Annotated in this window: 70 protein-coding genes and 2 other annotated features (1 of these 72 cut by a window edge); of the genes, 2 read left to right on the forward strand and 68 right to left on the reverse strand. The window is 41.1% G+C overall.

The window, feature by feature from the left end; all coding sequences use genetic code 11:
- Positions 1 to 264 precede the first annotated feature (264 nt).
- A complete protein-coding gene (locus ACIQXQ_RS19175) occupies positions 265 to 492 on the reverse strand; it encodes a hypothetical protein (protein WP_402875656.1) in 228 nt (75 codons plus the stop codon).
- Between the two features lie 134 nt (positions 493 to 626).
- Between ACIQXQ_RS19175 and pdaB the strand changes: the two genes are divergently transcribed.
- Positions 627 to 1379 (forward strand): polysaccharide deacetylase family sporulation protein PdaB, encoded by a 753-nt coding sequence (pdaB, locus tag ACIQXQ_RS19180; RefSeq protein WP_402875658.1) that lies wholly within the window; start codon positions 627 to 629, stop codon positions 1377 to 1379.
- 90 nt (positions 1380 to 1469) lie between these two features.
- Here the strand turns inward: pdaB and ACIQXQ_RS19185 are convergent, their stop codons facing one another.
- Entirely contained in the window at positions 1470 to 2144 is a 675-nt protein-coding gene (locus ACIQXQ_RS19185; protein WP_402875660.1) for a KinB-signaling pathway activation protein, read from the reverse strand.
- A gap of 140 nt (positions 2145 to 2284) precedes the next feature.
- Here ACIQXQ_RS19185 and gerD point away from each other — a divergent pair, with 140 nt between their 5' ends.
- Positions 2285 to 2872, forward strand: a complete 588-nt coding sequence (gene gerD / locus ACIQXQ_RS19190) for a spore germination lipoprotein GerD (protein WP_402959569.1) — start codon at positions 2285 to 2287, stop codon at positions 2870 to 2872.
- A gap of 46 nt (positions 2873 to 2918) precedes the next feature.
- On the opposite strand, the gene ACIQXQ_RS19195 is transcribed toward gerD, so the two are convergent.
- From ACIQXQ_RS19195 to clpC, 66 genes are all read right to left on the reverse strand, one after another.
- A complete protein-coding gene (locus tag ACIQXQ_RS19195) occupies positions 2919 to 3977 on the reverse strand; it encodes a P-loop NTPase (RefSeq protein ID WP_402959571.1) in 1059 nt (352 codons plus the stop codon).
- Positions 3978 to 4123: 146 nt separating this feature from the next.
- Positions 4124 to 4840 (reverse strand): N-acetylmuramoyl-L-alanine amidase CwlD, encoded by a 717-nt coding sequence (gene cwlD / locus ACIQXQ_RS19200; protein ID WP_402875666.1) that lies wholly within the window; start codon positions 4838 to 4840, stop codon positions 4124 to 4126.
- 90 nt (positions 4841 to 4930) lie between these two features.
- Entirely contained in the window at positions 4931 to 5356 is a 426-nt protein-coding gene (locus ACIQXQ_RS19205) for a DUF2521 family protein (RefSeq protein WP_402959573.1), read from the reverse strand.
- A gap of 191 nt (positions 5357 to 5547) precedes the next feature.
- Positions 5548 to 5940 carry a 30S ribosomal protein S9 gene (rpsI, locus tag ACIQXQ_RS19210; protein ID WP_402875668.1) on the reverse strand — a complete coding sequence of 131 codons (393 nt, stop codon included), beginning with the start codon at positions 5938 to 5940 and terminating at the stop codon, positions 5548 to 5550.
- A 20-nt stretch (positions 5941 to 5960) separates the two neighbouring features.
- Entirely contained in the window at positions 5961 to 6398 is a 438-nt protein-coding gene (gene rplM, locus ACIQXQ_RS19215) for a 50S ribosomal protein L13 (RefSeq protein WP_034304960.1), read from the reverse strand.
- 274 nt (positions 6399 to 6672) lie between these two features.
- Positions 6673 to 7413 (reverse strand): tRNA pseudouridine(38-40) synthase TruA, encoded by a 741-nt coding sequence (gene truA, locus ACIQXQ_RS19220; RefSeq protein WP_402959575.1) that lies wholly within the window; start codon positions 7411 to 7413, stop codon positions 6673 to 6675.
- Positions 7414 to 7426: 13 nt separating this feature from the next.
- Positions 7427 to 8224, reverse strand: coding sequence for a cobalt ECF transporter T component CbiQ (cbiQ, locus tag ACIQXQ_RS19225; RefSeq protein WP_402875670.1), 798 nt, complete (start codon positions 8222 to 8224; stop codon positions 7427 to 7429).
- Positions 8224 to 9090, reverse strand: coding sequence for an energy-coupling factor ABC transporter ATP-binding protein (locus tag ACIQXQ_RS19230; protein ID WP_402875671.1), 867 nt, complete (start codon positions 9088 to 9090; stop codon positions 8224 to 8226). The genes cbiQ and ACIQXQ_RS19230 overlap by 1 nt, the downstream gene beginning before the upstream one ends.
- On the reverse strand, positions 9066 to 9905 hold the full coding sequence (locus ACIQXQ_RS19235; protein WP_402875672.1) for an energy-coupling factor ABC transporter ATP-binding protein: 840 nt from the start codon (positions 9903 to 9905) through the stop codon (positions 9066 to 9068). Before ACIQXQ_RS19235 ends, ACIQXQ_RS19230 begins: the two co-directional genes overlap by 25 nt.
- Before the next feature lie 370 nt (positions 9906 to 10275).
- Positions 10276 to 10638, reverse strand: coding sequence for a 50S ribosomal protein L17 (rplQ, locus tag ACIQXQ_RS19240; protein ID WP_061440393.1), 363 nt, complete (start codon positions 10636 to 10638; stop codon positions 10276 to 10278).
- 82 nt (positions 10639 to 10720) lie between these two features.
- Positions 10721 to 11665 (reverse strand): DNA-directed RNA polymerase subunit alpha, encoded by a 945-nt coding sequence (locus ACIQXQ_RS19245; protein WP_402959578.1) that lies wholly within the window; start codon positions 11663 to 11665, stop codon positions 10721 to 10723.
- A 176-nt stretch (positions 11666 to 11841) separates the two neighbouring features.
- Positions 11842 to 12231: a 30S ribosomal protein S11 gene (rpsK, locus tag ACIQXQ_RS19250; protein WP_040372575.1), complete on the reverse strand. Its 390-nt coding sequence runs from the start codon at positions 12229 to 12231 to the stop codon at positions 11842 to 11844.
- Positions 12232 to 12253: 22 nt separating this feature from the next.
- A complete protein-coding gene (gene rpsM / locus ACIQXQ_RS19255) occupies positions 12254 to 12619 on the reverse strand; it encodes a 30S ribosomal protein S13 (protein WP_063235804.1) in 366 nt (121 codons plus the stop codon).
- 22 nt (positions 12620 to 12641) lie between these two features.
- Positions 12642 to 12755, reverse strand: a complete 114-nt coding sequence (gene rpmJ / locus ACIQXQ_RS19260; RefSeq protein WP_003156543.1) for a 50S ribosomal protein L36 — start codon at positions 12753 to 12755, stop codon at positions 12642 to 12644.
- 41 nt (positions 12756 to 12796) lie between these two features.
- Positions 12797 to 13015 carry a translation initiation factor IF-1 gene (gene infA, locus ACIQXQ_RS19265; RefSeq protein ID WP_028390440.1) on the reverse strand — a complete coding sequence of 73 codons (219 nt, stop codon included), beginning with the start codon at positions 13013 to 13015 and terminating at the stop codon, positions 12797 to 12799.
- A 564-nt stretch (positions 13016 to 13579) separates the two neighbouring features.
- Positions 13580 to 14233 (reverse strand): adenylate kinase, encoded by a 654-nt coding sequence (locus tag ACIQXQ_RS19270; RefSeq protein WP_402875676.1) that lies wholly within the window; start codon positions 14231 to 14233, stop codon positions 13580 to 13582.
- Between the two features lie 58 nt (positions 14234 to 14291).
- Complete coding sequence (gene secY, locus ACIQXQ_RS19275) at positions 14292 to 15587, reverse strand: preprotein translocase subunit SecY (RefSeq protein WP_402875677.1); 1296 nt, start codon at positions 15585 to 15587, stop codon at positions 14292 to 14294.
- Entirely contained in the window at positions 15587 to 16027 is a 441-nt protein-coding gene (gene rplO, locus ACIQXQ_RS19280) for a 50S ribosomal protein L15 (RefSeq protein ID WP_402875679.1), read from the reverse strand. Before rplO ends, secY begins: the two co-directional genes overlap by 1 nt.
- 32 nt (positions 16028 to 16059) lie before the next feature.
- Positions 16060 to 16242 (reverse strand): 50S ribosomal protein L30, encoded by a 183-nt coding sequence (rpmD, locus tag ACIQXQ_RS19285; RefSeq protein WP_402875681.1) that lies wholly within the window; start codon positions 16240 to 16242, stop codon positions 16060 to 16062.
- A 16-nt stretch (positions 16243 to 16258) separates the two neighbouring features.
- The gene (gene rpsE, locus ACIQXQ_RS19290; protein ID WP_402875683.1) at positions 16259 to 16759 is read right to left on the reverse strand and encodes a 30S ribosomal protein S5; all 501 of its coding nucleotides are present in this window, start codon (positions 16757 to 16759) and stop codon (positions 16259 to 16261) included.
- Between the two features lie 23 nt (positions 16760 to 16782).
- Positions 16783 to 17145, reverse strand: coding sequence for a 50S ribosomal protein L18 (gene rplR, locus ACIQXQ_RS19295; RefSeq protein ID WP_402875684.1), 363 nt, complete (start codon positions 17143 to 17145; stop codon positions 16783 to 16785).
- A gap of 32 nt (positions 17146 to 17177) precedes the next feature.
- A complete protein-coding gene (rplF, locus tag ACIQXQ_RS19300; RefSeq protein ID WP_402875686.1) occupies positions 17178 to 17714 on the reverse strand; it encodes a 50S ribosomal protein L6 in 537 nt (178 codons plus the stop codon).
- 30 nt (positions 17715 to 17744) lie between these two features.
- Positions 17745 to 18143 (reverse strand): 30S ribosomal protein S8, encoded by a 399-nt coding sequence (gene rpsH, locus ACIQXQ_RS19305; RefSeq protein ID WP_285769160.1) that lies wholly within the window; start codon positions 18141 to 18143, stop codon positions 17745 to 17747.
- Positions 18144 to 18173: 30 nt separating this feature from the next.
- Positions 18174 to 18359 carry a type Z 30S ribosomal protein S14 gene (locus ACIQXQ_RS19310; RefSeq protein ID WP_402875689.1) on the reverse strand — a complete coding sequence of 62 codons (186 nt, stop codon included), beginning with the start codon at positions 18357 to 18359 and terminating at the stop codon, positions 18174 to 18176.
- 25 nt (positions 18360 to 18384) lie between these two features.
- Complete coding sequence (gene rplE / locus ACIQXQ_RS19315; protein ID WP_402875691.1) at positions 18385 to 18924, reverse strand: 50S ribosomal protein L5; 540 nt, start codon at positions 18922 to 18924, stop codon at positions 18385 to 18387.
- A 29-nt stretch (positions 18925 to 18953) separates the two neighbouring features.
- On the reverse strand, positions 18954 to 19265 hold the full coding sequence (gene rplX / locus ACIQXQ_RS19320) for a 50S ribosomal protein L24 (protein ID WP_402875692.1): 312 nt from the start codon (positions 19263 to 19265) through the stop codon (positions 18954 to 18956).
- Between the two features lie 41 nt (positions 19266 to 19306).
- Positions 19307 to 19675, reverse strand: a complete 369-nt coding sequence (gene rplN / locus ACIQXQ_RS19325; protein ID WP_402875694.1) for a 50S ribosomal protein L14 — start codon at positions 19673 to 19675, stop codon at positions 19307 to 19309.
- A 41-nt stretch (positions 19676 to 19716) separates the two neighbouring features.
- A complete protein-coding gene (gene rpsQ, locus ACIQXQ_RS19330; RefSeq protein WP_402875696.1) occupies positions 19717 to 19980 on the reverse strand; it encodes a 30S ribosomal protein S17 in 264 nt (87 codons plus the stop codon).
- A gap of 18 nt (positions 19981 to 19998) precedes the next feature.
- Complete coding sequence (gene rpmC / locus ACIQXQ_RS19335; protein ID WP_034305010.1) at positions 19999 to 20202, reverse strand: 50S ribosomal protein L29; 204 nt, start codon at positions 20200 to 20202, stop codon at positions 19999 to 20001.
- Positions 20192 to 20626, reverse strand: coding sequence for a 50S ribosomal protein L16 (gene rplP / locus ACIQXQ_RS19340; RefSeq protein ID WP_402875698.1), 435 nt, complete (start codon positions 20624 to 20626; stop codon positions 20192 to 20194). The genes rpmC and rplP overlap by 11 nt, the downstream gene beginning before the upstream one ends.
- Before the next feature lies 1 nt (position 20627).
- Positions 20628 to 21284 (reverse strand): 30S ribosomal protein S3, encoded by a 657-nt coding sequence (gene rpsC / locus ACIQXQ_RS19345; protein WP_402875700.1) that lies wholly within the window; start codon positions 21282 to 21284, stop codon positions 20628 to 20630.
- Positions 21285 to 21287: 3 nt separating this feature from the next.
- Positions 21288 to 21629 carry a 50S ribosomal protein L22 gene (gene rplV, locus ACIQXQ_RS19350; protein WP_061440384.1) on the reverse strand — a complete coding sequence of 114 codons (342 nt, stop codon included), beginning with the start codon at positions 21627 to 21629 and terminating at the stop codon, positions 21288 to 21290.
- A 17-nt stretch (positions 21630 to 21646) separates the two neighbouring features.
- Entirely contained in the window at positions 21647 to 21925 is a 279-nt protein-coding gene (gene rpsS, locus ACIQXQ_RS19355) for a 30S ribosomal protein S19 (protein ID WP_034305018.1), read from the reverse strand.
- A 60-nt stretch (positions 21926 to 21985) separates the two neighbouring features.
- On the reverse strand, positions 21986 to 22816 hold the full coding sequence (rplB, locus tag ACIQXQ_RS19360) for a 50S ribosomal protein L2 (protein ID WP_402875702.1): 831 nt from the start codon (positions 22814 to 22816) through the stop codon (positions 21986 to 21988).
- Positions 22817 to 22842: 26 nt separating this feature from the next.
- Positions 22843 to 23127 carry a 50S ribosomal protein L23 gene (rplW, locus tag ACIQXQ_RS19365; RefSeq protein ID WP_402875704.1) on the reverse strand — a complete coding sequence of 95 codons (285 nt, stop codon included), beginning with the start codon at positions 23125 to 23127 and terminating at the stop codon, positions 22843 to 22845.
- A complete protein-coding gene (gene rplD, locus ACIQXQ_RS19370; RefSeq protein WP_402875706.1) occupies positions 23127 to 23750 on the reverse strand; it encodes a 50S ribosomal protein L4 in 624 nt (207 codons plus the stop codon). The genes rplW and rplD overlap by 1 nt, the downstream gene beginning before the upstream one ends.
- A gap of 25 nt (positions 23751 to 23775) precedes the next feature.
- A complete protein-coding gene (rplC, locus tag ACIQXQ_RS19375) occupies positions 23776 to 24405 on the reverse strand; it encodes a 50S ribosomal protein L3 (protein ID WP_402875708.1) in 630 nt (209 codons plus the stop codon).
- Positions 24406 to 24444: 39 nt separating this feature from the next.
- Positions 24445 to 24753 (reverse strand): 30S ribosomal protein S10, encoded by a 309-nt coding sequence (gene rpsJ, locus ACIQXQ_RS19380; RefSeq protein ID WP_402875709.1) that lies wholly within the window; start codon positions 24751 to 24753, stop codon positions 24445 to 24447.
- 357 nt (positions 24754 to 25110) lie between these two features.
- Positions 25111 to 26298, reverse strand: a complete 1188-nt coding sequence (gene tuf / locus ACIQXQ_RS19385) for an elongation factor Tu (RefSeq protein WP_402875712.1) — start codon at positions 26296 to 26298, stop codon at positions 25111 to 25113.
- A gap of 119 nt (positions 26299 to 26417) precedes the next feature.
- On the reverse strand, positions 26418 to 28496 hold the full coding sequence (gene fusA, locus ACIQXQ_RS19390) for an elongation factor G (protein WP_402875714.1): 2079 nt from the start codon (positions 28494 to 28496) through the stop codon (positions 26418 to 26420).
- 44 nt (positions 28497 to 28540) lie between these two features.
- A complete protein-coding gene (rpsG, locus tag ACIQXQ_RS19395; protein ID WP_402875716.1) occupies positions 28541 to 29011 on the reverse strand; it encodes a 30S ribosomal protein S7 in 471 nt (156 codons plus the stop codon).
- A 21-nt stretch (positions 29012 to 29032) separates the two neighbouring features.
- On the reverse strand, positions 29033 to 29455 hold the full coding sequence (gene rpsL, locus ACIQXQ_RS19400; RefSeq protein ID WP_402875717.1) for a 30S ribosomal protein S12: 423 nt from the start codon (positions 29453 to 29455) through the stop codon (positions 29033 to 29035).
- 104 nt (positions 29456 to 29559) lie between these two features.
- Entirely contained in the window at positions 29560 to 29808 is a 249-nt protein-coding gene (locus ACIQXQ_RS19405) for a 50S ribosomal protein L7ae-like protein (protein WP_402875719.1), read from the reverse strand.
- Between the two features lie 292 nt (positions 29809 to 30100).
- Positions 30101 to 33694, reverse strand: coding sequence for a DNA-directed RNA polymerase subunit beta' (gene rpoC / locus ACIQXQ_RS19410; protein ID WP_402875721.1), 3594 nt, complete (start codon positions 33692 to 33694; stop codon positions 30101 to 30103).
- A 181-nt stretch (positions 33695 to 33875) separates the two neighbouring features.
- Positions 33876 to 37445 (reverse strand): DNA-directed RNA polymerase subunit beta, encoded by a 3570-nt coding sequence (rpoB, locus tag ACIQXQ_RS19415; protein WP_402875722.1) that lies wholly within the window; start codon positions 37443 to 37445, stop codon positions 33876 to 33878.
- Positions 37446 to 37685: 240 nt separating this feature from the next.
- Positions 37686 to 38291 (reverse strand): class I SAM-dependent methyltransferase, encoded by a 606-nt coding sequence (locus ACIQXQ_RS19420; protein WP_402875762.1) that lies wholly within the window; start codon positions 38289 to 38291, stop codon positions 37686 to 37688.
- A 176-nt stretch (positions 38292 to 38467) separates the two neighbouring features.
- The gene (rplL, locus tag ACIQXQ_RS19425) at positions 38468 to 38827 is read right to left on the reverse strand and encodes a 50S ribosomal protein L7/L12 (protein WP_402875724.1); all 360 of its coding nucleotides are present in this window, start codon (positions 38825 to 38827) and stop codon (positions 38468 to 38470) included.
- Positions 38828 to 38890: 63 nt separating this feature from the next.
- Positions 38891 to 39391, reverse strand: coding sequence for a 50S ribosomal protein L10 (rplJ, locus tag ACIQXQ_RS19430; protein ID WP_402875726.1), 501 nt, complete (start codon positions 39389 to 39391; stop codon positions 38891 to 38893).
- Between the two features lie 39 nt (positions 39392 to 39430).
- Positions 39431 to 39581 (reverse strand) — a sequence feature (ribosomal protein L10 leader region).
- 46 nt (positions 39582 to 39627) lie between these two features.
- Positions 39628 to 40323, reverse strand: coding sequence for a 50S ribosomal protein L1 (gene rplA, locus ACIQXQ_RS19435; protein ID WP_402875727.1), 696 nt, complete (start codon positions 40321 to 40323; stop codon positions 39628 to 39630).
- A 104-nt stretch (positions 40324 to 40427) separates the two neighbouring features.
- Complete coding sequence (rplK, locus tag ACIQXQ_RS19440) at positions 40428 to 40853, reverse strand: 50S ribosomal protein L11 (protein ID WP_402875728.1); 426 nt, start codon at positions 40851 to 40853, stop codon at positions 40428 to 40430.
- A gap of 175 nt (positions 40854 to 41028) precedes the next feature.
- Positions 41029 to 41562: a transcription termination/antitermination protein NusG gene (nusG, locus tag ACIQXQ_RS19445; RefSeq protein ID WP_402875730.1), complete on the reverse strand. Its 534-nt coding sequence runs from the start codon at positions 41560 to 41562 to the stop codon at positions 41029 to 41031.
- Positions 41563 to 41797: 235 nt separating this feature from the next.
- A complete protein-coding gene (gene secE / locus ACIQXQ_RS19450) occupies positions 41798 to 41980 on the reverse strand; it encodes a preprotein translocase subunit SecE (RefSeq protein WP_402875732.1) in 183 nt (60 codons plus the stop codon).
- 52 nt (positions 41981 to 42032) lie between these two features.
- Positions 42033 to 42182 carry a 50S ribosomal protein L33 gene (gene rpmG / locus ACIQXQ_RS19455; RefSeq protein ID WP_402875733.1) on the reverse strand — a complete coding sequence of 50 codons (150 nt, stop codon included), beginning with the start codon at positions 42180 to 42182 and terminating at the stop codon, positions 42033 to 42035.
- A gap of 181 nt (positions 42183 to 42363) precedes the next feature.
- Positions 42364 to 42996: an RNA polymerase sporulation sigma factor SigH gene (gene sigH, locus ACIQXQ_RS19460; protein ID WP_402875764.1), complete on the reverse strand. Its 633-nt coding sequence runs from the start codon at positions 42994 to 42996 to the stop codon at positions 42364 to 42366.
- Between the two features lie 85 nt (positions 42997 to 43081).
- Entirely contained in the window at positions 43082 to 43591 is a 510-nt protein-coding gene (locus ACIQXQ_RS19465; protein WP_402875735.1) for an NYN domain-containing protein, read from the reverse strand.
- 4 nt (positions 43592 to 43595) lie between these two features.
- Positions 43596 to 44339, reverse strand: a complete 744-nt coding sequence (gene rlmB, locus ACIQXQ_RS19470) for a 23S rRNA (guanosine(2251)-2'-O)-methyltransferase RlmB (RefSeq protein ID WP_402875738.1) — start codon at positions 44337 to 44339, stop codon at positions 43596 to 43598.
- Between the two features lie 3 nt (positions 44340 to 44342).
- Entirely contained in the window at positions 44343 to 44759 is a 417-nt protein-coding gene (locus ACIQXQ_RS19475) for a Mini-ribonuclease 3 (protein ID WP_402875740.1), read from the reverse strand.
- Between the two features lie 3 nt (positions 44760 to 44762).
- A complete protein-coding gene (gene cysS, locus ACIQXQ_RS19480; RefSeq protein WP_402959581.1) occupies positions 44763 to 46163 on the reverse strand; it encodes a cysteine--tRNA ligase in 1401 nt (466 codons plus the stop codon).
- A 2-nt stretch (positions 46164 to 46165) separates the two neighbouring features.
- On the reverse strand, positions 46166 to 46816 hold the full coding sequence (gene cysE / locus ACIQXQ_RS19485; RefSeq protein ID WP_402875743.1) for a serine O-acetyltransferase: 651 nt from the start codon (positions 46814 to 46816) through the stop codon (positions 46166 to 46168).
- Positions 46817 to 46893: 77 nt separating this feature from the next.
- Positions 46894 to 47138 (reverse strand) — a binding site (T-box leader).
- Between the two features lie 48 nt (positions 47139 to 47186).
- On the reverse strand, positions 47187 to 48638 hold the full coding sequence (gltX, locus tag ACIQXQ_RS19490; protein WP_402875745.1) for a glutamate--tRNA ligase: 1452 nt from the start codon (positions 48636 to 48638) through the stop codon (positions 47187 to 47189).
- 88 nt (positions 48639 to 48726) lie between these two features.
- Positions 48727 to 49206 (reverse strand): 2-C-methyl-D-erythritol 2,4-cyclodiphosphate synthase, encoded by a 480-nt coding sequence (gene ispF, locus ACIQXQ_RS19495; protein ID WP_402875747.1) that lies wholly within the window; start codon positions 49204 to 49206, stop codon positions 48727 to 48729.
- A gap of 17 nt (positions 49207 to 49223) precedes the next feature.
- The gene (ispD, locus tag ACIQXQ_RS19500) at positions 49224 to 49910 is read right to left on the reverse strand and encodes a 2-C-methyl-D-erythritol 4-phosphate cytidylyltransferase (RefSeq protein ID WP_402875748.1); all 687 of its coding nucleotides are present in this window, start codon (positions 49908 to 49910) and stop codon (positions 49224 to 49226) included.
- 21 nt (positions 49911 to 49931) lie between these two features.
- A complete protein-coding gene (locus ACIQXQ_RS19505) occupies positions 49932 to 51029 on the reverse strand; it encodes a PIN/TRAM domain-containing protein (RefSeq protein WP_402959583.1) in 1098 nt (365 codons plus the stop codon).
- A gap of 228 nt (positions 51030 to 51257) precedes the next feature.
- A complete protein-coding gene (gene disA, locus ACIQXQ_RS19510; protein WP_402875752.1) occupies positions 51258 to 52331 on the reverse strand; it encodes a DNA integrity scanning diadenylate cyclase DisA in 1074 nt (357 codons plus the stop codon).
- Positions 52332 to 52333: 2 nt separating this feature from the next.
- Positions 52334 to 53722 (reverse strand): DNA repair protein RadA, encoded by a 1389-nt coding sequence (gene radA, locus ACIQXQ_RS19515; RefSeq protein WP_402959585.1) that lies wholly within the window; start codon positions 53720 to 53722, stop codon positions 52334 to 52336.
- 210 nt (positions 53723 to 53932) lie between these two features.
- Positions 53933 to 56242, reverse strand: the 3' portion of a protein-coding gene (gene clpC / locus ACIQXQ_RS19520; RefSeq protein ID WP_402959587.1) for an ATP-dependent protease ATP-binding subunit ClpC. 132 nt of this gene lie beyond the right edge of the window; only the last 2310 of its 2442 coding nucleotides appear in the window; its start codon lies beyond the right edge, outside the window; it ends in the stop codon at positions 53933 to 53935.

Below are 56242 nucleotides of genomic sequence, written 5' to 3' on the forward strand. Positions count from 1 at the left end.
AAATGTTTGACTTGCTCATTTTGCTTTTTTATAGTGTGTGCTCACTCAAAATTTACGTTGGCGCTTTGTTTTGTTCAGTTTTCAAAGAGCAATTTGTGTCACTCTGTTTCAGCGACTTTAATATCTTATCATGTTATTACTGTTTCGTCAATAACTTTTTTTAAAAAGTTTTTTAAACTCTTTTTAAAAGCTAATGTCTTGCAGCAACTTTTATAATATACCAGCGAATAAATTAATAGTCAATAGATTTTCAAAATATTATTCTTAATTTTTTTCTGTGTTTTGTTTTTCTCTCACATACGCTAGACATTCTCTTTCCGTCCCCATTCTTTTAAACAGATTGAATAGGATCTTATACTTCTCATTGATAGCCCTTTTCACTACATGGTCAATCCTCCCATCTTGTAAATCGAATAAAATTTCATCCATCTCTCTTTTAAGGAGATACATCAATTCCTCCTTTTCCTTTTCATTGATTAGAAGACCCAGCATATATCTAACACCTCCACAAACCATCTTTCCCCACTCTCCCCATTTATATAAAGTTTCATATTATATTTTTTTGCATATCTCTACAATGCGCGCATAAATATGTGACAAGAGCATTTGGACAAGGGGATGGGTGAATGAAATTCTTCATGGTGCTTCAGGCAAAAAACATTAAACAGTATTCGTTAATTATACTTACGGCTTTATTCACCGCTTGGTTTCTTTTCGTGCAAAATATCATACATGCCCCAGTTTTCTCTACAGAGGATGGGCCAAAAGCCGTTTATAAAGGGGATAAGAATATTGCTATCACATTCAATATTGGCTGGGGGGATGAGAAAGCCGCTCCTATATTAGAAACATTAAAGAGGGAAAAAATTAAATCGGCCACCTTTTTTCTTTCAGGTTCTTGGGCTGAACGCCACCCAGACATGGTAGCCACCATTGAAAAAGAAGGATATGAAATAGGAATCCTAGGTTATGACTATAAAGATTACTCCGATCTCAAAGATCAGGAAATCATCCGGGATATTTCCAAAGCGCAGGAAGTATTCAAAAAGCTAAATGTTAAAAATATCGAGCTTTTACGTGCGCCCACCGGTCACTTCGATAAGCGACTTCTTAAAATCAGTGAGAATTTCGGTTATACCGTGGTCCATTGGAGCATAGATTCAAAAGATTGGACCAATCCAGGCGTTGAACAGATCGTCCAAAATGTTAACAAAGCCCATAAAGGGGATATCATCTTATTGCATGCCTCGGATTCTGCAAAACAAACGAATAAGGCATTGCCTGATTTAATAAAGGAACTTCGTGCAAAAGACCTGAATTTCGTTAATGTTTCAGAGATGATTTCTAATTCTTCAGCAAGAAGTGAGGAAATTAAGTAATCGACTAAGCACAATTTAAGAACATAAAAAACCTGACCATAGGATAGTCAGGTTTTTTTATGTCGGCAAGCATCTCCGCTTTCAGCGATTTTACTTACCTCCTATTCCATCAGTATTAAAATTCTTCTTAGGGACTTGCATCCTCGCTTTTTTGCCTGCCAACTCCTTTTGGGATTGATTGATCAATTTGTTTAAAATCATTAATTGATAGGCATTACAGACAAGCAGGGGAAATAACATAAAATAGAGCCATCCGTCATCATTGGTCCTTAAGACTGGCACCCACTCCAATACTGTCGCCACCACCATGAAGAACAATGCAGGAATAAAAGCTTGTCTATTCGTTTGCTTCATTTTAAAATAGGCCGTCACCAACCCGATCAACAGTACTACCACAGCTGATGAGATATATGAGCCAAGCCCCTCACCGGATTCAAACTTAATATACCGTAAATAGACTAAATCAAATAAAACAAAGATAATCAGTACAATTTGCACCGCATTCCACAAGTACACACTTTTAAAAATTCCCAGACCGAAACGATGTATCGTTAAATAAGCAAAAAAGCCAGCTTGGCTTATTACACTGAAAATCAATCCCACTCCAAACAACCAAACAAACGTTGAAAGTATGGATGTAATTTCTAACGATGTGAAATACGATTCAAACTCACTCCACCGGGCTATAAATCCCACAACTCCGCCCGTTACTCCACCTATAAGTAATGTTGTCATAAACAATCGAACTAAATTACGGCTGTTCATCCTTTTCCTCCATACATTTCTATTTCTTTCATTAATTGTACCAACCATATTTGGAAAAATCCACTTATTATACCAATGGATAATATCCTGCAAAGAAACCATATTAACAGTATGGAAGATTAAAGAGGGGGGCTCTACGTATGAAAATGGGGTTTACTTTGTTCCTTGCTTCATTCTTGTTCTTTTGTACGGGCTGTTCGCAGAATGGAACGAGTGAAGGAAAAATGGATTATGAGGAAACAAAGAAGATGGTCGTCGATATCTTGAAAACAGATGAGGGAAAAAAAGCCATCCAGGATACCATTGCTGATGATAAAACAAAAACTGAACTTATTATGAACTCGGATATCATAAAAAAATCCATTGAAGAGACTGTTACCTCTGATAAAGGAAAGGAGTTCTGGAAAAAGGCCTTTAAAGATCCTGAATTCACCGCAGCCTACGCCAAAGCTCTAAAAGAAGAACACAAAAGGCTATTAAAAGACTTGATGAAAGACCCACAGTATCGAGGAATGCTAATAGAGGTCTTACAAGAACCCGATTTAGAAAAAGAAATGAACAAGTTACTGAAAACGAAAGAAATGAGAGCCGTATATAAGAAGACGATCATCGAGACGATGGAAGGCCCTCTCGTTCAAGCTAAAATGCAAGAAAGCTTAGACAAGGCCGCTACTAAGGCTACAGAAAAGGCGGAGAAATCCAAAACCGAGGATAAGTCAAAGGAATAAAAAAATAAAGGCTACTTCCAAATACGATGGGAAGTAGCCTTTATTTTTATTTCAATTTTTCAATGACTTTATTCGCAATATCTTCATAAATCTTACCTAATCTATGGTCAGCCGCATATATAGAAGGTGCGAAATCTTCTTCATTCCAATCTGGTTGTTGAAGAGGTAGTTGTCCTAAGACCTCTGTACGAAGTTCTTCTGCAAGCTTCGCCCCTCCACCTTTACCAAATACGAATTCCTTCTCACCAGTGGTCTTGCTTTCGAAATAAGACATATTTTCGATTACACCGATAACCTCATGTTCGGTTTTAATGGCCATGGCTCCTGCCCTTGCTGCCACAAAAGCCGCAGTCGGATGTGGAGTTGTGACGATGATTTCTTTACATGAAGGAAGCATCGTATGAACATCTAATGCGACATCTCCTGTACCAGGTGGTAAATCCAGTACCAAATAATCCAATTCGCCCCATTCCACTTCATTAAAGAAACTGTTTAACATTTTCCCGAGCATTGGCCCTCTCCATATAATAGGCGCGTTATCTTCCACAAAGAAGCCCATCGAAATAACCTGAACGCCAAAACGCTCGACAGGGATGATTCTCTCCCCGCGTACGACGGGTCTTTTTGTGATCCCCATCATATCCGGTACACTGAACCCATATATATCAGCATCAACCAGTCCAACCTTTTTACCAAGACGAGCAAGGGATGTGGCTAAGTTAACCGAAATCGTGGATTTACCCACTCCACCTTTACCACTTGCGATGGCGATGAATTGTGTTTTGTTATTTGGTCCAAGCAACCCTAAGTCTTTCTCTTCCTCAGGCATACTGTCACGATGTTTAACCAATTCTTCTTCCGATAGTTCTGCGAAACGTATTCCTACCGAATCCGCCCCGTTCCCTTTCAAGAGACCGACAACTTCTGTTTGCATTTCCATTTGCTCGGCAGTTCCTGTCTTTGCGATAGCAAGCTTAACGCTCACATGACTTTTCTCAGGCTTTATTTTTATTTCTAAAATTCCATTTGTTTCTTCAAGGCTTTTATGTAGAAAAGGGTCCTTAAGATCCTTTAATAAATTTAGTACTTTCTCTTCAGTTAACAAGTCGAGCACCCCTTTGTATTCGTTTTCTTTTCCCAATTGTAGTATAACATAATCCGGAAATAAAGCTTATTATCTGCACCAGGGGGTTAACCCCTTTTTCACCATAACAAAAAGGCCTTGTACACCCACCAAGACCTTACAAGGTGTCAATCCGGTTCCGATAGCTTCTCCTCAGTGAAATACCGCAGAATACCCATATATATCGAACTTGCAATCTTCTCTTGGTATTTATCACTCATTAACCTTTCGCGCTCCTCGGTATTAGAGAGGAAACCAATCTCCACCAACGCCCCAGGTTTCTTGGCATAATTCATCAAATATACATGGTTGATCGTTTTTGCATCCCGTGTTGTATTTTCTAAGTTTCTTATAATTTCGGTCTGGATAAACTTGGCCACCTGTTTATTTTCCTCGAACCGGTTTGTATAAAAAGTTTGAGCCCCTTTTGAGGAGGCAGATGGAAATGCGTTCAGGTGGATGGTTAAAAATAAGTCCGCTTCCGAATCATTGATCATTTCAACCCGGTTCCTGAGATCTTCCTGTTTTCGTTTACGGATCCCTTGTGTATCTTCCGTTGCCAAATCCACATCTTTTTCCCGTGTCAACATAACAAGGGCACCTTGTTCCTGCAAATAGTCCCTTACCTTTAGCGTAACCGAAAGCGCAATTTCTTTTTCCATTACATCCTGAACATTCGCCCCTCCGTCCATCCCCCCATGACCCGCATCCAGAATGATGACCTTACCCGTCAACGGAAGGTTCCAAGACTCCCAAGAATCATCTTCAACGAATTTGAAAGTCACAATCAAAAAAAGGACAAACAATCCGATAGAGATCCCTGTATATTTCAGTTTTCTACGCATCACCGTTCTCCTCCCACAAGTCCCTTTATCTATAAAATATGGGACAACCCACGGAAAAAGAACTGATACTTTTCAGGGATCTCCTTCAGCTTAATGAAGCTTCATCTTATAACGCTTTTCACCCGTCTTAAACCCATCCTTCCACCATTCTCCTACAAACCCTTCACAGCAATAAAATACCCCTTCATCAATAGCATTGCTTACCGTGACTTCACGCCAATATAAGATGAAATTGAAGAGAGTATCGATCAAAAACTTTTCTTCCCTTTTGCACCGGGCCCTCACATCATCTTCCGACTCTCCGTAATACCCAAATTTGCTATAGTTTGCCCCTAATAGATACGCCTCTATAGCCACATCAAAGTACCCCTCTTCCAGAACGTCCAGGTATTCCTCGCCAAAGTACCGTTTTATCCTCCCCCTCATATCCTCGATTGATAGCTCCCTAAGTAACCTACGTTCAAACTTCAACTGCCGTTCTCGTTGCATCTCCTGCAAACCTATAACCACACTCATCCATTCACCTCCGGGGTCAGACCCCATTTCCCAAATTATTTCCCATGATGCCATTAGTTTTTGATGTAACACCCTGAACGATTCATTGATTCCTTTGGAAATATTTAATGAGAGTAATCCTTAGTCGGCAAGATAACAAAAAAAGCTCCAGCCACATAAGAGTGGCTGGAGCTTTTTGAAGTTCCAAACGATTAACGTTTTGAGAACTGAGGTGCACGACGTGCGCCTTTAAGACCGTATTTTTTACGTTCTTTCATACGTGGGTCACGTGTTAGTAATCCAGCAGTTTTAAGAGCTGGACGGAATTCTGGGTCTACATGAAGCAATGCACGAGCGATACCGTGACGGATTGCTCCAGCTTGTCCAGTGTATCCACCACCGCTAACGTTTACAAGAACGTCGTAATTTCCAGTAGTTTCTGTAGCAACTAGTGGTTGGTTTACAACTTCACGTAATGCTGCGAAAGGAATATATTCATTAATGTCACGACCGTTGATAACGATGCGACCTTCGCCTGGTACTAAACGTACACGAGCTACTGAGCTCTTACGGCGACCAGTACCATAATATTGAACTTGTGCCAAGATAGTAACCTCCTTAGTAATTATCCGCGTAATTCGTAAACTTCTGGTTGTTGAGCAGCGTGTGGGTGCTCAGCTCCAGCGTATACGTGTAATTTTTTGTAGATTTGACGACCAAGAGAATTCTTTGGAAGCATACCTTTGATAGCAAGTTCAAGCATTCTCTCAGGGTAGTTTGTACGCATCTCAAGAGCAGTTCTAGTTTTAAGACCGCCTGGGTGCATAGTGTGACGGTAATAAATTTTGTCAGTCAATTTTTTACCAGTCAAGTGGATTTTTTCTACATTGATTAAGATTACATGATCACCAGTGTCGATGTTCGGTGTAAAAGTTGGTTTATGTTTACCACGTAAGATGGATGCTACTTCAGTAGAAAGGCGACCTAAAGTTTTGCCTTCAGCGTCAATCACATACCATTTACGTTCTACTTCATTAGCTTTCGCCATAAATGTCGTACGCATGGTTAACCTCCTAAAAAACTTTTAATTTTTTATATTTATTTTCAATCACAATAAACTTCCGGGGCTTATCGTGGGATTAAAATACATACCATATTATATTAACTTCTCCCAGTTTCATTGTCAAGCGAATGTTACACTAGGATAAGTTGTCTTAAAAAAAGAATCGATCACTCCACGAAAAGATTCTACATGACGTTAGGCCATAACCATAGCGCCATTCACGGATTCAAGTCTTTTCATTACTTGTAAAAAACTTGGTTTGGCACGAAAAAAATTATTTGTAAAATACTTTCCATAAATACAATCCATGTCCGGGTGCTGTTTTACCTGCGAAGCTGCGATCCTTTTTGTTCAAAATATCTATCATTTCCCGAGGTGCTATTTTCCCGCTGCCGACTTCAAGCAGCGTTCCGACCAAGATACGAACCATATTATACAAGAATCCTTCTCCAACGAAGCGAAAAACTAAAAATCCATCAGTCTCTTGGAAATCAATCACCTGAATGGTCCTTACTTTATCCACCACTTCCGTCTTCGCCGAACAAAAACTTGTAAAATCATGGGTTCCCACTAAATACGAAATGGCTTCGGTCATTGCACCCTCATCTATTGGATAAGGGTAATGATAGGCGTAATTGCGTTGAAATGGATTTCTTAGGGTAGAGCGGTCAATGATATACCGGTATTCCTTGCCTGTTGTGTGGAATCGTGCATGGAAATCATCAGGAACGACCTCAACTTCCAACACAATGATATCATCTGGAAGAAGGGCACTGAATGCCTTCACCCAATTATCCGTAGGAAAGACAAGAGGCGAATCGAAGTGAAGAACCTGCCCCTTGGCATGAACCCCTGAATCTGTCCTTCCCGAAGCAGTCACTTTGACAACTGTCCCCTTGTGGATTTGGGCTAATACCGCCTCGAATTCACGTTGTATCGTTCTTTTCTCTGGCTGTACCTGATAACCAGCAAATTCCGTACCATCATAGGCGATTACACATTTATACTTTGGCATTTACTCTTACCTCTTATGAACGTAATATGAATAACATGACTGTAAGTACAGCCATTGATACCATTAACAGGCTATCACTGATTTTCCAATTTAATTGCCGGTATTTCGTACGGCCCTCCCCGCCACGGTATCCCCTGGATTCCATGGCAGTTGCTAACTCTTCCGCCCGTTTGAAGGAACTGACAAACAAAGGGACCAGTAATGGCACAATGGACTTAACTCGATCCTTAATGGGACCTGAAGAGAAATCCACCCCTCTTGCTGTTTGTGCCTTCATGATTTTGTCCGTTTCTTCCATAAGTGTCGGGATAAACCGAAGGGCAATCGACATCATCAATGCCAACTCATGAACGGGCATTTTCCACTTCTTAAGAGGTCCTAAAAGTTCCTCCATTCCATCCGTTATGGAGATAGGGGTAGTTGTCAAAGTTAGGAGCGACGTAACCAATATCAATAACGTGAATCTTACAGATATGAATAAGCCCTGAATTAAACCGCCTTCGTATATCTCTATCCACCCAAATTCGTAGAGTAATTCCCCTTCCTTCGTAAAAAAGATATGGAGAAGGAAGGTGAAGATGATTAAGAATAGAATAGGTTTTAAACCATTATAAAGATAACGAAGCGGAATCTTGGATAAGGCAATCAGCAATACTGTGAATGCTGCAAGAAGGGCGTAAGAAACTACATTATTCGCCAAAAAAATCACGCAGACAAAAAGGAACACCAGCAATAGCTTTGCCCTCGGATCCATTTTATGCACCACAGAGTCAGCAGGGACATATCGCCCGATAATCATTTTATCAAGCATCAGCGGTTCCCCCGTTTCATGGCTTTATCAATTTCTATCGCCAAATCCTCGATGTTGAGACAGGGATGATCAAAGCGAACACCCAACTCTTTCTGAAGTTTAAGTTGAAAGCGAACCGTGTCCGGCACATCTAATCCCAACTCAATCAATTGTTCCGGTTGAGAAAAGATCTCTTGAGGCGTTCCTTTCCGAAAAACGGTCCCCTGATGCATAATGATGATATCGTCCGCGTACTTAGCGGCATCTTCCATACTATGGGTCACCAATATAGTCGATAAGCCTCTCACTTTATGCAATTGATAGAACATATCCATGATTTCTTTCCTACCACGCGGGTCAAGCCCAGCCGTCGGCTCATCTAATACTAATACTTCAGGTTCCATCGCTAAGACACCAGCAATCGCCACTCGACGCATTTGTCCACCGGATAAATCGAAAGGAGACTTATCAAGGATATCTTCACTAAGGCCTACCTGAACGATGGCCTTTTTGGCCAGTTCTTTAGCCTCTGCTTCAGAGACTCCAAAATTCATCGGCCCAAAACATATATCCTTCTCGACCGTTTCATCAAAAAGTTGATGTTCGGGAAACTGAAAGACTATCCCTACTTTTTTTCTAATTGGTCTCAAAAGCTTTTCTTTTCTTCCAGCTTCTATCGTACGGTCGCCAATGATGACCTGCCCCTTAGTCGGTTTCAGGAGAGCATTTAGATGCTGCAGTAGCGTGGATTTACCTGAACCCGTATGACCGATGATTGCTGTATACGTCCCCGATTCCATCGATATATTGACATCATGAAGGGCCAAATGTTCAAATGGAGTATTCACCTGGTAGCGGTACTCTACATCATCGAGTGTAATTCGCATAAATCCTTCACCAACTCTTCCTCTGTCAAATGCCCATTCACGACACGGATGCCATTTTTCTGCAGTTCTTTGCTTAGTTTCACCGAAAAAGGTATATCCAGTCCAAGCGCAATCAATTCATCCTCTAGTTTAAAGATGTCCTCTGGAGTCCCTTCACGGAATAACCGGCCTTGATTCATGACTATCATCCTGTCAGCTTTCGCAGCTTCCTCAAGGTCATGGGTAATGGATATGACGGTAATCTCATTTTCCTGCTTTAATTGTCTAACCGTTTCAAGCACTTCTTCACGGCCTCTTGGGTCAAGCATGGAAGTTGCCTCATCTAAAATGATTATATCTGGTTGCAAGGCAATAACACCGGCTATAGCCACTCTCTGCTTTTGTCCGCCGGATAGATGGTGCGGCTCTTGATTAAGAAAGGCATTCATTTTAACCTTATTTAGTGCACCATGAACACGCTCCACCATAACCTGCTGAGAAACACCGGCGTTTTCTAAACCAAAAGCCACATCATCCTGAACTGTAGTGCCTACAAACTGATTATCGGGATTTTGAAAAACCATACCAATCTTTTTTCGTACGTCCCAAACTGTTTCTTCTGTCAATGTTTGATCATTAATCAAAATTGCACCTGAGTGGGCGAACTGAAGTCCATTCAACAATTTCGCTAAAGTCGACTTGCCGGAACCGTTATGACCAACAATTGCAAGCCACTCCCCTTGATAAATATCAAAAGAAACATCATCTAAGGCGTTTCGAGACTGCCCCTCATATTTGAATATAATATTATTTAAAGAAACCAGCTTCTTACTCATGTGGCCCTCCTCATCCTCGACTGCACTCATCTTACTAACTCGGCTCAATACTAAAAACATCAATGAACTAGCTATATTTATTTCTGAACATATAAAAAAACGCTGCACCCCTTCCACCGAAAGAATTTTCGGTAAATTAAGAGCAGCTTAGAGCAGTCCTGTTACGAAAAACAGGTTATCTTATTGAATCGCTTATCAAAAGCGGGAAGGGATGCTTGAGCTAGACGTGAAGGCTCCCTTATATAAGGTTTCGCCAGCCATCGTAACACTCAATGCGAATTTCTAACATACAGAATTAAAAATAAAAAAAGAAAAAGGGCAAAGAACAAGTGAGTATATTCCTTTGTCCTGCCCTTTTTCATCGTTGTTATTAAACTAATTCAATAACCACGACTGGTGCACCGTCACCGCGGCGTGGACCAACTTTCATGATACGAGTGTATCCGCCTTGACGTTCTTCATAACGTGGAGCAACGTCACTGAATAGCTTTTGAAGGGCATCAGTGCCTTTCTCAGCGTCAGCGATTTCGTTACGGATGAAAGATGCAGCTTGACGGCGTGCATGCAAGTCACCACGTTTACCAAGAGTGATCATTTTATCTACTACAGAACGTAATTCTTTAGCACGTGCTTCAGTAGTTTCGATGCGCTCATGGATAATAAGATCCGTAGCTAAATCACGAAGTAATGCTTTACGTTGTGCGCTAGTGCGTCCTAACTTTCTGTAACCCATTAGAGATTCCCTCCTTTGTTGAAGTTCTATATTGTGTGTCTAGTACAAGGCTCACAACATAATGGATGATTCCGCCATGTTATCAGTCGTCTTTACGAAGACCTAAGCCTAATTCTTCTAGTTTCGCTTTCACTTCTTCATGTGATTTACGACCTAGATTACGAACTTTCATCATATCTTCTTCCGTTTTATGAGCAAGCTCTTGAACGGTATTGATTCCAGCACGTTTCAAGCAATTATAAGAGCGAACAGAAAGATCCAATTCTTCGATAGTCATCTCAAGAACTTTCTCTTTTTGGTCTTCTTCTTTTTCAACCATGATTTCTGCATTTTGAGCTTCATCAGTTAACCCAACAAAGATATTTAAATGCTCTGTTAAAATCTTAGCTCCAAGTGCTACCGCTTCTTGCGGACCCGTACTGCCATCAGTCCAAACATCGAACGTTAACTTGTCAAAGTTAGACAACTGTCCTACACGTGTATTTTCCACTTGGAAAGCTACGCGTGAAACTGGAGTGTAAAGAGCATCAATTGGAATTACACCAATAGGTTGATCTTCTCTCTTGTTTTGAACAGCAGGAGTGTAGCCGCGGCCGCGACGTGCAGATAAGCGCATGCGCATATGACCGTTTTTACCGATTGTAGCAATATATAAATCCGGGTTAAGAATTTCTACATCACTATCATGAGTGATATCAGCAGCCGTAATGACTCCTTCACCCGAAACGTCAATTTCTAGCGTCTTTTCCTCATCGGAATAAATCTTTAGAGCTAGCTTTTTCACATTAAGGATGATTGAAGTTACATCTTCTACGACGCCTTCAATAGTTGAGAACTCATGTAGCACTCCATCAATTTGTATAGCTGTGACAGCAGCACCTGGGAGTGAGGATAATAGGATACGACGTAAGGAGTTACCCAATGTTGTACCATACCCACGCTCTAGTGGCTCTACGACGAATTTACCGAATTTGGCATCGTCGTTGATTTCAACCGTTTCGATTTTTGGTTTTTCTATTTCGATCATCAACAAACCCTCCTTCAAAACGTCAAAACCCCGGTAAGTAAGCTTGTCACTTAACCGAAATTCCCCATGTATACGTTCCCGCTGTGCGCAACAACTGAAAAATTAATCTTCTGTAAGAACGCAAACTCAGTATTATATCCCATTATTGACAGGAATACAAAATCTATACAGAAAAATTAAACACGGCGACGTTTTGGCGGACGACATCCGTTATGTGGTACTGGAGTTACATCTTTAATTGCAGTTACTTCTAGTCCAGCAGCTTGAAGTGCACGAATAGCAGCTTCACGTCCTGCACCTGGTCCTTTAACTGTAACTTCAAGAGTTTTCATACCATGTTCAATAGATGTTTTAGCAGCAGTTTCTGCAGCCATTTGTGCAGCGAAAGGAGTAGATTTACGAGATCCACGGAATCCTAATGCTCCAGCACTTGACCAAGAAATAGCATTACCATGTGCATCAGTGATAGTAACGATAGTGTTGTTGAATGTTGAACGAATATGTGCAATACCAGTTTCTATATTCTTTTTCACACGACGTTTACGTGTATTAGTTTTGCGTGCCATGAAAAGTAACCTCCTTTACTAATTATTTTTTCTTGTTAGCTACTGTACGACGAGGTCCTTTACGCGTACGTGCATTGTTTTTTGTGTTTTGTCCACGAACAGGAAGACCACGACGGTGACGTAAACCACGGTATGAACCGATTTCCATTAAACGTTTGATGTTAAGGGAAATTTCACGACGTAGATCGCCTTCTACTTTTAACTTGTCAATGATATCACGAATTTTGTTTAATTCGTCTTCCGTTAAATCACGAACGCGAGTTTCTTCAGAGATACCAGCTTCTGCAAGAATTTTAATCGCTGTTTGTTTTCCAATACCATATATATATGTTAATGAGATAACAATTCGTTTGTCACGGGGAATATCTACTCCAGCAATACGTGCCATGCTTGAGTGCACCTCCTTCTATTTAGCCTTGTTTTTGTTTATGTTTAGGGTTTTCGCAAATAACCATAACTTTACCTTTTCTGCGGATAACTTTACACTTTTCGCAGATTGGTTTGACTGATGGTCTGACTTTCATTGCTATCTAACCTCCTTATACAGATCGGAGCGTAACCGGAATTATTTAAACCGGTATGTGATTCTGCCGCGAGTTAGATCATACGGGGAAAGCTCAACCGTAACTTTATCTCCAGGCAAAATGCGAATAAAGTGCATACGAATTTTACCGGATACATGAGCTAAAACAGTATGACCATTTTCTAATTCTACCTTAAACATTGCATTTGGCAAAGTCTCTTGTACTGTGCCTTCTACTTCAATTACATCGTCTTTCGCCATTAAAGTGATTCTCCCTTCTCTATGCGTGAACCTATTACAGGTACACATCTTTCCGTCAACTTTACTCCAGTCCAATTATCCTCAAAAGTCTTACAATTCTGCATCAAGTATTCACCATTTTTGTAGAACCAGGCTTTAACTGAGGACCTTATCAGCTGGACCGAAATGAGGATTTTATGGGTCCTCATGTAAGTCTTGACCGATTCCGTGACCGACATACTCTCAAAAAAAGAGAAGCAATTAGTCTCGACATAGGCTTGAATAGCATGGGAGATGTTTGAAAGGCGCACGCCTGGCATAGCTACTTTCTACCCTCTATATCACGACTCTTTAGGAAATCTACTAGAGTCGTTGCATTTCTTCAACAATTTTGCCGACCGGATATGTCCATGAAGATTACTTAAAACGTAATCGCCCAATTCAGGGAATACCAAGTGCAAGAACCTGATCGATAAATGTGTAAATGCCGTTGCGAAATCCATTATACCCTTTGTATGAAAGGAATGCACCATATTTAAACAGGAAGTTTTAAAATGGCAGGATTTCATAAATTATCAAGAATGATTATTTTTGCAATGGATCAAGTAGCACATCAATGTTTTCAAATACCTTATTAATATCTTGCTGTCCATTAATGTCGACCAAGTACCCTTTTTCTCCGTAGAAATCAAGAAGTGGCTTAGTTTGTTTCAAATTCACATCTAAGCGATTTTGAACCGTTTCTTCATTATCGTCAGCACGTTGATATAAGTCTCCGCCGCAACGGTCACATACATCTTCTTTTGTTGGAGGATTGAAAACAAGGTGATATGTCGAACCACAAGATTTGCAAATGCGACGACCTGTCAATCTTTCCATTAAGATGCTTTTATCAACATTGATATTAATTACAAAATTAATTTTTCGATCTAAATCAGCAAGAATGTTTTCAAGAGCTTCTGCTTGTGCCACAGTACGTGGGAAACCATCAAGTAGAAATCCTTTTACACAATCTTCCTTGCTTAAACGCTCACGAACAATGCCGATGGTTACTTCATCAGGAACCAATTCGCCCTTATCCATGAATGATTTAGCCTTTAGACCTAATTCTGTTCCATCTTTGATAGCTGTTCGGAACATATCTCCAGTAGAAATATGAGGGATGTTATATTTTTCTACGATTTTTTCGGCTTGAGTACCTTTACCAGCACCCGGTAGCCCCATTAAAACTAGATTCAATGTTCTTCCCCCTCAAACTCTATAATGGGTAAAGGGAACATATCGTTCCCAGAACTCATTACTTTATAAAGCCTTTATAGTGTCTCTTCACTAGTTGTGCTTCTAGCTGTTTCATCGTATCAAGGGCAACCCCGACTACGATTAGCAAACTAGTTCCGCCAATCTGAGCAGATTGTGGAAGATCAGCAAGCTTTATGAAGAATACCGGTAAAACGGCAATGGCTGCTAAGAATAAAGAGCCAACGAACGTTAAGCGATATAAAACACTAGTTAAATATTCTTGTGTACTCTTACCTGGACGAATCCCTGGCACATAGCCACCTTGCTTTTTCAGATTCTCAGACATTTGCTCAGGATTAACCTGAATGAACGCATAAAAATATGAGAAGGCAATAATAAGAGCAACATATATGATCATGCCAATTGGCTTAGTATAATCAAGGTTTGTTGAAATCCACGTAGTCACGCTATTCTTCCCGAAGAAAGAGGCGATCGTTGTTGGAGTGATAATAAATGCAGTTGCGAAGATTACCGGGATAACACCCGCAGCATTTACTTTCAATGGTAAATGGGTAGATTGACCACCCATTTGCGTACGACCCACCGCAGCCCGTTTGGCATATTGGATTGGAATCTTACGTAATGCTTGCTGAATGAAGATTACAGCAACCACGATTGCTAATACTGCTACTATGATAAGGATAATGGTTACAATTCGTAAGAATAGTTGGTCCCCAGCATTTTCAAACTGCTGTGCATAGATCTGGTTGGCCGTATTAGGCAAACTAGATACAATACCAGCAAAGATAATAATGGAAATCCCATTACCGACACCTTTAGCAGTAATCAACTCTCCTAACCACAAAAGAAAAGCTGTTCCTGCCGTTAAGACAGTCGCAATAAGCAAGTATGTTGCAACCCCAGGAGATTCAATTAACGAGCCACCCGACATATTGTTAAATCCATAAGACATACCCAAAGCTTGGATAAATCCAAGGACAATAGTGAAGTAACGTGTAAATTGAGCCAATTTACGGCGCCCTGCCTCCCCTTGTTTCGACCATTCAGTGAACTTTGGAACAACGTCCATCTGTAATAGCTGTACGATGATTGATGCCGTGATATACGGCATGATCCCCATCGCCAAAATAGAGAAGTTTTGCAGTGCTCCGCCGCCAAAGGTATTTAAAAGACCGATGACGCTCATTTGGTCCTGTTCAGCAAGAAAACCGGCATTCACATGCGGTACAGGAATAAATGTACCGATGCGATAGACGATTAACATGAGAAGGGTAAAAATTATCTTATTTCTTATTTCACCCACGCGCATAAAATTGGAGATCGTGCGAAACATTAGATCACCTCTGTGTTACCGCCAGCAGCTTCGATAGCTTCTTTTGCAGTAGAAGAGAATTTGTGAGCTTTAACAGTAAGCTTTTTCTCAATGTTTCCTTTAGCAAGAATCTTGATTCCTGCTTTTTCTTTACTTACGATACCAGTCTCAAGTAAAAGAGCTGGAGTTACTTCAGTACCGTCTTCGAAAAGATTTAACGTATCAAGATTTACGATAGCATAGTCTTTACGGTTAACGTTGGTAAATCCACGTTTAGGCAAACGTCTGAATAGAGGAGTTTGACCCCCTTCAAATCCAAGGCGTACACCGCCGCCAGAGCGAGCGTTTTGTCCTTTGTGTCCTTTACCTGCTGTTTTACCGTTACCAGATCCAATACCGCGACCTTTACGTTTACGTTCTTTACGAGAACCTTCTGCAGATTTTAACTCATGAAGTTTCATGTTGGCACCTCCTTGTTAAGTTAAAAATTATTTTATTGTTCTTTTACAGTAACAAGATGAGATACTTTGGTAATCATACCACGAATCGCAGGGTTGTCATCTTGAACAACCGTTTGATGCATTTTGTGTAAACCCAAAGTGTTAACTGTAACACGTTGATCTTCAGGACGACCGATCAAGCTGCGAGTGAGGGTAATTTCTAATTTATTAGCCATTATACGATTTCCCTCCTTATCCTAACAGTTCTTGTACTGATTTACCACGTAACTTAGCTACGTCCTCAGCACGTTTTAATTGCTTCAATCCTTCGATTGTTGCACGAACCATATTAATAGGTGTGTTAGTACCTAATGATTTAGACAAGATATCACTAATTCCGCCTAATTCAAGGACCGCACGAACAGGACCACCAGCAATAACTCCTGTACCTTCAGAAGCTGGTTTCAAAAGAATGTGACCAGCGCCAAAGTGACCATTCACAAGGTGAGGAATTGTAGTTCCTACCATTGGTACAGTAATTAGATTTTTCTTAGCATCCTCAATAGCTTTACGGATTGCATCCGGAACTTCTTGAGCTTTACCAGTACCAAATCCAACATGACCGTTTTTATCACCTACAACAACTAGTGCAGTGAAACGGAAACGACGTCCGCCTTTAACAACTTTAGCTACACGGTTTACGGTAACTACGCGTTCTTCAAGTTCTAATTTATTAGGATCAATGCTACGCATCTGTATATGTCCCTCCTTATCCATTAAAATTCTAAGCCGTTTTCACGAGCAGCGTCAGCTAATGCTTTAACACGACCATGGAAGAGGTAACCACCGCGGTCAAATACCACAGCTTTTAAACCTTTTTCAATAGCACGTTTCGCAATAAGTTCGCCAACTTTTTGAGCTGCTTCAGCGTTGCTACCAGCTTCAATGCTAATCTCTTTATCAAGAGTTGAAGCACTTGCTAATGTTACGCCTTTTGCATCGTCAATCAATTGTGCGTAAATGTGTTTGTTTGAACGGAACACATTTAAACGAGGACGAGCTTCCGTTCCAGAAATCTTTGCACGTACACGTGCATGGCGTTTCTGACGAGTAGCATTTTTATCAAGCTTCGTAATCATTTACGTCACTCCTTTCGTTTACTTAAGCAGCATTACTTACCAGTTTTACCTTCTTTACGACGAACGAATTCGCCAACGTAACGGATACCTTTACCTTTATACGGTTCAGGTGGGCGAGTATCACGAATGTTAGCTGCAAGAGCACCTACACGTTCTTTACTAGCACCTTTAACGATTACTTTTGTATTAGAAGGAACTTCGACTTCAACGCCTGCTTCTGGTTCTATTTCTACAGGGTGAGAATATCCTACGTTAAGGATAAGCTTAGTACCTTGCTTTTGAGCACGGTACCCAACCCCAATAAGTTCTAGTGACTTTTCGAATCCTTTTGAAACTCCTTCAATCATGTTAGCGATAAGAGCGCGAGTAGTACCGTGTAAAGAACGGTGAGCTTTCTCGTCAGACGGGCGTGTAACAGTTACCACGTTCTCTTCAACAACGATTGTAAGATCAGGATTAAATGATCTAGTTAATTCACCTTTAGGGCCTTTAACAGTTACTTCACTTCCGTTTACAGTAACTGTTACGCCTGCAGGGATTTCAACAGGTTTTTTACCTATACGAGACATATTGTGCACCTCCATTCTTGTGAAAATGTATTACCAAACGTATGCTAAAACTTCTCCGCCAACTTGTTTAGAGCGAGCTTCCTTGTCTGTTAAAACTCCGTGAGAAGTAGAAACAATTGCGATACCTAAACCGTTTAGAACGCGTGGTACCTCTCCAGTTTTTGCATATACACGCAAACCAGGTTTGCTGATACGTTTAAGACCAGTGATAACACGTTCGTTGTTTGCACCGTATTTTAAGAAGATACGGATGATACCTTGTTTGTTGTCTTCGATTAATTCAAAGTCACGTACGAAGCCCTCACGCTTTAAGATCTCAGCAATTTCCTTTTTGATCTTTGAAGCAGGAACTTCTAGCTTTTCGTGACGAACCATATTCGCATTACGGATGCGAGTAAGCATATCTGCAATAGGATCTGTCATGACCATTTTATTTTACCTCCTTCCCAAACTCGGGTTTTACCAGCTAGCTTTTTTAACGCCAGGAATTTGTCCTTTATGTGCAAGTTCGCGGAAACAAATACGACATAGTTTAAATTTACGTATTACAGAATGTGGACGGCCGCAACGTTCGCAACGTGTATATTCTTGTACTTTAAACTTTTGTTCGCGTTTTTGCTTTACGATCATAGACTTTTTAGCCACGATTTCGCCTCCCTTTATTTAGAGATTACTTTTGGAACGGCATTCCAACTTGAGTAAGTAGTTCACGAGCTTCTTCGTCAGTGTTGGCAGTCGTTACGATAACGATATCCATACCACGAACTTTGCTCACTTTATCGTAATCAATCTCAGGGAAGATAAGTTGTTCTTTAATACCTAATGTATAGTTCCCACGTCCGTCAAAAGATTTCTTTGAAACGCCGCGGAAATCACGTACACGTGGTAAAGATACAGATACTAGCTTATCAAGGAATTGATACATACGTTCTCCACGTAGTGTAACCTTCGCTCCGATAGGCATACCTTCACGCAAACGGAATCCTGCGATTGATTTTTTAGCTTTAGTTATTACTGGTTTTTGACCAGCGATAAGTGTTAATTCTTCAACTGCTGTATCTAAAGCTTTTGAGTTAGATACTGCGTCACCAACACCCATGTTAATAACGATCTTTTCAATAGTTGGTACTTGCATTACTGATTGATAGTTGAATTTACCCATTAATGATGGTGTAATTTCGCTGTTATATTTTTCTTTAAGGCGGCTCATTGCTTCGTGTACCTCCCTTCATTTATGACTTATTTATCTAAAGATTCACCTGATATTTTAGCTACGCGTACTTTCTTGCCGTTTTCAATCTTATATCCAACACGAGTCGGTTTACCTGTTTTCGGATCAAGAGGCATTACATTGGATGCGTGAATAGCAGCTTCTCGGCTGATAATTCCACCTTGTGGATTAACTTGAGATGGCTTAGAGTGCTTTTTCACAATATTAATTCCTTCAACAAGCACACGATTTTGTTTCGGATATGCTTCAAGAATTGTTCCTTGTTTGCCTTTGTCCTTACCAGAGATGACTACGACTTTGTCACCTTTTTTAACATGCATTAGCTTGGCACCTCCTTGAAAGGCTTTACGAAATTTAACTATTATAAAACTTCTGGAGCTAGAGAAACGATCTTCATGAAACTGTTATCACGTAATTCACGAGCAACAGGTCCAAAAATACGAGTTCCACGTGGGCTCTTATCGTCACGGATAATTACACATGCGTTCTCATCGAAACGAATGTAAGAACCGTCAGGACGACGCATACCACGTTTTGTACGAACAACAACAGCCTTAACGACTTCACCTTTTTTAACAACGCCTCCAGGTGTTGCTTGTTTAACGGTACAAACTATAACATCGCCGATATTAGCATATTTACGTCCAGAACCACCTAGTACTTTAATAGCTAGAACTTCACGTGCACCTGAATTGTCAGCGACTTTTAAACGAGATTCTTGTTGAATCATGTACGGTACCTCCCTTCGGAATTAACTTAATCCGAACAAAATTAAATGATTACTGATTTTTCTACTACTTCTAGAAGACGGAAACGTTTTGTAGCTGAAAGTGGACGAGTTTCCATGATACGTACTACATCGCCTGCTTTAGCTTCATTCAGCTCGTCATGAGCTTTTAACTTTTTAGAGTATTTTACGCGTTTACCGTATAAAGAATGCTTTTTATAGGTTTCTACAACGACTGTTACGGTTTTATCCATTTTGTCGGATACTACGCGGCCAGTGTAGACTTTGCGTTGGTTGCGTTCGCTCATTATGCAAACCTCCATTCATTATCGATTAGTGACACCGATCTCTCTTTGACGAACAACTGTTTTCATACGAGCGATCGATTTGCGAACTTCACGGATGCGAGCTGTATTTTCAAGTTGTCCAGTAGCTAACTGGAAACGAAGATTAAATAGTTCTTCTTTAAGAGATTTTAGTTTTTGTTCAATTTCAGCAGTGGTTAGATCTTTGATTTCATTAGCTTTCATTTGTTTCACCACCAATTTCCTCTCTTTTTACAAACTTACATTTGATTGGAAGTTTGTGTGCTGCAAGGCGCAATGCTTCTCTTGCCACCTCTTCAGATACACCAGAGATTTCAAACAATACTTTGCCCGGTTTAACGACTGCTACCCAACCTTCAGGAGCACCTTTACCGGAACCCATCCGTACTTCAAGCGGCTTAGCAGTGTAAGGTTTGCTTGGGAAGATCTTGATCCAAACTTTACCTCCACGCTTCATGTAACGAGTCATCGCTACACGAGCTGCTTCGATTTGACGGTTAGTGATCCAGGAAGCTTCTTGAGCTTGAAGTCCAAATTCTCCGAAATGAACTTCACGTCCGCCTTTAGCCATCCCTCTCATCTTACCGCGATGTTCACGACGGTATTTTACGCGTTTTGGCAATAACATATTATTTTCCTCCTTCCTCAGATTTCTTCTTAGTAGGAAGAACTTCTCCACGGTAGATCCAAACTTTCACGCCTAGCTTCCCGTAAGTAGTATCTGCTTCAGCATGAGCATAATCTATGTCAGCACGAAGTGTGTGAAGTGGAACTGTTCCCTCGCTGTAGTGTTCAGCACGAGCAATATCTGCACCGCCAAGACGACCAGAAACTTGAGTTTTGATTCCTTTAGCGCCTGAACGCATTGTACGTTGAATAGCTTGTTTTTGAGCACGACGGAATGAAACACGATTTTCTAATTGACGAGCGATGTTCTCAGCAACCAATTTCGCATCAAGATCTGCTCTTTTGATTTCGATGATATTGATGTGAACTCTTTTGCCAGTTAATTGGTTTAATGCTTTACGAAGTGCTTCAACTTCAGTGCCGCCCTTACCGATAACCATACCTGGTTTAGCAGTATGAACTGATACATTGATGCGGTTAGCTGCACGTTCGATTTCAACCTTGGATACAGAAGCATCACTTAGACGTTTCGCGATATACTCACGAACTCTAAGGTCTTCATGCAAAAGAACTGCGTAGTCTTTATCAGCGTACCATTTGGATTCCCAATCACGGATGATCCCGATACGCATACCGACTGGATTTACCTTTTGACCCACAGATTACCCCTCCTTCTTTTCTGATACAACGATTGTAATATGACTAGTACGTTTGTTAATTGCACTCGCACGACCTTGAGCGCGAGGACGGAAACGTTTTAATGTTGGTCCTTCGTTAACGTATGCCTCTGAAACGACTAGGTTATTGATATCCATTTCGTAGTTATGTTCTGCATTTGCGATAGCAGATTTCAGAATTTTTTCTACGACTGGAGAAGCAGATTTTGGTGTTAAGCGAAGAATCGCTACTGCTTCACCTACTTGTTTTCCTCGAATTAAGTCTGCGACTAAACGCACTTTACGAGGAGCAATACGAACTGTTCTAGCGACAGCTTTTGCTTGCATGAGATGCCCTCCTCTCATTAACGTCTTGTTTTCTTGTCATCACTTGCGTGACCTTTATAAGTGCGTGTAGGCGCGAATTCGCCTAGTTTGTGACCTACCATGTCTTCTGTTACATAAACCGGCACATGCTTACGACCGTCATAAACAGCGATTGTATGTCCGATGAATTGCGGGAAGATTGTTGAGCGACGAGACCAAGTTTTTACTACCTGTTTCTTGTCTGCTTCATTTAATTTTTCAACTTTTACCAATAAATGATCATCAACAAAAGGCCCTTTTTTTAAGCTACGACCCATGCGAGTACCTCCCTTCGTGATCGTTCTACGGTCCGATTAATGAACCGTAGCTCAACCCCGTTATTTTTTACGACGACGAACGATAAATTTATCGGATTTATTTTTCTTCTTACGTGTTTTGAATCCAAGAGTTGGTTTACCCCAAGGAGACATTGGTGATTTACGTCCGATTGGTGCTTTACCTTCACCACCACCGTGTGGGTGATCATTCGGGTTCATTACTGATCCACGTACAGTTGGGCGTTTACCTAACCAACGATTACGACCAGCTTTACCAATGTTGATAAGTTCATGTTGTTCGTTACCAACTTGACCGATTGTAGCACGGCAAGTAGCAAGAATCATACGAACCTCACCAGAATTTAAACGTACAAGAACATAACGACCTTCTTTACCAAGTACTTGTGCAGATGTACCTGCAGAACGGACTAATTGTCCACCTTTTCCTGGTTTTAATTCGATGTTATGAATTACTGTACCAACTGGGATGTTAATTAGAGGAAGTGCGTTACCCACTTTAATATCGGCTTCTGGGCCAGACATAACTTCCAAACCTACTTCTAGGTTTTTAGGAGCTAGGATATAACGTTTTTCTCCATCAACGTAATTAATTAATGCAATGTTTGCAGAACGATTTGGATCGTACTCAATAGTAGCAACGCGTCCTGGTATACCATCTTTATTCCGTTTGAAATCGATGATACGGTATTGACGCTTGTGGCCGCCACCTTGATGACGAACTGTTAACTTACCTTGGTTATTACGGCCGCCTTTATTGTGTAAAGGAGCAAGTAATGATTTTTCGGGTTTGTCTGTAGTAATCTCAGCAAAATCCGAAGTTGTCATATTACGTCGACCGTTAGAGGTAGGTTTATACTTCTTAATCGCCATTTGTATTTCCCTCCTTCTCTAATGAATTAAGCTTCGAATAGCTCGATTTCTTTGCTGTCAGCAGTTAATTTAACAATAGCTTTACGGCGCTTGTTAGTATAGCCTGCATGTTTGCCCATGCGTTTGAATTTACCTTTGTAGTTCATGATATTTACCTTTTCAACTTTTACGCCGAAAACTTCTTGAACCGCATCTTTAACTTGAGTTTTGTTAGCTCTAACATCAACTTCAAAAGTATACTTCTTTTCAGCCATAGCGTCTGAAGAAGCTTCTGTGATTACGGGGCGCTTAATGATATCGCGTGCATCCATTATGCAAGCACCTCCTCTACTTTTTCGACAGCTGATTTAGTCAAGATCAATTTGTTGTGTGAAACAACATCAAGAACATTAAGACCAACAGCTTCAACCACAGTAACACCTGGGATGTTACGTGCAGAAAGAGCAACCTTCTCATCTAAACCGTCAGTAACGATCAACGTTTTAGTATCTACAGAAAGATTTTTTAGTACAGCTACAAATTCTTTCGTTTTTGGAGCTTCGAAAGTCAAGCTTTCAAGTACTAAGATGTTTTCTTCCAATGCCTTTGCAGACAATGCAGATTTAATAGCTAAGCGACGTACCTTTTTAGGCAACTTGTAAGAGTATGATCTTGGAGTTGGTCCAAAAACGATACCACCGCCACGCCATTGTGGAGAACGGATAGAACCTTGACGCGCACGTCCAGTTCCTTTTTGTTTCCAAGGTTTACGTCCACCGCCTGCAACTTCAGAACGGTTTTTAACTTTATGAGTTCCTTGACGTAAGGAAGCTCGTTGCATGATGATTGCTTCAAATAATACATGATTATTAGGTTCGATACCAAAGATGGATTCGTTTAGCTCGATGTCGCCAACTTGTGAACCTGTTTGGTTGAACAATGTAACTTTTGGCATTCTATTGCTCCTCCTTTCTCAGAAATTACTTTGCTTTAACAGCAGTTTTAACTTTGATCAGCGCTTTTCTAGCACCAGGTACATTACCTTTGACCAATAGTAGATTACGTTCAACATCAACTTTAACGATAGCTAAGTTTTGAACAGTAACTTGTTCCCCACCCATACGTCCTGGTAATAGTTTACCTTTGAATACGCGGTTTGGAGCAACAGGACCCATTGAACCTGGGCGACGGTGGTAACGAGAACCATGAGTCATCGGTCCGCGAGATTGTCCGTGGCGTTTAATAGCACCTTGGAAACCTTTACCTTTTGAAATTCCTATTACATCTACTAAATCGCCTTCAGCGAAAATACTAACATTGACTTCTTGACCGATCTCGTATGAAGCAAGATCCGTTCCGCGGAATTCGCGAATGAAGCGCTTAGGAGTAGTATTTGCTTTTTCAACGTGTCCCTTTTCAGGTTTGTTAGAAAGCTTTTCACGTTTGTTTTCAAAACCAACTTGAATTGCTTCATAACCGTCAGTTTCAACAGTTTTCTTTTGAAGTACTACATTGTTAGCAGCTTCGATTACTGTTACCGGGATAAGTTCGCCATTTTCAGCAAAAACTTGAGTCATACCGATTTTTCTTCCTAAGATTCCTTTGGTCATAAGTCACACCTCCTAGAGTAATTGTTCTTATTATATAAATTATAATTTAATTTCGATGTCAACGCCTGACGGTAAATCTAAACGCATCAATGAATCAACTGTTTGCGGAGTTGGATTAACGATATCGATTAGACGTTTATGCGTACGCATTTCGAATTGTTCGCGAGAGTCTTTGTATTTATGAACCGCACGAAGGACCGTATAGATAGATCTTTCAGTTGGCAATGGAATTGGACCAGCAACAGTCGCACCAGAACGTTTTGCAGTTTCAACAATTTTCTCAGCAGATTGATCAAGGATTCTGTGATCATATGCTTTCAAACGAATACGAATTTTTTGTTTTGCCATAATTTTCCCTCCTTTTCGCCTATTTTATAAAATAGACCTTCTCAATGGAAATTTCCCACACACTCGCCATGGCAAAGCGGCCGGGTGTGTCAGCAACCTTCCATATCATCGCAGTCAAAGACCAACATTGTCTATTATACATAACACACAAGTTAAATGCAAGTTAAACTTAAATCTTTCTTGTGCAACACACTTTTATTATTATACATACAATCTTTAGGATTTACAAGTAGATTCTATATCTCTATTTCTAACCAGTTTCTTCTATTATAATCCTAAAGGCAAAAAAAAGAAGCAGACGGCGTCCCATCTGCTTCTTCCGGAAGGCGTCCCTTCCAATATTCGATTTAGAATCGATTATTCTTGGATTGTAGCAACTACACCAGCGCCTACAGTACGTCCACCCTCACGGATAGAGAATTTAGTACCTTCTTCGATAGCGATAGGAGCGATAAGTTCTACTGACATTTCAATGTTATCTCCAGGCATAACCATTTCTACGCCTTCAGGAAGGTTACAAATACCAGTTACGTCAGTTGTACGGAAGTAGAACTGCGGACGGTAGTTTGTGAAGAAAGGAGTATGACGTCCACCTTCTTCTTTAGAAAGAACATAAACTTCAGCTTTGAATTTGCTGTGTGGAGTGATTGTATTTGGCTTAGCAAGTACTTGTCCACGTTGGATATCTTCACGAGCAACACCACGAAGTAGAGCTCCGATGTTGTCACCAGCTTCAGCATAATCAAGAAGTTTACGGAACATTTCAACACCAGTTACAGTTGTTGGTTTTGCTTCGTCGTTGAAACCGATGATGTCTACAACGTCACCGACTTTAACTTGTCCACGTTCAACACGTCCTGTAGCAACTGTTCCACGACCAGTGATTGAGAATACATCCTCAACTGGCATCATGAATGGTTTGTCAGTGTCACGAGTTGGTTCTGGAATGTACTCGTCAACAGCAGCCATTAATTCATGAATTTTTTCTTCCCAAGCAGCATCTCCTTCAAGAGCTTTAAGAGCAGAACCTTTGATAACTGGAACGTCATCGCCAGGGAAATCGTATTCAGAAAGAAGATCACGAATTTCCATTTCTACTAATTCAAGAAGTTCTTCGTCATCAACCATGTCGCATTTGTTCATGAATACAACTAGGAAAGGAACACCAACTTGTTTAGAAAGAAGGATGTGCTCACGAGTTTGAGGCATTGGGCCATCAGCAGCAGAAACTACTAAGATACCACCATCCATTTGTGCAGCACCAGTGATCATGTTTTTAACATAGTCAGCATGTCCTGGGCAGTCAACGTGTGCATAGTGACGAGTAGCTGTTTCGTACTCAACGTGTGCAGTAGAGATTGTGATACCACGTTCTCTTTCTTCTGGCGCACCATCAATTTGGTCATACGCGCGTGCTTCTGCTCCACCAGCTTTAGCAAGTACAGTAGTGATTGCAGCAGTTAGAGTTGTTTTACCATGGTCAACGTGTCCAATTGTTCCAACGTTAACATGCGGTTTTGAACGATCATATTTAGCTTTTCCCATTAGGAATTCCTCCTTAAAAATATAAAAATAGTTTAAGTATATAAGGGCTGTGAAAGAAGATAAATTCTTCCAACACAGCTTACATAAGTAGTTATACTTTAATAAGAGATGAAAATCAATTATTCACCTTTATTTTTTTTGATGATTTCTTCAGAAATGCTCTTAGGTACTTCTTCATAGTGATCGAAGTGCATAGAGAATGTTCCGCGTCCTTGAGTGTTTGAACGTAATGAAGTTGCATAACCGAACATTTCGGATAGTGGAACCATCGCTTTAACCATTTGAGTGTTTCCGCGAGCTTCCAAACCTTCTACGCGTCCACGACGAGATGTAATATCTCCCATGATATCGCCTAGGTAATCTTCAGGGATTACAACTTCCACTTTCATGATAGGTTCAAGGATAACCGGCTTACATTTTGAAGCAGCATTTTTAAGCGCCATTGATGCAGCGATTTTAAATGCCATTTCATTGGAGTCAACGTCATGGTAAGATCCGTCGAATAATTTTGCTTTAATATCAACTAATGGGTAACCAGCAAGTACTCCACGGTCAAGTGAATCAACTAATCCAGCTTGTACTGCAGGAATATACTCACGAGGTACTACACCACCGACGATAGCATTTTCAAATTCGAATCCTTTACCTTCTTCGTTTGGTCCAAATTCAATCCAAACGTGTCCGAATTGTCCACGTCCACCAGATTGACGAACGAATTTACCTTCAACTTTAGCTGAACCACGGAAAGTTTCACGGTAAGCAACTTGAGGAGCACCTACGTTAGCTTCCACTCTGAATTCACGACGCATACGGTCAACAAGGATGTCCAAGTGAAGTTCGCCCATACCAGCGATAATTGTTTGACCAGTTTCTTGGTCAGTATGCGCACGGAATGTTGGATCTTCGTCTTGAAGCTTTTGTAAAGCTTGAGACATTTTGTCTTGGTCTGCTTTCGATTTTGGTTCAACAGAAAGTGAGATAACTGGTTCTGGGAATACCATTGATTCAAGGATAACTTGATCCTTATCATCACATAGTGTATCACCAGTAGTCGTATCTTTCAAACCAACAGCTGCAGCGATATCCCCAGCATATACTGTAGAAATCTCTTCACGGCTGTTTGCATGCATTTGAAGGATACGTCCAATACGTTCACGTTTACCTTTTGTTGAGTTGATTACATATGATCCAGATTCTAATGTACCAGAGTACACACGGAAGAATGTAAGCTTACCAACATAAGGGTCTGTCATAACTTTAAACGCTAAAGCAGAGAACGGTTCAGAATCATCTGAGTGACGTTCTACTTCTTCTTCAGTATCCGGAAGAGTACCTTTGATTGCAGGTACGTCTAATGGAGATGGAAGGAAGTCAATAACGTTATCAAGCATTAATTGAACACCTTTATTTTTGAACGCTGAACCACAGATAACTGGGAAGAATTCAACATTAACGGTTGCAGTACGGATAGCAGCTTTTAATTCAGCAATGCTGATTTCTTCGCCACCAAGGTATTTTTCCATTAAGTCTTCATTAACTTCAGCCACCGCTTCGATTAATTTCTCACGGTACTCTTCAGCTAATTCAAGGTGTTCTGCAGGAATTTCACCAACAGTGATATCAGTTCCTAAATCATTTGAGTAGAAATGAGCTTTCATTTCAATTAAGTCAATGATAGCGGAAAAATTATCTTCAGCACCAATTGGTAATTGGACCGGGTGAGCGTTTGCTTGCAAACGATCGTGGATAGTTCCTACTGAATAAAGGAAATCCGCACCGATTTTGTCCATTTTGTTAACGAATACGACACGTGGTACACCGTATGTTGTAGCTTGGCGCCAAACTGTTTCAGTTTGAGGCTCAACACCTGATTGGGCATCAAGTACAGCTACAGCTCCATCAAGTACACGTAGAGAACGTTCAACTTCAACTGTGAAGTCTACGTGTCCCGGTGTATCAATGATGTTTACGCGGTGACCTTTCCACTGTGCAGTTGTTGCAGCGGATGTGATCGTGATTCCACGTTCTTGTTCTTGCTCCATCCAGTCCATTTGTGAAGCACCTTCGTGTGTTTCACCAATTTTGTGGATTTTACCAGTATAGTAAAGAACGCGTTCTGTTGTAGTCGTTTTACCAGCATCAATATGTGCCATGATACCGATATTACGAGTATTTGCTAAGGAGAACTCTCTTGCCATTTGTCTTTCTCCTTCCTATTATAAGGATTTTATTGTTATTGATCTTACCAGCGATAGTGAGCAAATGCTTTGTTAGCTTCTGCCATTTTGTGCGTATCTTCACGTTTCTTAACAGCTGCTCCAGTGTTGTTTGCAGCATCCATGATTTCGAAAGCTAAACGCTCTTCCATCGTTTTTTCTCCACGAAGGCGAGAGTAGTTTACTAACCAACGAAGACCTAGAGTTGATTTACGGTCTGGACGTACCTCAACTGGTACTTGGTAGTTAGCTCCACCCACACGGCGTGCTTTTACTTCTAATACAGGCATGATGTTTTTAAGTGCTTGATCAAACACTTCGATTGGCTCATTGCCAGTACGTTCTTTAATTAACTCAAATGCAGAGTAAAGTATTTTTTGTGATTTTCCTCTTTGTCCATCAACCATTAATTTGTTGATTAAGCGAGTCACAAGTTTAGATTTATAAATTGGATCTGGTAATACATCTCTTTTTGTTACGGGTCCTTTACGAGGCATTATATTTCCTCCTTTCTCGGATTATTTTTTTGCTGCTTTCGGACGCTTAGTACCGTATTTAGAACGGCTTTGCATACGATTGTTAACTCCTGCTGTATCAAGAGCACCACGTACGATATGGTAACGTACCCCTGGTAAATCCTTTACACGTCCACCGCGGATTAGTACCACGCTGTGTTCTTGTAAGTTGTGACCGATACCTGGGATATAAGCTGTTACCTCGATACCGTTAGTTAAACGTACACGCGCATATTTACGTAAAGCGGAGTTTGGTTTTTTCGGTGTCATAGTTCCCACACGAGTACAAACACCACGTTTTTGCGGAGATGATACGTTAGTTTGTGCTTTCTTAAAGCTGTTGTAGCCTTTGTTAAGTGCTGGAGAGTTAGATTTAACCTCTTTAGACTCGCGTCCTTTACGCACTAATTGATTAATAGTAGGCATTACATTTTTCCTCCCTTCGCAATTTCATGTCTAGTACCACACATCCAGGTGGTTCATAAATGGGTAAAAACAAAGTCCTTGCAAATAGTATTGCAAAAACATTTTTACTTTTTAATGGCAACAGTTGCTGCTCCGACATCAATACCACATGCTTTTCCAAGCATTTTCATCGAATCAACATATGTGATAGGAACATCCACTAGTTTAGCGGTCTCAACAACACGCCCAGTCAAGTATATATCTGCATCATCAGCGATGATAACTTCTTGAATTAAATTGTTCTTCAAAGCTCTAACTGTTTGTTTCGTTCCTATAACCACTGACTTTGCCTGTATTACTTTTTCATAAGACATGGTCCATATCCTCCAAAGTTACAGGGTAACATAGGAGCACCTTTGCTATAGTATCATTTTTAGTCAGATGCTGTCAACTTGTTTCAAAAAATTATTTAAGCAAAAGGTTTTCCAGTTAAATCATTCTATAGGTTTTTAAGTCTACCAAATTGGTTCTATCATAACTAATTTTTAACTGATTACTCTTTATTAATAAAAAGAAACCAGCTCATTTAATCCGAACCTCAATCCCCCATTATCGTTAGGGGGATCAAGTTCTTCAGTATTTATATGAGCTGGGTCTAATTATCCTTTAGTCAACCGATACTGTCTCAGGATTCTCTACGACAACAGGGTTAGCTTTTCTGTAGCGAGGCATACCTGTTCCAGCTGGAACAAGTTTACCGATGATAACATTTTCTTTCAGTCCAAGCAATTCGTCGCGTTTTCCTTTAATTGCTGCATCAGTCAATACTCTAGTTGTTTCTTGGAATGATGCTGCAGACAAGAAGGAATCCGTTTCAAGTGATGCTTTTGTAATTCCTAGTAATACAGGACGACCTGTAGCAGGTAGCTTGCTGGTTAGCAATGCGTTTGTGTTTGCCACGGTGAACTGGTTAACATCCAATAGCGTACCTGGAAGAACTTCAGTTTCCCCTGCATCAAGAACACGAACTTTACGCATCATTTGTCTAACCATAACCTCGATATGTTTATCGCCGATTTCTACCCCTTGCATCCGGTATACTTTCTGTACTTCATGAAGTAAGTATTCCTGAACAGTAAGAACATCCGTAACTTTCAACAATTCTTTAGGATCGATAGAACCCTCTGTTAACTCCTCGCCTCGACGAACGAAAGTATCAACAGACACTCTTAAACGCGCTGTGTATGGCGCTGTATAAGTACGTGATTCAACCGCACCTTGGACCACGATTTCTTGTTGTTTATCGCGGATTTCATTGATTGAAACGATAGTTCCCTCAATTTCAGAAATAACTGCTTGACCTTTAGGGTTCCTCGCTTCAAATATTTCTTGGATACGAGGTAAACCTTGAGTAATATCGTCTCCGGCAACCCCACCTGTATGGAATGTACGCATTGTTAACTGAGTACCAGGTTCACCGATTGATTGGGCAGCAATGATACCAACTGCTTCTCCCACTTCAACTTCCTGACCGGTAGCCAAGTTACGTCCGTAACATTTCTTACATACACCATGACTGGTGTTACATGTAAAGGCAGAGCGAATCCATGCAGTTTCAATACCTAGAGATGCAATATAAGCTGCTAGATCCTCAGTGATAAGGTCATTTTCAGCCACAATTACTTCATCTGTTTCTGGATGTCTAATGGCTTTTCTTGCATATCGGCCAATTAAACGTTCTTCAAGATGCTCGATTATTTCTGTTCCCTCTCTCAAGGCAGAAATTTTCAAGCCGCGGTCTGTTCCACAGTCATCATCACGGATGATAACATCTTGGGCTACGTCTACTAGACGACGTGTAAGGTAACCAGAATCGGCAGTTTTAAGGGCTGTATCGGCAAGACCTTTACGAGCACCATGTGTAGAGATAAAGTACTCTAACACTGTTAAACCTTCACGGAAACTTGATTTGATCGGTAATTCGATGATACGTCCAGCCGGGTTGGCCATCAGTCCACGCATACCCGCAAGCTGCGTGAAGTTGGAAGCATTACCACGGGCACCGGAGTCACTCATCATGAAGATCGGATTGCGTCGGTCAAGAGATTTCATCAGTTTAGACTGAATAGTATCTTTTGCTGCGCTCCAGATCGAAATGACGCGATCATAACGCTCATCTTCGGTAATTAGACCACGTCTAAATTGTTTTAGGACGTTATCCACTTTTGTTTGAGCTTCCGTAATGATTTCTTGTTTTTCTTTTAATACAACAATATCAGCTACACCAACAGTGATACCTGCTTTTGTCGAATATTTGAATCCAAGATTTTTCATCCGGTCAAGCATTTTAGATGTTTCGGTGATTTTGAAACGTTTAAACACTTCCGCAATGATATTACCAAGAATTTTCTTCTTGAATGGATCAATAGCTGGTTGTGCTTTAATCAATTCAGGGATATTAGCGCCTTTTTCCACGAAATATTTCTCTGGAGTTTTAGTTTCCAAGTTATAACGTGTAGGTTCGTTAATATATGGGAATGATTTTGGCAAAATTTCATTAAAGACCAATTTACCAACGGTAGTGATTAGAAGCTGGCTGTTTTGTTCTTCCGTGAACGTTTCATTATTCAGTGATGATGCATGCACTGCGCAACGAGAATGTAAGTGAACATAACCATTTTGGTATGCAAGCAACGCTTCACTAGTATCTTTAAAGATCATACCTTCACCGATAGCGCCTTCTCTTTCTAATGTTAGGTAGTAGTTACCTAATACCATATCTTGAGAAGGAGTAACGACTGGTTTTCCATCTTTAGGATTCAAGATGTTCTGGGCAGCAAGCATTAGCATACGTGCTTCAGCTTGAGCTTCAGAAGATAAAGGAACGTGGACGGCCATTTGGTCACCATCAAAGTCAGCGTTATATGCTGTACATACTAACGGATGCAAACGAATTGCACGGCCTTCAACCAATGTTGGCTCAAACGCTTGAATACCAAGTCTATGAAGAGTTGGTGCACGGTTAAGTAATACTGGATGCTCCCTAATGACTTCTTCAAGTACATCCCAAATCTCAGGAGATAGTCGTTCAATTTTTCGTTTTGCAGATTTGATGTTATGAGCTAATCCTCTTTGAACGAGTTCCTTCATAACGAATGGTTTGAATAATTCAATCGCCATCTCTTTCGGCAGACCACATTGGTACATTTTCAGGTTAGGACCAACTACGATTACAGAACGACCAGAGTAATCGACACGTTTACCAAGAAGGTTCTGACGGAAACGACCTTGTTTACCTTTTAACATGTGTGATAAAGATTTCAATGGGCGGTTACCCGGGCCAGTTACTGGGCGACCACGACGTCCATTATCGATTAAAGCGTCAACGGCTTCTTGAAGCATACGCTTTTCATTTTGGACGATAATGCTTGGAGCGCCAAGATCAAGCAATCTTTTCAAACGATTGTTACGGTTAATAACACGACGATATAGATCATTTAAGTCAGATGTCGCAAAACGACCGCCATCTAATTGAACCATTGGACGAAGTTCTGGTGGTATAACTGGAAGCACATCAAGAATCATCCATGAAGGCTCGTTACCAGAATTACGGAAGGCTTCTAATACTTCCAAGCGTTTGATTGCACGAGTTCTACGTTGTCCTTGAGCTGTCTTAAGCTCTTCTTTCAACGTTTCTACTTCTTTTTCCGTATCAATGTCTTGTAAAAGTTTTTTAATAGCTTCCGCACCCATTGCAGCTTGGAACTTCTTACCGTATTTTTCACGGTATGTACGATATTCTTTTTCAGAAAGAAGTTGTTTCTTTTCTAAAGTTGTATCGCCAGTTTCAGTTACCACATAAGATGCGAAGTAAATAACTTCTTCTAATGCCCGTGGAGACATATCCAGGACAAGACCCATACGACTCGGAATTCCTTTGAAATACCAAATATGTGAAACTGGTGCTGCCAGCTCAATATGACCCATTCGTTCACGACGGACTTTAGCACGCGTGACTTCAACCCCACAACGGTCACAAACTACGCCTTTATAACGAACACGTTTATATTTACCACAGTGACATTCCCAGTCCTTTTGAGGTCCGAAAATTCTCTCACAGAATAAACCGTCTTTTTCTGGTTTTAACGTACGATAGTTGATTGTTTCTGGTTTTTTAACTTCCCCATGAGACCAAGAACGAATCTTGTCTGGTGAAGCAAGACCAATTTTCATATACTCAAAATTATTAACATCTAACAAGGGGCCTACCTCCCTTTTAATCTCCAGGTTTTACCCTGATTGCCTTCATTCATTCGGGCAATCTAAACCGGATGATGGGTGATTGAATCAATAAGACTCCGACAAGGCAGCAGGATCTTTAAAGAAAAACCTTGCTGCCAGTCAGAGCTGATAATATATAAGATTTATTTATTTAAATTATTTACTCTTTTGATGGTGCTCCTGCTTCAGTAGCAACCATATCTTTTGTTTCTGCATCTAGGCTTAATTTGTCTGACTGATTAGGGTCTTCTTCATCTTCTAAATCACGCATTTCAATTTCGCGGTCTTCAGCATTCATGATTTTAACATCTAATCCTAAGCTTTGAAGTTCCTTAATCAATACTTTGAATGACTCAGGGACACCAGGCTCAGGGACATTTTCGCCTTTGACAATCGCTTCGTATGTTTTCACACGGCCCACGACATCATCTGATTTAACGGTAAGGATTTCTTGTAATGTATAAGCAGCTCCATATGCTTCAAGTGCCCATACTTCCATCTCACCAAAACGTTGTCCACCGAATTGCGCTTTACCACCAAGTGGTTGTTGCGTAACAAGGGAGTAAGGTCCAGTTGAACGAGCATGAAGTTTATCATCAACCATATGTGCAAGTTTAATCATGTACATGACACCAACAGACACACGGTTATCGAACGCTTCACCTGAACGGCCATCGTAAAGTACCGTTTTTGCATCACGTGACATACCAGCTTCTTCAATCGTACTCCAAACGTCTTCCTCAGTAGCTCCATCAAATACCGGTGATGCTACGTGAATGCCTAGTGCACGGGCTGCCATACCTAAGTGAAGCTCAAGTACCTGACCGATATTCATACGGGAAGGTACACCCAGTGGGTTTAACATGATGTCAACCGGTGTTCCATCAGGCATGTAAGGCATATCTTCTTCAGGAAGGATCCTTGAGATTACACCTTTGTTACCATGACGTCCGGCCATTTTATCGCCTTCATGTATTTTACGTTTTTGAACGATATATACACGTGCAAGTTGATTTACACCAGGTGGTAGCTCGTCGCCATCTTCTCTGTTAAACACTTTAACATCGAGGACGATTCCGCCGCCGCCGTGGGGAACACGCAATGATGTATCCCGTACTTCGCGCGCTTTTTCACCAAAGATTGCATGTAAGAGACGTTCTTCCGCCGTTAGTTCCGTTACCCCTTTAGGAGTTACTTTACCTACTAGAAGGTCACCGTCTTTTACTTCAGCACCGACACGGATTATTCCACGCTCATCAAGGTTGCGAAGCGCATCTTCTCCGACGTTCGGAATATCACGAGTGATTTCTTCAGGTCCCAATTTCGTATCGCGAGACTCAGATTCATATTCTTCAATATGGATGGAAGTGTACACATCATCTTTAACTAGACGTTCACTCATGATGATGGCATCTTCATAGTTGTATCCATCCCAAGTCATGAAGGCAACTAATACATTTCGTCCAAGTGCTAATTCACCTTTTTCCATTGAAGGACCATCGGCAAGAATTTCACCTTTGACAACATTGTCACCAACACTAACGATAGGACGTTGGTTATAACACGTTCCTTGGTTAGAACGAATGAATTTTAATAAACGGTATTTATCAAGGTTTCCTTTTACTTGTTGACCGTCAACCTCACTTACCCGGCGTACCCATACTTCACGTGATTCCACGTGTTCGACGATACCAGGGTGTTTACAGATGACAGCTGCCCCAGAGTCTTTCGCTGAAACATATTCCATACCTGTTCCAACTCTTGGTGCCTCTGGTTGTAATAAAGGTACTGCTTGACGTTGCATGTTCGCTCCCATTAGGGCACGGTTGGAGTCATCATTTTCCAAGAAAGGAATACATGCTGTCGCTGCAGATACGACTTGTTTAGGCGATACGTCCATATAATCTACGCGGTCACGCGGAACAACGGTATTTTCACCGCGGAAACGTGCAACAACCATATCATCAAGGAATGTTCCATCATCGGATAGACGAACATTCGCTTGGGCAACTACGTAGTTATCTTCTTCATCAGCCGTTAAGTAATCGATTTTGCTCGTAATTTTCCCTGTCTCATGGTCAACACGTCGGTATGGTGTTTCAATGAATCCATAAGGGTTAACCTTTGCAAAACTTGATAGGGAGTTAATCAATCCAATATTCGGTCCCTCAGGCGTTTCAATCGGACACATACGGCCATAGTGGGAGTAATGAACGTCACGTACTTCGAAACCAGCACGCTCACGAGTCAAACCACCAGGTCCCAATGCAGATAGACGACGTTTATGCGTCAATTCGGCCAATGGGTTCGTTTGGTCCATAAATTGTGAAAGCTGTGAGCTACCAAAGAATTCTTTAATGGATGCTATAACAGGACGAATGTTAATCAATTGCTGTGGAGTGATCGTATTCGTGTCTTGAATAGACATTCTTTCACGCACGACACGCTCCATACGAGATAAACCAATTCTGAATTGGTTTTGCAGCAATTCACCAACGGAACGCAGACGACGATTTCCTAGATGGTCAATATCATCTGTAATTCCCACGCCATGAAGCAAGTTAAAGAAATAGCTAATAGAAGAGATGATATCAGCTGGAGTAATGTTTTTAACCTGATCGGTTACATACGCATTACCAATGATATTGATCACTTTTTCGCCTTCAGCGTCATTTGGAGCAAAGACTTTGATTGGTTGAAGAAGGGTTTCTTCTTCTACTACGCCACCAGACGGGTGGAACGTTTTAAAACCGATTCCTGCTTCAAGATGAGGCAGAATTTTATCAAGTGTCCTTCTATCAAGCAAAGTACCCTTTTCAACAATGATTTCCCCTGTTTCAGGATCGATTAAAGTCTCGGCGATCTTTTGTCCGAATAGACGATTCTTGATATGCAGTTTTTTGTTGATTTTATAGCGACCTACGTTAGCTAGATCATAACGTTTTGGATCGAAAAAGCGGGATACTAGTAGACTTTTCGCGTTATCGACTGTAGGTGGTTCACCCGGGCGAAGACGTTCATAGATTTCTAGCAATGCTTTTTCTACACTCTCCGTGTTGTCTTTTTCAAGAGTGTTGCGAAGATACTCATTATCACCGATTAAATCAATGATCTCTTGATCAGTTCCAAAGCCCAATGCACGCATCAATACCGTGATAGGTAATTTCCTAGTGCGGTCGATTCGAACATAAACTACATCCTTGGCATCTGTCTCATATTCAAGCCATGCACCACGGTTAGGAATAACGGTCGCAGAGAAACCTAGCTTACCGTTCTTATCCATTTTCCCATTATAGTAAACACTCGGTGAGCGTACTAATTGGGATACGATTACACGTTCAGCACCATTGATGACAAACGTGCCCGTTTCAGTCATAAGTGGGAAGTCACCCATGAATACATCCTGGTCTTTTACTTCCCCTGTTTCTTTGTTAACAAGGCGCACTTTCACACGAAGTGGTGCAGAATACGTAACATCGCGTTCTTTTGTTTCTTCAACAGAATACTTCGGTTCAGCAAGGCTGTAATCGATGAATTCTAATGACAAATTACCTGTAAAATCCTCAATAGGAGAAATGTCCTGGAACATTTCTTTTAAACCTACATCTAAAAACCATTGATAAGAAGCCGTTTGAATTTCAATCAGATTCGGAAGATCCAAAACCTCACTGATTCTTGCATAACTTCTACGTTGGCGGTGTCGTCCATACTGAACAAGTTGACCTGTCAACTGATTCACCCCTTAAATCAAGCGTTATAAGGATCTATTTGCCACGGAAAAAAGCAATCTAATCCATAGACAAAAAGAAAATGGTTTTTATTTTAAAAACCACTATTTCTCATAAAACGAACTATTATTTATATATTTTTCCCATATTATCCATTGGTTATACACCAATGGTATAAAAATTGCATAGTAACGGAATTATATATATGCATTTTATAATACTAACATAGCGAAAATTTAGAGTCAAACTTTTTTGGATAATAGTATGTAGTAGCCTTTTTTCTTTACAGCCACTTCGACATTACCAAATAACAGCTCTAGTTTATCCATGGCGGAAGGAGCGCCTTGCTTTTTTTGAATGACAACCCATAGTTCTCCACCAGTCACCAAACTTCGATAACTTTCTTCTAGAATTTCGTGGACTACACTTTTACCTGCGCGAATGGGAGGGTTCGTAAGAATTGCAGCGAATTGTTTAGATCCTACCTTTTCAAAACGGTCGCTTTCGTACACTTTAACATTAGCGATTCCGTTTGTAGCGGCATTTTCCTTCGATAATTCAACTGCCCGGCTATTTATATCTATCATTTCTACCGTTCTTTCGGGATAAGCCGCAGCAATTGATATTCCAATGGGGCCATAACCGCAACCAACATCAAGAATATTCCCTTTTACAGCTTTATTAAGATTGAAGGATTCTATCAAAAGACGAGAACCAAAATCAACTTCTTTTTTTGAAAAAACACCATTATCACTTTTAAAGTGGAATGTGCGTCCTTTTAATACAAAATCCCAAAATTTAGGATTGCTTTCGACATCCGGTTTTTGTGAGTAGTAATGCTCTGTCAGAGTCATCTCCCCCTATCAGAAAGGAATATTGAAGATTTAACGAGAGAAGAGATATGAAGAATGGATACTTACCTGTCATAAAGTTTGTACATCTTTACTAAATCGTCTACCATTTTTCTTTAAAAATGAAGAGAAAAAAGCTCGCCAGTGATAGCGAGCTTTTTGTTTATGCAAGATTACTTAACTTCAACGCCAGCTCCAACTTCTTCAAGTTTAGCTTTAAGTTCTTCAGCTTCCTCTTTAGAAACGCCTTCTTTGATTGCTTTTGGAGTGTTATCAACAACTTCTTTCGCTTCTTTAAGTCCAAGACCAGTTGCTTCACGAACAGCTTTGATAACTTTGATTTTTGAATCTCCAGCAGATGTAAGAACTACATCAAACTCAGTTTTTTCTTCAGCAGCAGCGCCACCAGCAGCAGCTACAGCTACAGGTGCAGCAGCAGTTACGCCAAATTCTTCTTCGATTGCTTTTACAAGGTCGTTTAATTCTAAAACAGTCATGTTTTTAACTGCTTCAATGATTTGATCTTTAGTCATTGTTATTTCCTCCTCGAAATGGTTGGTTTTTTTTTGAATCAATAGGCAAGATAAGCGGTTAGCTTACGCGCCTTGTTCTTCTTTTTGTTCTGCAACTGCTTTTGTAGCAAGAGCAAGACCGCGCATAGGTGCTTGTAGCACACTTAGCAACATTGAAAGTAGGCCTTCGCGTGAAGGTAGTTCTGCAAGAGCTTTAATGTCTTCAGCAGATGCTACGTTTCCTTCGATAACTCCAGCTTTGATTTCTAACGCTTCATGTTTTTTCGCAAAATCGTTAAGGATTTTAGCTGGCGCAATAACATCTTCATTTGAGAATGCAATTGCGTTTGGTCCTGTTAAAGATTCGTTTAAAGAGCTAAGTTCAGCACTTTCAGCAGCACGACGAGTTAAAGAGTTTTTGTAAACCTTGAACTCAACGCCAGCATCACGAAGTTGCTTACGAAGTTCTGTTAATTCAGCAACAGTCAATCCACGGTAGTCAACAACAACTGTGGATTTGCTAGCTGTTAATTTACCAGTAATCTCAGCAACGATAGTTTGCTTTTGTTCAATAATTGCGTTCATCCTTACACCTCCTGTAGATTTGCTTGAAAACATTTATACCGTTTCAAAGAAAAAGCCTTCATCTCTAATACAGACATGAAGGCAGTAATTTCAAAGGTCATAGTCAACGACTATTTTTATCGAATTACCTCGGCAGGGAATTAAGCTCTTGTGGAGCACCTACTGTCTTCGGTACAAATGATATTCATTTATCACAACAAAACATATTATAACAACAATAGTTTTGGAATGTCAAATTATTTATTGAAAGAAGAAGAATCAACTTTCACACCAGGGCCCATTGTAGTCGTTACAGAAATATTCTTCATGTAAGTTCCTTTAGCAGCCGCAGGTTTAACTTTCATTAATGTATCAAAGATAGTAGTGAAGTTTTCCACTAGTTTAGCATCTTCGAAAGATACTTTACCGATTGGAGCATGGACGTTACCAGCTTTATCTACGCGGTATTCAACTTTACCTGCTTTGATCTCATTAACAGCTTTCGTTACATCAAATGTAACTGTGCCAGTTTTAGGGTTTGGCATTAAGCCTTTAGGTCCTAATACGCGACCAAGTTTACCAACTTCACCCATCATGTCAGGAGTCGCAACGATTACGTCGAATTCGAACCATCCTTGTTGGATTTTGTTGATGTAGTCAGATTCGCCAACGAAGTCAGCACCAGCAGCTTCAGCTTCTTTTGCTTTTTCGCCTTTTGCGAATACTAATACGCGTTGAGTTTTACCAGTTCCGTTCGGAAGCACAACTGCTCCACGAATTTGTTGGTCAGCTTTCTTAGGGTCTACACCCAAACGGAAAGCAACTTCAACAGTCGCATCGAATTTTGTGAAGTTTGCTTTTTTAACAACTTCAATCGCTTCAGTTACAGCGTATGCTTTTGAAACTTCAACAAGCTTAGCTGCTTCAAGATACTTTTTACCTTTTTTAGCCATGATATAAATCCTCCTAAATTGTGGTTTTAACGGAATTACCTCCCACGAATAAAGGTTGCGAGTATCAATCGCAACCCCGTAGAAACAAATAACAATTACATGGATTAGTCTTCGATGACAATACCCATGCTGCGAGCAGTACCTTCAACCATACGCATTGCAGCTTCAACGTTTGCAGCGTTTAGGTCAGGCATTTTAGTTTCAGCAATCTCGCGCACTTGATCACGCTTGACTGTAGCAACTTTTTTACGGTTAGGTTCACCAGAACCAGACTCGATACCTGCTGCTTTCTTAAGTAGTACTGCAGCGGGTGGAGTTTTTGTAATGAATGTAAATGAACGGTCTTCAAATACCGTGATTTCAACAGGAATAATTAGACCAGCTTGGTCTGCTGTACGAGCGTTGAACTCCTTACAGAATCCCATGATGTTTACACCAGCTTGACCTAATGCAGGACCAACCGGCGGTGCAGGATTCGCTTTACCAGCAGGAATTTGCAATTTAACCATTTTAATTACTTTTTTAGCCACGAGACACACCTCCTTATAAGTCCGTGATGTGGTAATAGGGATATACCCTCCCACTCATCTTGAATTCTTTATATGTTAATAAAGAATACTTGTATCGTTGAGGCCTAAAAATTTGAAACATACTGACCTTTGAAATTTTACCACTTCCAAAAGGCTTTTTCAAGTTTTTTTCCGTTTATAATTTTTCCACTTGATTAAAGTCTAGTTCTACCGGCGTATCGCGGCCGAACATATTAACAAGAACTCGGACTTTTCCTTTATCTGTATCAAGTTCTTCGATAGGCCCAGCAAATGTTGCAAATGGTCCTTCTTTCACTTGAACAGTGTCGCCGACTTCAAAGTCGATGTCAAATTTACTTTCGTCAACACCCATGCGTTTAAGGACAACTTCTATTTCTTCATCAAGCAGTGCTGTCGGTTTAGATCCCGCTCCTGATGAACCTACGAAACCTGTTACACCAGGTGTATTGCGGACTACATACCAAGAATCATCGGTCATGATAATTTCTACCAGTACATATCCTGGGAAAACCTTTTTCTTCGTTACTTTCGTTTTGCCATCTTTGACTTCGGTTTCTTCTTCCTCAGGAACTACTACGCGGAAGATTCTATCTTCCATCCCCATTGTTTCAACACGCTTCTCCAGATTGGCCTTTACCTTGTTTTCATAACCTGAATAGGTGTGAACTACATACCAATTCTTTTCCATGTTTTAGGACTGTGACGTCCTTCCCTCCCTGCAATCAATCATTTTCTTTATGAAACTTTATTTTCTAACGATCTAGCCAAAATTAACATCCTGCACTATCCCGACTTGTCTAAAGAATAACAGCAATGCTAGAGTTTGAACTTTTTCTTAAAAAAGACAAATTAAAAAACCCGTTTCCGGGCTTTTCTGCTGACACATATTATTCTATCACTATTATACCTTATTTTCGAATCTCTTATTCAATAACTAAGCGAATTAATTCGGAAATGCCCATATCGACCACTAAAAAGAATAAAGCCATAAACAACACAGTCGTCACTACAACGATTGTATATTTGGTTAATTCTTTACGTTTTGGCCAGCTTACTTTACGCATTTCACGAGTGACTCCGCTGAAAAATTCGGTTAAGCGTTTCATGAATGTATCCTCCAAGCATTAGACTGCTTCTGTCAATCTATTTATAAAACGGTTATTTTGTTTCCCTATGATTCGTATGTGAATTACAGGTGCTGCAAAATTTCTTTAATTCTAGTCGTTCAGCGTTGTTTGACTTATTGCTTTCATAATTATAATTTCTTGAACCACAATCGGTGCAAGCTAGTGTGATTTTCTTTTGCAATTGATACACCTATCCTATCTACTATTTCCATAAAACCTTATCACGGCTGGCTTTTATTGTCAATAACAAGGTGAGGCCACCTAAGTCCATGTCAACTCTATCAGCCTTTGTCTACCATAAGTGAATGCATCATCCAAGTGGAGTTAGTGTCAGATGAAATAAAGCGGAAAAGGCGGAGGGACTATAAACTGATCTCCCTTACTTCCAGATAACGCTCGAGCTTTCTTTTCACCCTCTGGAGGGCATTATCGATCGACTTCACATGACGATTCAACTCTTCTGAGATTTCCTGATAGGTTTGCCCATCTAAATAAAGGGCTAATACCTTTCTTTCCAAATCGCTCAGCAGCTCGGCCATTTTCAATTCGATATCGTCAAACTCTTCTTTATTGATAATCAGTTCTTCTGGGTCTAATACCTTCGTACCCGATATAATATCCATGAGAGTACGGTCGGACTCCTCATCATAAATGGGCTTGTCCAGGGAAACATAGGAATTGAGCGGAATATGCTTTTGACGTGTTGCTGTTTTAATAGCGGTAATGATCTGTCTCGTAATACATAATTCGGCAAATGCTTTAAAAGAAGAAAGCTTATCGCCTTTAAAATCACGGACAGCCTTATACAAACCAATCATGCCTTCTTGAACGATGTCTTCCTTATCTGCACCTATTAAAAAATATGTCCTTGCCTTCGCTCTTACAAAATTACGATACTTTTGAATCAGATAATCCAGTGCTTCACTGTCTCCAGTGTGTACTAACTCAATTAATTCTTCATCATCGAACTGCAGATACTTTTCGTTCAGTTTCATACCGAAATTGAGACCCAAATTATATCCCCCTGACCTGACTCAGATAGAAATATTATACAGCAGGTAAAAAATACCCGTCAATGGTTCAAATTTTCCCCCGACGCCATTTTTCGAATATTTCCGCTACTTCTTCACTTAAAGGAATTTTAGCCGTAGGTTTTACCGCCGCTGTTTTTTGGACATCTTTTTTTATTTCTCCCTGAATTTCCTCCATATCCATTAGCAGTTCACGGGCAGATTTCCTTAGGGCCCCTTGGCCAAAGATGACCCATTGCTCCGTAAAGTCTGAAGTAGCCACTTGAATCTGCGTCTTGATATTATTCAGTTCAATCGCCATCTTTTCTATTCTCTCATCGGCTGTTTCATTTTCTTTCGTGAAAATTACGTCGACTTTATGATTCTTGAAAATACGGGCTATTCCCTGGACATATTGGGCATCGAATACGACAATGACCCGGGACCCAGTAAACGCCTGATATTCCGCCATCATTTCTATCAGTCTGTCTCTTGCTGCAGCAAGGTCTCTTTCTTTCAATTCTCTCAGTTCCGGCCAGGCTCCAATAATGTTGTAACCGTCCACTAACAGAATATTCATCTCATTATTGCCCTAGAGGGTTTCTTTTTCTGTAGACCTCATACATCAATAAACCTGCTGCCACCGATGCATTTAATGATGTTACTTTCCCGGCCATAGGAAGACGAATTAGAAAATCACATTTTTCTTTCATTAACCGTGCCATTCCCTTGCCTTCACTTCCAATAACAAGGCCAATAGGCATATTCCCGTCCATGTTCCGGTAATCATCGCTACCTTTCGCATCGGTACCCACAATCCAGACACCGCGTTCTTTTAACTCTTCGACTGCTCTTGCCAAATTCGTGACCCGTGCAACCGGAATATACTCAATGGCCCCTGTCGATGCTTTCGCAACCGTTGCCGTTAAACCAACTGCTCTACGCTTTGGAATGATGATTCCGTGAGCTCCGACCGCATCCGCTGTTCTCATGATTGACCCTAGATTATGTGGATCTTCTACTTCATCCAGAATCATGAAGAAGGGAGCCTCATCCCGTTCAGCCGCTTTGGCAAATAAATCGTCCAACTCTACATAATCGTAAGCTGCGACTTGCGCTACGACTCCTTGATGGATACCTTCTACCATTTGGTCTATTTTTTTCTTAGGTACGATTTGTACGAATACCTTTTTTTCTTTTGCAAGTCCGATTAGCGGAAGCATGGACCCTTTCTGTGAGCCCTCTGATATCCAAATTTTATTAATATCCCGTTCGGAGCGAAGTGCTTCCAAGACGGGGTTTCTTCCAATGATAAATTCTTCACTCATGGGTTATTTCCCCTTTTCTTCTTCAATGAATTGAATTGATTTTTCAACAAGGTCTTCCATTCTTTCTATTCGGCCGGATAAATACAGAAAGCCCATAAGCGCCTCAAAGGCAGTGCTATACCGATACGTTTGCACATCTGTATTCTTCGGAACCGACCCGGACTTCGCATTACGACCTCTACGGACGACAGCGGTCTCTTCTTCTGATAACCAACCTGACTCTAGAAAAAAGTGAATGATTTTGCTCTGCGCTTTAGCCGATACAAAAGATGTCGCTTTTTTATGAAGCAGATTAGGCTTAACTGCCCCGTTTTGAATAAGGTGATGCCGTATGTAGGTTTCGTATACGGCATCTCCCATATAGGCTAGAGCAAGACTATTTAACATTTTTTCGTCTACCTTATTATCATATTGAAGCATCTGTTACCCTCTTTTCCATCTTGTACCTTGAGGGGTATCCTCTAATATAATGTTCATGTTCTTTAGACGATCACGAATCTCATCAGACAACCCAAAGTTACGGTCTTTCCTAGCTTGAATCCTTTGTTGAATTAAACTCTCGATTTCCTCGTCCAATAATCCCTCTTCCTCTTCAAGGGAAAAGCCCAGGACGGAGAGTAGATTTTGGAATTTACCAAGAAAAGCTTTAATGACTTCCTGGTTAGTATTCTTCTCCATCAAGTAATAATTCGCTTGCTTAGACAGTTCAAAAAGAATGGATATCGCGTTCGCCGTATTGAAATCATCGTCCATTTCCTTAATGAATTGTTCGTGCAGTTCATCGATTTTCTGCAACCATACCTCATTATTTTCTGTTAACCCATCGCTTACTTGAAGGCGATGTTTCAGGTTTTGATAGGACGTTTTCAAGCGATCGAGAGCAGCCGTTACATTTTCAAGCACTTCTTCACTATAATTGATTGGATGACGATAATGTACGGATAACATAAAGAAACGCAATACTTGTGGGTCATACTTCTGTATGATGTCATGAACAAGAATAAAATTGCCTAATGACTTCGACATTTTTTCATTATCAATATTGATGTATCCATTGTGCATCCAATAATTCGCAAAGGATTTTCCCGTTAACGCCTCGGATTGTGCAATTTCATTTTCATGATGGGGAAAAGCTAAATCCTGACCGCCTGCATGGATATCAATCGTATCACCAAGGTACTTCTTAACCATCGCTGAGCATTCTATATGCCAGCCAGGGCGCCCCATCCCCCATGGGCTTTCCCAAGAAATTTCGCCAGCCTTCGCCGCTTTCCAGAGGGCAAAGTCAAGCGCATCCTGCTTCTTCTCGCCGACTTCAATACGAGCTCCGACCCGCAGTTCATCAATGGACTGATGAGACAACTTCCCATACCCATCGAATTTACGAGTGCGAAAATACACATCCCCTTCGGATTCATACGCATAGCCTTTTTCAATCAACGTCGAAATGAATTCAATGATTGTATCCATGTTTTCCATTACGGTTGGATGTTCATCCGCTTTTTTGCAACCTAGAGCAGAAACATCTTCAAAATACGCTTGAATAAAACGCTCTGAGATGGTTGGGACATCCTCCCCTAGTTCTTTGGCAGCTCGAATTAGCTTATCATCCACATCCGTGAAATTCGAAACGAAATGCACATCGTATCCTCTATACTCCAAGTATCTTCTCACGGTATCGAATACGATTGCTGGCCTAGCATTCCCAATATGAATGTAGTTATAGACTGTAGGCCCGCATACATACATTTTCACTTTTCCTTCTTCCATCGGTACGAAGGTTTCCTTCTGTCTAGTCGCTGTGTTATATATTTTTATCGCCATTTTTATAAACTCCTTTCTTCCTGCTTCCATTTTGCTAACTCTGTTTTCAAAGCATGAATTTCCCTATCCATTTCCTTTAGACGGTCAGCAATTGGATCAGGAAGATCTGAATGATTAAAATCTTTCTTGATTTTTATGCCATCTTGAATGACGACTTTTCCAGGAATGCCAACCACCGTTGAATTAGCGGGCACTTCCTTTAAAACGACCGAGCCTGCACCAATTTTGGAATTTTCACCGACGGTAATCGAGCCAAGCACTTTGGCTCCCGTGGCAATCAATACGTTATCTTTTATCGTAGGATGACGTTTGCCTTTTTCCTTTCCCGTTCCTCCAAGTGTCACTCCTTGGAAGACAGAGACATTGTCACCAATCTCGCATGTCTCACCAATGACAATCCCCATCCCATGATCGATGAAGAAACGACGACCTATTGTAGCCCCGGGGTGAATCTCAACCCCGGTAAAAAACCGACTGATTTGTGATACACTTCTGGCCAGGAAAAAGAACTTTTTCTTGTATAGTACATGAGCCATCCGATGACTCCATATTGCATGCAACCCTGCATACGTTAAAATAACTTCTAAATAGCTACGCGCTGCAGGATCCTGTTCAAAAACCACTTCGATATCCTCTTTAAACATCTTTAACATGATGATTCCCCCCTATGCTATATCCTTTTAGTCATCCCTTATTTTAAAGCATATAAAAAAGCGCCTCTGTCCAAATAGACAGAGACGCTTTGAAGCGCGGTTCCACTCTGTTTGGAATGAATAGCAGGACCAAAGGCCAACTTGTTCCATTCCCAACTTTTATCCTGTAACGGAGGACATTCCGCCTATGCCTACTAGAGGTTAGTTCAGCAAAGGACTCAAGGGTGCATTTCGGAAAACGAGAGGCTTGAACCATTTTCAGCAGGTTATGGTTCTCTCTAATAAGCTTCGTTTACTTACTTCTCCCTATCTACGCGTTCTTTTGTAAGATTATTAATTACTATATTACATTTTTGTCTAATTGTTAATATTAAATACTTAGAATGCGTTGTTTAATTTTTTCTTTGCCCAGTAGGGAAATCGCTTTTGGTAGGTCAGGACCATGAGTTTGACCAGTCACCGCCGCACGGATTGGCATGAATAACTTTTTACCCTTATGTCCTGTGCTTTTTTGTACCGCTTTGATCGATTTCTTGATTTCGTCGGCTTTAAATTCCTCAAGCCCTTCTATTTCTTTAAGGAAGGCTTCCATGACTTCAGGTACTTGTTCCTCCGCTAGGACTTCTTTCGCTTCAGGCTCATATTCAAGATCATCTTTGAAGAATAGTTCGGAAAGTTCAACGATTTCCGCCCCATAACTCATCTGTTCTTGATAAAGAGAAACTAGACCACGCACCCACTCTTCTTCTTCCGGAGAACGTGTTTCAGAAATCTTGCCGGCCTTCACTAGGTGAGGGATGGACAATTGCACTGCACGTTCCTCATCCAATTGCTTCACATACTGATTATTCATCCAAGTGAGTTTTTGCTTATCGAATAGGGCCGGTGATTTGGATAGACGGTCCGCTTCGAAAAGTTTAATGAACTCTTCCTTAGGGAAGATCTCTTCCTCGCCGCCTGGTGACCATCCAAGTAAAGCAATGAAGTTGAATAAAGCTTCAGGCAAGTAACCCAACTCTTCATATTGTTCGATGAATTGGATAATTGATTCATCACGCTTACTTAATTTTTTCCGGCTTTCATTGACGATCAACGTCATGTGTCCGAACACAGGAGGCTCCCACCCGAATGCTTCATAAATCATTAATTGCTTAGGTGTATTAGAAATATGGTCATCACCGCGAAGTACATGCGAAATCTTCATTAGGTGGTCATCGACCGCTACCGCAAAGTTATACGTCGGGATTCCATCTTTTTTGATAATGACAAAATCGCCAAAGCCATCCGTCTCAAATGAAACATCATCCTTAACCATATCTTTGAAAGTAAGGACTCTGCCCGAAGGAACGGCGAATCGAATACTCGGTTTTCTGCCTTCAGCCTCTAGTTTTGCTTGATCTTCCGCTGTTAAATGACGACACTTACCGGAATACTTGGGTGTTTCGTTCCTTTCAACCTGTCCTTCACGTTCTGCTTCAAGCTCTTCTTCCGTACAATAGCATTTATAAGCCAACCCTTTGTCAAGAAGCTCTTGGTACAACCCTTGATAAATGTCGTTCCGCTCTGATTGACGATACGGTGCGAACTCCCCGCCAATATCAACGCCTTCATCCCAATCCATTCCAAGCCATTTTAAATACTTCAGTTGGCTTTCTTCTCCGCCCTCTATATTTCTTTTTTTGTCAGTATCTTCAATGCGGATTATGAATTTTCCACCATTATGACGTGCATACAGATAATTAAATAAAGCAGTCCTCGCATTTCCTATATGTAAATGTCCAGTCGGACTTGGTGCATAGCGAACTCGAATATCGCTGTTCATGATATATATAGACCTCCCAGTCTCTCTTTTCTTCGTTTTATTTTACCATTTAACCTCAAGGGAATAAAGGTTTCCACCTAAACGACAATCAGTTAGTTTTAACCAACAAGACAACAGCCTGTGCTGCGATTCCCTCGCTTCTGCCCGTGAATCCAAGTTTCTCGGTCGTAGTCGCCTTCACATTGATTTGATCCACTGAAGCATCTAAAAGCTCTGCTATCCTTACACGCATTTCTTCAATATACGGCGCCATTTTAGGGCTTTGGGCAATAATTGTACAGTCTGCATTACCCAACTCATAACCTTCTTTTTTGACGATTGCCCAAATATACTGCAATAACTTAGCGGAATCAGCATCCTTAAATTCCGGATCGGTATCCGGAAAATGCTTGCCGATATCACCTGCACCAATTGCACCCAAACAAGCATCTGCAACCGTATGTAGCAATACATCAGCATCTGAATGCCCAAGTAACCCTTTCTCATGCGGGATTGTTATCCCTCCAATTATTAAAGGCCTACCTTCAACTAGCTGATGTACGTCATATCCCTGGCCAATTCGAAACATCTCATTCTCCCCTATCTTCACTTTTCAAGTTGTTGTTTATGTAAAATCGCGTCCGCAAAATATAAATCTTCCTGAGTCGTAATCTTAATATTATCATAATTGCCTTCAATAATGACTACCTGTTCATCGATCCGTTCTAGCAAGCTTGAATCATCCGTACCTAAATACGACTCCGCTTCCGCTTTTTCATGGGCGTTAATTAATATGGATGCACGAAAAGCTTGTGGTGTCTGTACCGCCCACAAGCTTGATCGTTCCACTGTTTCCGTGACTGACCTGTCATTTGCTTTTTTAATCGTATCCTTTACGGGGACTGCAATGATGGCTCCACCATGGAGACTGGCTGCGGACGTTAATTCACTAATTTGCTCTTGGGCGATAAAAGGACGTGCCCCGTCATGGACTAGAATTATCTCTTCCCTCACATACTTCAATGCATTATGGACGCTCTGTTGACGTTCCTTACCACCTTCAACGAGTTTCTTGACCTTCTTAAATCCGAAGGAAGCCACCATTTCCTTGAAGTAATCCTCTTCTGTTGGGTTTATCGAAAGGAAAATACCCCGGCAGTTTGGATCCTCTTCAAAGACACGAAGGGTGTAGACAATGATCGGGGTACCCGATAGTTCAATAAAAAGCTTGTTCTTGCCGGCCTTCATTCTCTTTCCTTGTCCGGCTGCAGGTATCACTACTTCATAAAACATAACGGTTTCTCCTACTCTTCTTTATAATGCTTTTTCTAATAGTTTAGGTTTAGCAAAGATCATCCGACCCGCTGATGTTTGAAGAACGCTTGTCACAAGGACATCAATACGTTTTCCAATATAATCGCGTCCGCCTTCGACAACGATCATCGTCCCATCATCCAAATAGGCAACACCTTGATTTTGCTCTTTCCCATCCTTAATCACCTGTACATTCATTTCTTCCCCGGGTAGTACGACGGGTTTTACGGCGTTCGCTAAGTCATTTATATTGAGGACCGCTACATTTTGGAACTCGCATACTTTATTTAAATTGAAATCATTAGTGACCACCATGCCACCTGAAATCTTGGCAAGCTTCACTAATTTACTATCGACTTCCTGGATGTCTTCGAAATCCCCTTCGTACATCTCCACTTTAATCGGAAGGTCTCTTTGAATCCTATTCAGGATATCCAAGCCCCTTCGACCCCGGTTTCTTTTCAAGGCATCAGAGGAATCCGCAATGTGTTGAAGCTCATTTAATACAAACTGAGGTATCACGATGGTTCCTTCGAGGAAGCCGGTCTGACAAATATCCGCAATTCTCCCATCAATGATAACGCTTGTATCGAGGATCTTCAACCGTTTGCTGTAGCCTTCCTCATCCTCTTCGGCCATTTCCCCGTCAGAGGCTTTTTTCTTATTGTTTTTGGAGAAAAGATTCAGCAGTTCATCACGCTTTTTAAAACCGACCTGAAACCCTAGGTATCCAAATAAAAGCGTAAGAATAATAGGCACGACTGTATTTAAAATGGGGACTCGAATCGCACTGAAGGCCGACCCTACTAAAAACGCCGCAAGCAGACCAACTAAAAGGCCCACACTTCCAAAAATTATATCGGTAATTGGAAACTTAACCAGTTGTTCTTCTAACCACTTCATAAAATAGACCACATGATCTACTGCCCAAAAAGTAATAAGATAAAAGATAATAGCACCCAACAGTACACTAACATAAGGATTGTTTAATAAAGCAATATCATCTGCATGGACAACACTTAATAATTCAGGAATAAGTAGCATACCAAGTGTCCCACCAATTATTAAGAAACATGCCTGTATAATGCGTTTTAACATTCCCTTTCACCTCCCTCTTCTCATTATTGACCAATCCAAAAAAAATGAAACCATTGAAAATTCGTTTTCACTATATATCAAGAAATTCCCTGAAGGACTCCTGTGATGTATCCATATTGTCCCTTCTCTTTATCGTAATTTTAGCCTAGCATCCTGGGTTTTGGGTGTCAAAAATAAACACTATTCAATTTCAAGCTAAAATAGGAAAATTTAGAAAGTGGGATCACTTTACATCCTTCGATTAGTGACAAGTTGATTTTTTAATATCCGAAGACCCTCTCTAATTTTATTCGCGCGAACTTCCCCAATTCCTTCCACTTCATCAAGTTGCTCAACCGTCGCCTTATTGATTTCTTTAAAGCAATCAAATTGTTTCACTAGATTATCGATGATCAGACCTGGTAATCGGGGGATTTTATGAAGGATTCGGTACCCCCTGGCATGGACAGGGGCATCTACATGAATATGACCCTGGTACCCCAGTATCTTCAGCAGGATGCTCTCATCTAGCTTTTCCTGCATGGCAAGTTCCTGAAGGCGAAGAATGGTTTCCTCCGGATTATCTTCCTTATTGGACGAGTAATCTTTGATAAGCCATTTTCCTTCTGTTTCGATATCTGCTAATATCTCATTCATCTGCAGGCGAATCAGCCTACCTTCTGTACCCAGTTCATTGAGGTATGTCAGTAACTCCGCTTTGATTCGAAGAACCATCACGTACCGGTGGAACACTTGCAAAAGATCCTCGTACGTTACTATTTCCTCGAATTCGAGGGCTCCCAATACCGAAATGCTCTGCTGTAGCACGACCTTATACTTTTCCAGGGTCTGGATGGCCAGATTGGCTTTCGCGAGGATGACTCCTATATCTTTAAGGGCATATCGAAAATTCCCCTGGTATAGGGTGATAACAGTCCTCCGCTGAGAAATGGCAATCACTAATGATTTCGTCTCCCTCGCTACCCTTTCCGCTGTTCGATGCCTCATTCCGGTCTCTGTAGATGGCGCACTATTATCCGGGACCAATTGTGCATTGGCAAATATGATTTTGTCGGCCTTCTCGTTCAAAATGATGGCTCCATCCATTTTTGCCAACTCATATAATGTACTTGGGGTACAGGCACAGTTAATTTGGAAACCACCATCCACAATCGCTCGTACTTTTTCGTTGTACCCCACAACAATCAATCCACCCGTATTCGCCCTTAATACATTTTCAATTCCTTCTCGAAGAGGTGTGCCTGGGGCCACAATTTGCAAAATCTCCAACTTTGTTTTCTCATACCCTTTTTTCTCTGTCATCCTTAACCCCCTAGCGTATGGTGAAGCGCCTCAGAAACTGATGAAACCCCAATGATTTTGATGCCATTTGGAGCAGTCCAGCCCCCTATATTATTGGCTGGGATGATGACCCGTTCAAATCCGAGCTTCGCTGCCTCCTGAACTCGTTGTTCAATCCGGGAGACCCTTCTAACTTCCCCCGTCAACCCCACTTCACCAATAATGCAATCGGCTGGATTCGTGGACTTGTCACGGAAACTTGATGCAATACTAATGGCAACTGCCAGATCTATGGCTGGTTCATCCAATTTAACGCCCCCCGCGACTTTTAGGTACGCATCTTGGTTTTGCAGGAGCAAACCGACTCTCTTTTCTAAAACTGCCATTAAAAGTGAAACTCGGTTATGGTCAATTCCAGTGGCCATTCTCCTTGGGTTTCCGAAACTAGTCGGTGATATCAGGGCTTGTATTTCGACAAGTACTGGTCTTGTCCCCTCCATCGAGGCGACAACGGTCGATCCTGAAGCACCTTGGGAACGCTCCTCAAGGAAGATTTCCGATGGATTCGCCACTTCTTCCAAACCATGTTCCTTCATCTCAAAAATGCCCATTTCATTTGTCGAACCGAATCGATTCTTGACTGCACGGATTATCCGATATGTATGGTGTCTTTCTCCCTCAAAATATAAAACGGTATCCACCATATGTTCAAGCAGACGAGGTCCGGCAATCGCCCCTTCTTTTGTAACATGTCCCACGATAAAAATGGCAATTCCATTGGTCTTGGCAATGCGCATTAAAGAAGATGTACATTCCCTCACTTGGGAAACGCTTCCCGGGGCTGAAGTCACTTCCGAATGGTACACGGTTTGAATGGAATCAATGATGACCAGGTCTGGCTTTACCTCTTGGATGGCCTGCTGGATATAGTCCATATCGGTCTCGGCATACACCAATAAGTTCTCCGACATCGCTCCTAACCGATCCGCTCTTAACTTCGTTTGTTTGATGGATTCTTCCCCAGAAATATATAATACTTTCTTCTGTTTATGAGCTAATTGTGCAGACACTTGCAAAAGGAGTGTTGATTTGCCTATCCCCGGGTCTCCGCCGATCAATACAAGTGATCCTTGGACAATACCACCGCCAAGTGCACGATTCAATTCTGCCAAATCCGTCGTAATGCGTGGTTCTTTGTCCGACTGAATGGTTGTGATGGGTGTCGCCTTTTCACGCTCTGCAGATCCCCTCACTTCTGAATGGGTAAATGCTCCCTTTCGAGCTGGCTTAACAATCTCCGTCTCTTCAACCATCTTGTTCCATTCCCCGCATCCAGGGCATTTTCCCATCCATTTTGCTGACTCATACCCACAAGATTGACACATGAATTTCGTTTTCTTTTTTGCTGCCATAGTAACTCCTCTTTCTCATAATACTCATGTAAAAGATATTATATATTGGTTTTATTTAATCCTTCTTATTTAAAGTTATTAAGAAATTTATTTTTACTCTCTATTCGATTCATCTTATAGAGTAGTTCCTCTAGGTACAATTTCGTCATGAATAAAAACAGAGGTACACTGCTGAGAAATCTGAGTGTACCTCGAAGTTAAAGAATGACTTTATTCACTTATGTTGACGGGATCGCCATTTCTGACCGCAAATTTATTGTCCACGACATCCATCACGACCGTTTGCCCTTTTTTCACATTTCCTTTGAGCAGTTCTTCAGATAGGTAATCTTCGACATGTTTTTGTAGTGCCCTGCGAATTGGACGTGCCCCATATTCCGGATCATATCCTTCAGATGCTACTTTTTCTCTAGCTGCATCTGTAAGCTCTAAGAAAATTTCCTGTTCCTTCAAACGGGAGATGAGCTGATTGGACATCAACGTAACGATTTGTTTCAAATGATCCTTTTCTAATGAATGGAAGACGATCGTCTCATCAATACGATTCAGGAATTCTGGACGGAAAGCACGTTTTAATTCTTCCATCACTTTCCCTTTCATATTTTTGTAGTCTTGACCAGTGTCCTGAATATTGAAGCCTACATACTTATCAGTCTTCAATGCAGAAGCTCCGACATTCGATGTCATAATCAGAATCGTGTTCCTGAAATCAACAGTACGGCCTTTTGAATCCGTCAATCTTCCGTCTTCAAGGACCTGTAGAAGAATGTTGAATACATCTGGATGTGCCTTTTCAATTTCATCAAGTAGAACGACGGAGTATGGCTTTCTACGTACTTTTTCAGTCAGTTGTCCGCCCTCCTCATATCCCACATAGCCTGGAGGAGAACCAACTAGGCGTGAAGTTGAATGTTTCTCCATATATTCCGACATGTCGATACGGATCATGGCATCTTCATCACCGAACATGGATTCAGCCAATGCACGACCAAGTTCCGTTTTACCGACTCCTGTTGGCCCTAGGAAGATGAATGAGCCGATTGGACGTTTAGGATCCTTCAGCCCCGCTCTTGCACGTCGTACTGCTTTGGAAACGGCTATAACAGCCTCTTCCTGACCAATTACACGATCATGGAGAATAGATTCCATATTTAGAAGTTTATCTGACTCCGTTTGTGCCAATTTAGTAACCGGGACTCCAGTCCAGCTGGATACGACATGTGCGATGTCTTCCACCGTCACTTCACTATTTTCTTGCCCTTGTTTCTCTTTCCACGTTTTCTTTGTTTCTTCCAATTGTTCTCTTAAGCGTTGCTCCGTATCACGAAGCGATGCAGCCTTTTCAAACTCCTGGCTTTGAACGGAAGCGTCCTTTTCTTTCCGGACTTCATCTAATTTCACTTCAAGTTCTTTTAAGTTTGGAGGTGTAGTATATGAACGCAACCGGACTTTCGAACCTGCTTCATCAATTAAATCGATTGCTTTATCCGGAAGGAAACGGTCGGAAATATATCGATCAGATAACTTAACAGCCGCATCGATAGCCTCATCAGTGATTGATACACGGTGATGGGCTTCATACCGGTCACGTAACCCTTTAAGAATTTGAATGGACTCTTCTGTTGTTGGTTCATCCACTTGGATGGGTTGGAAGCGGCGTTCGAGTGCAGCATCCTTTTCGATATATTTACGGTACTCATCCAATGTGGTTGCACCGATACATTGCAGTTCACCACGGGCCAATGATGGCTTAAGGATATTAGATGCATCGATGGCACCTTCCGCCCCACCAGCACCAATCAATGTATGCAATTCATCAATAAACAAGATGATATTTCCTGCTTGACGGATTTCGTCCATCACTTTCTTTAATCGATCCTCGAATTCACCACGGTATTTCGTCCCCGCTACGACCGTCCCCATATCAAGTGTCATGACACGTTTATCACGTAGGATTTCAGGAACCTCATTATTGATGATTTGCTGTGCTAGGCCTTCAGCAATAGCAGTTTTACCCACCCCTGGCTCACCAATTAATACAGGGTTATTCTTCGTGCGTCTGCTCAACACTTCGATGACACGCTGAATTTCCTTGCCTCTACCAATGACAGGGTCCAAGCTGTCTTCACGAGCGATGGCCGTTAAATCACGAGCAAGACTATCAAGGGTTGGAGTGCTTGCATTAGAGGCGGTTGAACCTTGATGTCCACCTGACTCATTGCTACCTAATAGTTGTAATACTTGCTGTCTTGCTTTATTTAAACTGACGCCAAGGTTATTTAACACACGGGCTGCTACACCTTCTCCTTCTCGAATAAGTCCAAGGAGTACATGTTCTGTGCCTACATATGAATGACCTAATTTCCTTGCTTCATCCATGGATAGTTCAATGACTTTCTTCGCTCTTGGCGTATAATGAATCGTTTGGGCTTTGTCCTGGCCACGGCCGATTAAGTTTTCCACTTCTTTCTGGATCTTTTCCGCACCTAATCCGAGAGCGTATAATGCTTTGGCTGCAAT

The organism is Peribacillus sp. NPDC097198, assembly GCF_044762055.1.
Classification (GTDB): Bacteria; Bacillota; Bacilli; order Bacillales; family DSM-1321; genus Peribacillus.

Excerpts from the sequence above, each read along its gene's own strand:
- rplD (WP_402875706.1), bottom strand. The coding sequence starts at position 23,750 with ATGCCAAAAGTTACATTGTTCAACCAAACAGGTTCACAAGTTGGCGAC.
- secE (WP_402875732.1), bottom strand. The coding sequence starts at position 41,980 with ATGAAACGCTTAACCGAATTTTTCAGCGGAGTCACTCGTGAAATGCGT.
- ACIQXQ_RS19230 (WP_402875671.1), bottom strand. The coding sequence starts at position 9,090 with ATGCGAATTACACTCGATGATGTAGAGTACCGCTACCAGGTGAATACT.
- rlmB (WP_402875738.1), bottom strand. The coding sequence starts at position 44,339 with ATGAGTGAAGAATTTATCATTGGAAGAAACCCCGTCTTGGAAGCACTT.
- rplF (WP_402875686.1), bottom strand. The coding sequence starts at position 17,714 with ATGTCTCGTATAGGTAAAAAACCTGTTGAAATCCCTGCAGGCGTAACA.
- rplX (WP_402875692.1), bottom strand. The coding sequence starts at position 19,265 with ATGCATGTTAAAAAAGGTGACAAAGTCGTAGTCATCTCTGGTAAGGAC.
- ACIQXQ_RS19505 (WP_402959583.1), bottom strand. The coding sequence starts at position 51,029 with ATGTTAAAACGCATTATACAGGCATGTTTCTTAATAATTGGTGGGACA.
- rpmD (WP_402875681.1), bottom strand. The coding sequence starts at position 16,242 with ATGGCTAATAAATTAGAAATTACCCTCACTCGCAGCTTGATCGGTCGT.
- rpsL (WP_402875717.1), bottom strand. The coding sequence starts at position 29,455 with ATGCCTACTATTAATCAATTAGTGCGTAAAGGACGCGAGTCTAAAGAG.
- cbiQ (WP_402875670.1), bottom strand. The coding sequence starts at position 8,224 with ATGCTTGATAAAATGATTATCGGGCGATATGTCCCTGCTGACTCTGTG.
- rplJ (WP_402875726.1), bottom strand. The coding sequence starts at position 39,391 with ATGAACGCAATTATTGAACAAAAGCAAACTATCGTTGCTGAGATTACT.
- rplV (WP_061440384.1), bottom strand. The coding sequence starts at position 21,629 with ATGCAAGCAAAAGCTGTCGCTAGAACAGTTCGTATTGCTCCTCGTAAA.
- rplE (WP_402875691.1), bottom strand. The coding sequence starts at position 18,924 with ATGAGCCGCCTTAAAGAAAAATATAACAGCGAAATTACACCATCATTA.
- nusG (WP_402875730.1), bottom strand. The coding sequence starts at position 41,562 with ATGGAAAAGAATTGGTATGTAGTTCACACCTATTCAGGTTATGAAAAC.
- cysS (WP_402959581.1), bottom strand. The coding sequence starts at position 46,163 with ATGGCGATAAAAATATATAACACAGCGACTAGACAGAAGGAAACCTTC.
- rplO (WP_402875679.1), bottom strand. The coding sequence starts at position 16,027 with ATGAAACTTCATGAGTTAAAATCTGCAGAAGGTTCTCGTAAAGAACGT.
- rplC (WP_402875708.1), bottom strand. The coding sequence starts at position 24,405 with ATGACCAAAGGAATCTTAGGAAGAAAAATCGGTATGACTCAAGTTTTT.
- rpsJ (WP_402875709.1), bottom strand. The coding sequence starts at position 24,753 with ATGGCAAAACAAAAAATTCGTATTCGTTTGAAAGCATATGATCACAGA.
- tuf (WP_402875712.1), bottom strand. The coding sequence starts at position 26,298 with ATGGGAAAAGCTAAATATGATCGTTCAAAACCGCATGTTAACGTTGGA.
- ACIQXQ_RS19245 (WP_402959578.1), bottom strand. The coding sequence starts at position 11,665 with ATGATCGAAATAGAAAAACCAAAAATCGAAACGGTTGAAATCAACGAC.
- sigH (WP_402875764.1), bottom strand. The coding sequence starts at position 42,996 with ATGAAACTGAACGAAAAGTATCTGCAGTTCGATGATGAAGAATTAATT.
- pdaB (WP_402875658.1), top strand. The coding sequence starts at position 627 with ATGAAATTCTTCATGGTGCTTCAGGCAAAAAACATTAAACAGTATTCG.
- rpsK (WP_040372575.1), bottom strand. The coding sequence starts at position 12,231 with ATGGCACGCAAAACTAATACACGTAAACGTCGTGTGAAAAAGAATATA.
- ACIQXQ_RS19185 (WP_402875660.1), bottom strand. The coding sequence starts at position 2,144 with ATGAACAGCCGTAATTTAGTTCGATTGTTTATGACAACATTACTTATA.
- ACIQXQ_RS19475 (WP_402875740.1), bottom strand. The coding sequence starts at position 44,759 with ATGCTTCAATATGATAATAAGGTAGACGAAAAAATGTTAAATAGTCTT.
- radA (WP_402959585.1), bottom strand. The coding sequence starts at position 53,722 with ATGGCAGCAAAAAAGAAAACGAAATTCATGTGTCAATCTTGTGGGTAT.
- gltX (WP_402875745.1), bottom strand. The coding sequence starts at position 48,638 with ATGAACAGCGATATTCGAGTTCGCTATGCACCAAGTCCGACTGGACAT.
- truA (WP_402959575.1), bottom strand. The coding sequence starts at position 7,413 with ATGCCAAAGTATAAATGTGTAATCGCCTATGATGGTACGGAATTTGCT.
- rpsG (WP_402875716.1), bottom strand. The coding sequence starts at position 29,011 with ATGCCTCGTAAAGGACCCGTAACAAAAAGAGATGTATTACCAGATCCA.
- rplR (WP_402875684.1), bottom strand. The coding sequence starts at position 17,145 with ATGATTACGAAGCTTGATAAAAATGCTACTCGTCAGAAACGCCATGCA.
- fusA (WP_402875714.1), bottom strand. The coding sequence starts at position 28,496 with ATGGCAAGAGAGTTCTCCTTAGCAAATACTCGTAATATCGGTATCATG.
- rplW (WP_402875704.1), bottom strand. The coding sequence starts at position 23,127 with ATGGATGCACGCGATATCATTAAGCGCCCCGTAATCACAGAAGCTTCT.
- cysE (WP_402875743.1), bottom strand. The coding sequence starts at position 46,816 with ATGTTAAAGATGTTTAAAGAGGATATCGAAGTGGTTTTTGAACAGGAT.
- ACIQXQ_RS19405 (WP_402875719.1), bottom strand. The coding sequence starts at position 29,808 with ATGTCTTATGAAAAAGTAATACAGGCAAAGTCAGTGGTTATAGGAACG.
- rplL (WP_402875724.1), bottom strand. The coding sequence starts at position 38,827 with ATGACTAAAGATCAAATCATTGAAGCAGTTAAAAACATGACTGTTTTA.
- ACIQXQ_RS19465 (WP_402875735.1), bottom strand. The coding sequence starts at position 43,591 with ATGAATATTCTGTTAGTGGACGGTTACAACATTATTGGAGCCTGGCCG.
- disA (WP_402875752.1), bottom strand. The coding sequence starts at position 52,331 with ATGACAGAGAAAAAAGGGTATGAGAAAACAAAGTTGGAGATTTTGCAA.
- ACIQXQ_RS19235 (WP_402875672.1), bottom strand. The coding sequence starts at position 9,905 with ATGAGTAAGAAGCTGGTTTCTTTAAATAATATTATATTCAAATATGAG.
- ispD (WP_402875748.1), bottom strand. The coding sequence starts at position 49,910 with ATGTTTTATGAAGTAGTGATACCTGCAGCCGGACAAGGAAAGAGAATG.
- rpsM (WP_063235804.1), bottom strand. The coding sequence starts at position 12,619 with ATGGCACGTATTGCTGGAGTAGATATTCCCCGTGACAAACGAATTGTT.
- ispF (WP_402875747.1), bottom strand. The coding sequence starts at position 49,206 with ATGTTTCGAATTGGCCAGGGATATGACGTACATCAGCTAGTTGAAGGT.
- rpmJ (WP_003156543.1), bottom strand. The coding sequence starts at position 12,755 with ATGAAAGTCAGACCATCAGTCAAACCAATCTGCGAAAAGTGTAAAGTT.
- rplQ (WP_061440393.1), bottom strand. The coding sequence starts at position 10,638 with ATGGGTTACAGAAAGTTAGGACGCACTAGCGCACAACGTAAAGCATTA.
- rpsE (WP_402875683.1), bottom strand. The coding sequence starts at position 16,759 with ATGCGTAGCATTGATCCTAATAAATTAGAACTTGAAGAACGCGTAGTT.
- ACIQXQ_RS19205 (WP_402959573.1), bottom strand. The coding sequence starts at position 5,356 with ATGAGTGTGGTTATAGGTTTGCAGGAGATGCAACGAGAACGGCAGTTG.
- rplA (WP_402875727.1), bottom strand. The coding sequence starts at position 40,323 with ATGGCTAAAAAAGGTAAAAAGTATCTTGAAGCAGCTAAGCTTGTTGAA.
- rpmC (WP_034305010.1), bottom strand. The coding sequence starts at position 20,202 with ATGAAAGCTAATGAAATCAAAGATCTAACCACTGCTGAAATTGAACAA.
- rpsQ (WP_402875696.1), bottom strand. The coding sequence starts at position 19,980 with ATGAGCGAACGCAACCAACGCAAAGTCTACACTGGCCGCGTAGTATCC.
- rplP (WP_402875698.1), bottom strand. The coding sequence starts at position 20,626 with ATGTTATTGCCAAAACGCGTAAAATACCGTCGTGAACATCGCGGTAAG.
- cwlD (WP_402875666.1), bottom strand. The coding sequence starts at position 4,840 with ATGCGTAGAAAACTGAAATATACAGGGATCTCTATCGGATTGTTTGTC.
- rpsS (WP_034305018.1), bottom strand. The coding sequence starts at position 21,925 with ATGGGTCGTAGCTTAAAAAAAGGGCCTTTTGTTGATGATCATTTATTG.
- secY (WP_402875677.1), bottom strand. The coding sequence starts at position 15,587 with ATGTTTCGCACGATCTCCAATTTTATGCGCGTGGGTGAAATAAGAAAT.
- rplM (WP_034304960.1), bottom strand. The coding sequence starts at position 6,398 with ATGCGTACGACATTTATGGCGAAAGCTAATGAAGTAGAACGTAAATGG.
- rpsH (WP_285769160.1), bottom strand. The coding sequence starts at position 18,143 with ATGGTCATGACAGATCCTATTGCAGATATGCTTACTCGCATCCGTAAT.
- gerD (WP_402959569.1), top strand. The coding sequence starts at position 2,285 with ATGAAAATGGGGTTTACTTTGTTCCTTGCTTCATTCTTGTTCTTTTGT.
- ACIQXQ_RS19175 (WP_402875656.1), bottom strand. The coding sequence starts at position 492 with ATGCTGGGTCTTCTAATCAATGAAAAGGAAAAGGAGGAATTGATGTAT.
- infA (WP_028390440.1), bottom strand. The coding sequence starts at position 13,015 with ATGGCGAAAGACGATGTAATTGAAGTAGAAGGCACAGTACAAGAGACT.
- rplN (WP_402875694.1), bottom strand. The coding sequence starts at position 19,675 with ATGATTCAACAAGAATCTCGTTTAAAAGTCGCTGACAATTCAGGTGCA.
- rplB (WP_402875702.1), bottom strand. The coding sequence starts at position 22,816 with ATGGCGATTAAGAAGTATAAACCTACCTCTAACGGTCGACGTAATATG.